Source organism: Mesorhizobium sp. LNJC394B00 (assembly GCF_000502555.1).
In the GTDB taxonomy this organism is placed as follows: domain Bacteria; phylum Pseudomonadota; class Alphaproteobacteria; order Rhizobiales; family Rhizobiaceae; genus Mesorhizobium.
In genome coordinates this window covers 677,006-731,422 of the sequence record NZ_AYWH01000001.1, presented here as the reverse complement: position 1 = coordinate 731,422, position 54,417 = coordinate 677,006, and the positions used below count along the sequence as shown (strand labels likewise).

Below are 54,417 nucleotides of genomic sequence, written 5' to 3'. Positions count from 1 at the left end.
TGGGGCACACCTATGCCATGAACGATCTTGCCGCCATCTTCACCGAGGGCCGCAATGGCGTGCCTGCCGATCCGGCCCGCGCCGTCGCCTTCCTGCAAGCGGGGGTGCAGCGCCAAGACATGTATTCGATGAACCTGCTCGGCCGCAATTACCTCGCCGGCCAGGGCATCGACAAGGATCCGAAGACGGCGCAGGCCCTGTTCCAGCAGGCCACCGATCTTGGCCAGCCCTACGCGCCCGGCAGCCTCGCCCGCATGTACAGGGATGGCGCCGGTGTGCGCCAGGACCCGGCGGAAGCGCAAAGGCTGTTCGAACTGGCGACCACGCGCGGCGATCCGTCGAGCGCCTATGATCGCGCGGCGCTTGAAATGGCGAAAGGCGACAAGGCCGATCAGGCTGTCGCGGTGCGCTTCCTGGCATTCGCCGTCGCGCTCGATCTGCGCAAGGAGCTGCCGGACGCCAAAAAGGGCCTGGCGCAGTTCGGCACCAAGCCGAAAACGGCAGCTTTGGACGCCCTGCGTCGAGAGCTCAAGTCGAAGATTCCCGCGTCCGGTTCGCTGGACACGCAACTGGTCAATGCGGCCCGGGGGGTCTGGGAAGAAGCCAATCCGCGTCGGGATTTGTTCTGAACAATAAGGAGGCCATGGTGGGCAAGGCATTCAAGCAGACATTCGGGCAGGCATTCATCGGGATAATTCTATCCGGCGTTCTGGCCGGGCTCATGGGCTGCACCTCGGTGTCGCCGATGTTTGAGCCGGCGCCGCCGGTGAACCATCGCAAAGTGGTTCGCGTAGCACCTCAGCCAAAGGTGGTCAGATACAAGAAGGCGGCCACCGGCAAAGTGATCAAGCCGGCCGAGGAGATCCCGCAAAAGCCGCCCGTGATTCCTTCTCTCGGCGGCAGCGGAGGCGGCGGTGGGGCTGGCGGCGGCGGCGGCGGTTGGGGATGAGATCGTCGACCAAGGGCGCTGCACTCAGCGGCCCCAAAGGGTCTTGCTAAATTCCGCATGAGCCTTGGACAACGTCAAGCCGAAATCGTCCATCCCTGTCGCGGCATCGGTTGGCCAGCGGACAATTCGGCGCAGCGCTGCACGGAAAAGGCAGCGGACGAACGCTGCCAGTGCAGAGGCCACGACCGCCGCCGGATCGAGTCTGCGAGCCGCCAATGCCCGATGGGCCTGTTGTGTTTCGAGATAGCGGGCCAGCGCAATATCGTGACGCGATGGTGCGCCAAGCTCCTGCCGGTCGCGCCCGGGGTCGTCATGCCAGATGGGCCACTCGGTCGGGCCAGGGTGATGCACGGTATCCTCCTGCGAAAAGAGATCCAGTGCGAACAATCTCCTCAAGCGCCGTGAGCAACGCGTGGGAACCTGCGTGATGGAATCGTGAAAAGCGCCTCGGCGGCGGAATAAGTGTTGAAATGGACCGAGCTTGAGCGGATCGTCGTCGCGCTGTGACCGTGGCGGATCCGATGACCGGACCTTATCTTCACCTGCTGGGTGGTTTCGACTTTGGTGGCGTCGGGGCCACGGTTCCAGCCATCAGCCGCAAGGCGCGTGCGATGGTCGCCTATCTCGCGCTGCAGTCGGGGCATTCGCAGTCGCGCGAGAAGCTGGCGACCCTGCTCTGGGGCATCAACAGCGAGGCGCAGGCGCGAATGAGCCTGCGGCAAGCGGTATCGTCTGTCAGGAAGGCCATGCAGACGTGCGGCGGCGGCCGCTTCCTCACCGATGGCAACAGCGTCGCTCTGCATCTCGACGGCCTTGATTTCGACGTCGCGCGGTTCGAGGCGCTGGTCGCCAGCCCGGCACCCGAAGACCTCGAACTGGCGCTCAATGTCTACCGCGGCGACCTGCTCGACGGCTTCGGCCTGAAGGAGGAGCCATTCGAGGACTGGCTGAGGATCGAACGCGAGCGGCTGCGGGCACTGGCCGTCGCGGCGCTCGACAGGCTCGTCGCGCATTATGCCGCGACGAACGATCCTGCCGCATGCGTGCGCGCGGCGGCGCGCCTGCTGGCCATGGACCCGTTGAGGGAGGATGTCCACCGTGCCCTGATGCGCGCCTATGCGGCGCAAGGCAGGACCAATCTCGCGCTGAAGCAATATGAGCACTGCCGCACCGCGCTTCTACGCGATCTCAAGCTGCAGCCGGAGCCGGAGACGCGGCAATTGTTCGAGACGCTGCGCACACGCCGCACAATGGCGCCGGCACGGCCACCCACGACTGATGCGGATGACGCTACCGGCTTCAGCCACGAACTCGCAGCCCCCCCGACCCACTATGTCAAATCGGCCGGGATCAACATCGCGTATCAGGTGACCGGCGACGGTCCGGTCGACCTGATCCATGTGCCGGGATGGGTCTCCAACCTCGACCACGCCTGGGGCTCGCCGCGGCTTTCGCATGTGCACCGGCGGCTCGGCACTTTCTCGCGCCTAATCCGCATGGACAAGCGCGGCACCGGGCTCTCGGACCGCAATGTCGGTCTGCCGACCCTGGAAGAGCGGATGGAAGATGTGCGGGCAGTGCTGGATGCGGTTGGCTCGAAGCGCACGGTGCTTTTCGGCAGCTCCGAGGGCGGCCCGATGTGCATGCTGTTCGCGGCGACCTATCCCGAGCGCACAGCGGCACTCGTGCTCAATGGGGCCTACGCCCGCGGCAGGTGGTCACAAGACTATCCGTGGGCGAAGACAAGCGAGCAGGTGGAAGAGGATCTGGCGATCGTCGAGAAAGAATGGGGAGCGGCGGCGGATATGAGCAACGCGGCGCCCAGTCTGATGAGCGACACGTTCGAGACAGAATGGTTCGCCGCCTATCTCAGGAATTCTGCCTCGCCCGCCGACGCGATCGCCCTGTGGCGCTGGGGAGCCGAAATCGATGTTCGCGACATTCTGCCTGCTGTCCATGTTCCGACACTGATCATGCAGACGACTGGCGACGGCTGGGTGAAGCGGGAAGAAGGACGTTACCTGGCGACGCACATCGAGGGCGCCCGATACATTGAGTTCGCCGGCCGCGACCACGTCATCTGGGGCGAGAATTCCGATCGGATCGTCGACGAGATCCAGGCTTTCGTCACCGGCGCCTTGCCGGCGGCCCCAGGCGAACGGCTGCTTGTGTCGGTGCTGTCCCTCGATATGACGGGCTCGCCTTTCGGCATCGACCCGGCCGAGCGGCACGCCGAAGCGCTCCGTGGCGAACTCCTCGCGGCCGAAGGCAGAGAGATCAGCCGATCGGACGGCAAGGTGCTCGCGGTGTTCCAGCGGCCAACGCGGTCGATCCAGTGCGCGATCGCCATCCGCGATCGCTTGCGGCAATCCGGTGTCGAGGTCCGCTCGGCGGTGCATATCGGCGAGTGCGAGCAGCGGGGCCATCAATTTTCAGGCGCGGCGATCGAACTGTCATCGCGTCTGCTTGACCATGCGCGGCCGGGCGAAATCATCGCATCAAGGACGGTGCGCGATCTCGTGGTCGGCTCCGGCCTGCGGTTCGAGGAGCGTGGCGAAATGGCGGCAAGCGGGCTGCCCGGCGCGTTTCGGTTCTATGCGGTCGATGGTTCGGCTTGAGCCGCTAGGTCACCTCTTCCCTGCCCCGAACCGCAGCCCGTCCATCAGCAGCTTGACCAGCCGGCGCGAGCGGTCGCGCCAGTCCTTGGTGTCGGGGGCCGAGTAGATGCCGCCGAGTGCGTGCAGCACATCGGAGGCGTCGACGTCGCTGCGGATCGAGCCTTCGGCCACCGCCGCCTCGACCAGTTGCCGCAAGGCCAGCGACACCCGGCCCGACATGTCGGAGAACACGGCGGAATTGGTGTTGAACAGGATGCGCAGGCTGGCCGCCAGGCCGCGCTTGGTGGCGATGTAGTCGACGAAGCGCTGCATCCACTGTTCCAGCGCCATGTCGGCCGAATGGTGGCTGGCGAGGTCATCGGCCGCCGCACAGAGCGCCTCGACTTCACGCCGGTAGACCACTTCGACCAGATGCTCGCGGGTTGGGAAATGCCGGTAGAGCGTGCCGATGCCGACGCCGGCCTGGCGCGCGATCTCCTCCAGCGAGGCATCGACACCGTGCTCGGCAAAGGCCGCTGCCGCAACCTCGACCAGCCGGTCGCGGTTGCGCTGCGCATCGGCGCGCAGCGGCCTTGGCGCTGCGGCTTCGCGCTTCTCGTCGGCAATTGCTTGCGACTGCTCGGTCAATTTTTTCTCCACTGTCGATATATGGGGGCTTGAACCCAAAGGGGTAAGTCCCCAACTAGATAAACGGAGGCGCCTCCGTTTTAGTGGAGCAGTCTTATCATATAATCAGGGGAGCCGGTATGTCACGTGTTGAGATTGTGAAGACTGAAGCATCCCTGCCCGCTGGAGAGTTGGGGCGGCAGAGCTGCCAATCTCCCCACTCGTGGGGGAGATTAGGCGCACCGTCGCCTCTTCCCTTGTCCTCTCCCACTCGAGCCCATTTCAATCCCCTAGCGTCAAGCAACTGGAGCCAGACGCCTCATGACCGACCAAACCAAATCCACCACTATCCCAATCCGTCTCACCATCAACGGACACAGTCACGAACTGCAGGTCGAGCCGCGCGTCACGCTGCTTGACGCCTTGCGTGATCGCCTCGACCTGACCGGCACCAAGAAGGGTTGCGATCAGGGCCAGTGCGGCGCCTGCACGGTGCATGTCGAGGGACAGCGCGTGCTGTCCTGCCTGACGCTTGCAGCACAGGTCGAAGGCCGCGAGATCACCACCATCGAAGGATTGGCCGGCGATGACGGCACGCTCAACGCGGTTCAGGCTGCTTTCCTCGACCAGGATGCTTTCCAGTGCGGCTACTGCACGCCGGGACAGATCATGTCGGCGGTCGCCTGCATCCGCGAGGGCCATGCCGGCTCGGATGACGAGATCCGCGAATACATGGCCGGCAATCTGTGCCGCTGCGGCGCCTATCCGCACATCGTTGCCGCCGTGCGCCAGGCGGCACTGGAGGTCGCGTCATGAGGGATTTTTCCTACGTTCGCGCCGATAGCATCGATGCGGCACGACAGGCAGCCGCCCTGCCTGGGGCCATGCTGCTTGCCGGTGGCACGACGCTGGTCGATCTCGCCAAATGCGGCGTGGCCGAACCCGACAGCCTGGTCGACATCACCCATCTCAAAGGGCTCGACGCCATCAAGGTCGACGCTGACAGTGCCATGATCGGCGCGCTGGCCAAGATGAGCCACGTCGCCGACCATGCCGAGATCAAGAGCCGCTTTCCCGCGGTCTCCGAAGCGCTGTGGCAGGCGGCTTCCGCGCAACTGCGCAACATGGCGACCATCGGCGGCAATCTGATGCAGCGCACGCGCTGCCCCTATTTCCGCGATCCCGCGAATTTTTCCGCCTGCAACAAGCGCTCGCCCGGCACCGGCTGCTCGGCGATCGGCGGCGTCACCCGCGGCCATGCCGTGCTCGGCACCAGCGACGCCTGCATCGCCATGTATCCCGGTGACCTCGCCACCGCGCTGGTCGCCTTCGATGCCGTGGTTCATCTTGGCGAACGCCAGGTTGCCGTCGACGACTTCTTTCTCCTGCCCGGCGCCACGCCCGACAGGGAACATGCCATCCAACCGGGCGAGATGATCACCGCCATCAGCATACCGGCTTCCGGCACGGCCCGGCGTTCGACCTATCTCAAGATCCGCGACCGGCAGTCGTATGAGTTCGCGGCTGCAAGTGCCGCAGTCGGCATCGACTTCGAAGCCGATGGCCGCACCATTCGCGACCTGCGCGTCGCGCTGGGCGGCGTCGCGACGAAGCCGTGGCGGGCGCACGCCGTGGAAGCGGCGTTGAAGGGCAAGGTGCTCAGCGAAGACAGGGTGCGGGCAGCCAGCTTGCTCGCCGTGGAAGGGGCCATCGGCCACGGCGCCAACCACTACAAGATCGAACTGGCGCCGCGCGTCGTCGCCCGCGCCATCCTCAAGACGGGAGCCATGGCATGACCATTCACGACCCCAGGACACGGCACGGCGACGCTTCGGACGGCACTGCCGATCAGGTTGGCGGGCGGCTGTCGCGCGTCGACGGCCCGGCCAAGATTACCGGTGCGGCAAAATATGCCGTCGAGCAGCAGCTCGACGGGCTAACCTACGGCGTCCTGGTCGAAAGCACGATCGCATCAGGCAAGGTGCGCTCGATCGACACGTCAGCTGCCGAGGCGGCCTCTGGCGTGCTCAAGGTGCTGACGCCCGATACCATCATGAGCCTGCGGACCGCATCGGACTGGTTCGGCACACCGCCGCCGGACAAACCCTACTGCCCGCTGGCGCGCGACATCACCTTTTCGGGCCAGCATGTCGCCGCGGTCATCGCGGAGACTTTCGAGCAGGCCGTCGCGGCAGCGGCGATGGTCAAGGTCAGCTATGACGAGACGCCGGCCATCGTCGACCTCAGCGACGCCAAGGCCGGCGACGGCATTCCGATCGCCGCCATGACCAAGGAATGGGGCGATGCGCAGGCCGCTTTCGCCGCTGCTCCGGTGCGCGTCTGCGGCGCCTATAACACGCCGCGCGAATACCAGGCGCCGATGGAGCCGCATGGCCTCATCGCGCGCTGGGAGGGCGACCGGCTGACCGTGTGGGAACCGAGCCAGTGGCTCGACGGCATGGCCCGCACCTATGCCGAATGGTTCGGCGTGCCGTTCGAAAATGTACGGCTGGTCTCGCCTTATATCGGTGGCGGCTTCGGCTCCAAGGCATTGGCGCTCGGCCATGGCGCGGTGGCGGCTGCCGCAGCAAAAATGCTGGGACGGCCCGCGAGGGTGGTCATGACGCGGCCGCAGACTTTTACCGGCTATGGCGGCCGCGCCGCGACGCGCCAGACGGTGACGATCGGCGCCGACCGTGACGGAAAGATCCAGTCGATCGTGCATCGCGGCGTCAACGAAACATCCATAGACGGAATGTGGGTCGAGCCTTTGGGCGTGGTCACCTCGATCATGTATGCGACGCCCAACTTCTCCTCGAAGCAGAATGTCGTGCGGGTGAATTCGGTGGTGCCCGGCGCCATGCGCGCGCCGGGCGAAAACCCTAGCGCCTTCGGCATCGAAAGCGCCATTGACGAGCTCGCCTACGAGGTCGGCATCGATCCGCTGGAGATCCGGCTGAGGAATTACGCCGAGCAGGATCCGCACGCAAAAAAGGCTTGGTCGACGCGGCAGTTGCGCGAGGCTTTCGCGGCTGGCGCCGAACGCTTCGGCTGGGCCCAGCGCACGTCCAAACCGCGTTCGATGCGCGACGGCAACCAGCTGATCGGCTGGGGCGTCGCCGCCGGCACCTATCCGGTGCGGCGCGCTTATGGCGAGGCCATCGTGCGTATCCTTGCCAACGGCTCGGTCGAGGTCGAAAGCTCCTCGATCGACATGGGCCAAGGCACGTACACGATCCTGGCGCAGACGGCGGCCGAAACGGTCGGCGTGGCGGCCGACCATGTCGTCGTGAAGCTCGGCGATTCCCGGTATCCCCGCGCCGGCGTGGCCGGCGGGTCGCGGCTGGCCGGCGTGATGACGGGCGCGGTCTACAAGGCGGCGACATCGGCGCTCGATCAGCTTGTCGGACTGGCGATCAGCGATCCGCGCTCGCCCTTCCACGCGCTGCAGGCCAACACGCTGGTCGTCGCCAATGGCCGCATCAGGTCGCCGCGCGGCGATGGTCCCGATGTCTCGATCGCCGACCTGCTGGCCAGCGTCGGCCGCGACCGCATCGAGGCCACCGGCGACACCATGCCGGCGAACTCGACCGCCGAGGATCGCTACAAGAACTACACCACCATCGCGGCGGCACTGCCGCACACCGAGGGCGACTATTCGCGCCACTCCTGGTGCGCGCATTTCATCGAGGTGCGCGTCGACGAGGATTTCGGCACCGTGCGCGTGTCGCGCGTGGTGTCGGCGCTGGATTCCGGCCGGCTCTACAACCCGAAACTCGCGGAGAGCCAGTGGAAGGGCGGCATCATCATGGGCATCGGCCAGGCGCTGCTTGAAGAAGGCATTGTCGACCGCAGGCATGGCCGCATCGTCAACAACAATCTCGGCGACTATCTGGTGCCGACCAATGCCGACATCCCCGATATCGAGGTCATCTCGGTCGGCATTCCCGACCTGCACTCCTCTGTGCTCGGCGGCAAGGGTGTGGGCGAACTCGCCATCGTCGGCGTAGCGCCGGCGATCGCCAACGCGGTGTTCCACGCAACTGGAAAAAGGATACGCGACCTCCCGATCACGCTTGAGAAGTTGATCTAGGAAGCGGCGTGCGTAATCTCCCCCCTTGAGGGGGAGATGTCGCCGAAGGCGACAGAGGGGGTCGCCTCTCGTAGAGCGCCAACCTCCTTCCGCCGCAGTAGGTCGAGCCCGGTCGGACCGACCCCCTCAGCCCTGCCGGGCATCTCCCCCTCAAGGGGGGAGATTGGCAGCTCGCGCGCCTCGGCTACCAGTCGAGCTTGAACGCAAGCTTGCCGAAATGCTGCCCGCCTGCCGCCATGTGCGCGTAGGCTTCGGCCGCCTGCTCCTGGCTGAACACCTTGTCGACGACCGGGTCGATGCGGGCGGCGGCGATGGCGCGGACGGCTGCGCGAAGGTCAGATACCGACCCGGTGTTGTTGCCGACCACCTTCAGTGCCTTGATGATGATCGGCAGCAGGTCGACCGTGGCCTCGGCGCCGGTGACGAAACCGATGGTGAACAGCGTGCCGCCAGGCGCGGTGGCGTTGACGGCGCGGGCGAAGGTGGCGGTGCCGGCGGTCTCGACGACGAGGTCGGCGCCGAGGCCGCCGGTCAGTTCCAGCACCTTGCCGTCCCAGTCGGGCGTCGCGCGGTAGTTGATGAGATGATCGGCGCCGAGTGCCTTCGCCCGCTCCAGCTTCTCGTCCGACGAAGAAGTGATGATGACGGTTGCGCCGGCGGCTTTCGCCAGCTGAAGGGTGAAGATGGAGACGCCGCCGGTGCCGAGCAGCACGACGACCGAGCCCGGCCCGACATCGGCGGCGCGGACGGCGTTCCAGGCGGTGGTCGCGGCGATCGGCAGGGTCGACGCCGCCTCGAAAGAGAGACGAGCCGGTACCGGCACGAGCGAGTTGGCCGGCAGCGCGACATATTCGGCGAGCGACCCCGGCAGCGAAATTCCGCGCATCTGCGTCATCTCGTTAGGCCGGGGCGGACCGCCGATCCAGCGCGGCTTGGCATGGGCAACGACGCGATCGCCGACGGCGAAATCCGTAACGCCCTCCCCCAGCGCGACGATCTCGCCGGCGCCGTCGGCGACGGGAATGAGCGGAAAGCCGGGCACACGATAATTGCCGCTGGCCACCGCCACATCGACGAAATTCAGGCTCGCGGCGCGCTGGCGGATCAGCACTTCGCCGCGCTGCGGTTCAGGCGTGGCAATGGTGGTGGCGCGAAAGGCGTCCAGCTTGGCGGCGGTCAGTTCGATGGCTTTCATGGCTCACGCATTCCTGTTTAAGGGGTCAATCGTCAGGATTGAGTGAAGCTATCTGCTGCGCTACAAGCAGATAATCCGGAATTTTTACATTTGAGTCCTGTGCTTTATGCAGCAATCACACGACCCCGCCAGCCTTGCCGAAATGGCCGCCTTTGCGGCCATCACCGAAGCGCGCTCCTTCACCAAGGCAGCGTTGCGCGTCGGGCGCGACTCGACGGTTCTGTCACGCCGCCTGCAATCGCTGGAGCAGCGGCTCGGCGTGCGGCTGCTGCACCGGACCACCCGAAGCGTATCGTTGACGGAGGCGGGAGCGGAGTTCCTGATACGCGTCCGCGCCATCCTGGCCTCGGTAGACGAAGCCGAGGCTGCTGCTTCCGCGCATGCCAGCGGGACGCCGCGCGGCTTGCTGCGGCTGGCGCTGCCGGGAACCTTTGGCCGTATGTGGATCGGGCCGCTGCTGCCGCAATTTCTAGCGACGTTCCCGGATGTCAGCATCGAGGCCGAGTTCTCCAACCGGTTAGTCGATCTCGTTGCAGAGAACTTCGATGTCGCCGTCCGTCTCGGCGCGCTGGAGGACTCGCGCCTGGTGGCGCGCAAGATCGCGACACGGCGGCGGTTGCTGTGCGCTGCTCCCTCCTACCTCGCCCGCCGGGGCACGCCGGAAGCGCCGGAAGCGCTCACAGAACACGCCTGCCTCGGCTTCTCCGGCTTCCAGACCTTTCCAACCTGGGAGATGACCGACAGTTCGGGACGCCGCGTCAACGTCGACGTCTCGGGGCCGATGGTGTGCGACGATGCCGAGGTGCTGGTCGAAGCCGCGGTGCAAGGCCTCGGCCTGATGATGAGCACCGACTGGCTTGTCGGACGCGAACTCGCCGACGGACGGCTGGTGCCGGTGCTGGCGGACTGGACGCTGGCCGACGAAGGCGCGGTCTATGTCGTCATGCCCTCGGCCAAGGGACAAGCCGCCAAGACACGCGCCTTCGCCGAGTGGATCGGCAAGCGCTTCGCGCCGGAGCCGCCCTGGACGTCGAGGCCGGTCTCAAAGGCTTGATCAATGGGGCGCGCCGGGGGCTAAGACGGCATATGCCGCTGTCACCAGGCCTTTTGTCCTGTATGATCTCGTTGAATGTAGCTTGGGAGGGGATCATGCAAAGTGCATTGGCGAAGTTCATGATGGCAGGTTCCGTTCTGGCCGCGCTGCAAGCCGCGCAGCCGGCTTTTGCCGCGTCCTGCAACTGGAGCGCCAAGATGGAAGAAGACGAAGGCGGCAGCGTGCTGACGGCTTCGGTGTGCGGCGGACCGAAGGCCGATGCGCATCTGATGCTCGTCTGTTTCGACAAGCCGGTGCTGAGCTACGATCTGGGTGCGGCCGGCCAGCAGCTGGAACCCGGCATCAGCGCTTCCTTCACCTTCAAGGGCGGTGACAAGAGCGTGACCAAAAAGCTCGACCTCGAGGCCATGTATAATTACTTCACGGCTGAGCTGAGCAAAGACGATCCACTGCTCGGCCTGTTGCGCAGCAAGGGCGACGTCACGGTTACGGCCGACAAATATGGCGAGAACAGCTTTCCGCTGACGGGCTCGAGCGCTGCGATCGGTAAGGTGCTGGCGCAGTGCGGCAAAAGTTCGGCCGGCGAAGCGGACTGAAGCTCCCTACTTTCGACCACGCAGCTTGGTCCCGCGCCTCCATCAGGGCAAAGCCAAGCAGGTTCTCGCCGCGCCCGGTTTGCCGTTTCGCTCATCGACGGGGGCACGGGTTTGGAGGCGGCAATATGCGGCCTGAGTTTTCAACGCGAGCTGCGCTTTCCCTCCGGTGTCGCCACCAGCGAGGCGGCGGCGGCATTGGCCGTGGCGATCGCCGCTTCCATCGGATGGCCACGGGCGAGGCCTGCCGCGAAGGCGCCGACGAATTCGTCGCCGGCGCCATGGGTGCTGACGACTTTTACCGGAATGGCCGCCAGCGCGAAGGCCGCGCCGATCCGGTCGCAATAGGCGACGCCTTCGCCGCCGGCGGTGACGATCGCCGAGGGGTAGGTATCGATCAGCCGCCGCGCGGCTTCGGTTGCGCCGGCGAGCGTATCGACGACCGGAACGCCGGCCAAAAATTCCGCTTCGATGGCGTTGACGATGACGATGTCTATCAGCGCGGTCAATTCGGCCGACAGTGTTCGCGCCGGTGCGGCGTTGAGCACGACGCGGCCGCCGGATGCCTTCACCGCGCGCGCGGCAGCGATGTTTGCGGCGTCGGGCACTTCGTTTTGCAGCAACAGCACTGCCGTCTGTACCACCACCTCGCCCGCAGCCGCGATGTCATCACTGCCCAGGGTGAGATTGCTGCCGGAGACGATCACCGCACCATAGTCGCCATCGCTGTCGAAGATCGCCACGCTGATGCCGGAGCGTGCGCCTGCCGCCACGCGCACGAAGCGGCGATCAACGCCGGCGCGATCGAGATTGGCCAGCAGCGCCGTGCCGAAATCGTCGTCGCCGACGGCGCCGATCATCGCCGCACGCACGCCGGCGCGTGCCGCCGAGACCGCCTGGTTGCCGCCCTTGCCGCCGCATTTCGGCTGCCAGGCATGGCCGGCCACAGTCTCGCCCTTGCGCGGACGGTCGGGCGCGTCGACCATGATGTCGTAGTGCAGGCTGCCGAAGACGGTGACCAGCGGAACCGTCATGTGCCCCGGTCTTTTCGTTTCGAGGTGACCGCCGACATGGTGCGGCCGAGATTGCGCTCCGCCGCCTGGTAGTCGCGCTGCGCCACCGCCACGAACAAAGCGTCGAGGATGTTGAGTTGCGCGATGCGCGCCGCTGCGTTTTCGCCCATCAGCGGCGAGCCTTGCGCGGTCGAGCACAGCACGATGTCGGCAATCCGGGCCAGCGGCGAGTTGTCGTAGTTGGTGATGGCCAGCGTGCGGGCGCCGCTCTTGCGGGCAAGATGGATGGCGTCGATGACGGCCGACGTGTTGCCGGAATGCGAGAAGCCGACGGCGATGTCGTCGGCGCAGAGGAGCGAGGCCGACATCAGCATCATGTGCGAGTCGTCATAGACCGATGCGCGGATGCCGATGCGCAGGAATTTGTGCGAGACGTCGCGAGCAATCTGGGCGGAGCCGCCGACGCCATAAAAATCGCGGTTCCTGGCGCGGTAGAGCAGATCGGCAGCACGGTCGAAATCGTCCATGTCGAGGATCGCGAGCGTCTCCTCCAGCGCCTGGATCGAGGTGCGGAACACTTTCTGCACGATCTCGGCCGAGCTGTCGTCGACCGACAGTTCCTGGTGCATCTCGGCGGTCGGGAGGCGGCTGTATTCATAGACGGCGGTGCGGAAGTCGCGGTAGCCGGAGAAGCCGAGTTTCTTGGCGATCTTGACCACCATCGCCTCGGACACGCCGGCCTCCTCGGCGATCTGCTTGAGCGGAATGGTCTGGTCGAAACCGCGCCGGCCGAAGACGGTTTCCACCACCTTGGCCTCAAGCGGGGTGAGATGCGGCATCATCATGCGGATGCGCGGCCCCACGGCTTTCAGATCGAGATTGCTCAACGTCATCCACGTCCCCTCGTCTCCGGCCCGAGCATGGCTTCCTGGACGATAGCCTGCGACGTCACGGCGTCCTGGCTGTCCATGGCGGCGGACAGGCGGTTATCCTTCTCCAGCCGGTCGACAACGCACAGCAGGCGCTTGACGGTGGCGATGTTGACTTCGCATTCGCGCACCGGATCGAGCCCGGTCATGTCGGGGAAGGTGTCGAAGTAGATGGCGCCGGCATAGCCGTCGCGGCGGATCTGGCGCAGCAGTTCGATGGTCTGCAGCGTGTGCACCGCGCCGACCATCAGGCCGTCGTCGCGCTTGGCATAGCCATCGTTGAGATGGACGCCGAGCAGCTTGCTGTGGCGAGCGATCAGCGCCGCGGCGAAGGCCGGCTGTTCGTCGGCATAGAGCACATGGGCGAAATCAAGCGTGACGCCCAGATTGGGTAGGCCGACCTCGCGGATCGCCAGCAAGGTGGTCGCGGCATCCGGCATCAGCGAGTAGGAGCGCGGTTCGTTAGGCTTGTACTCCAGGCTGATCTGGCAGCCAGGGTCATGCGCGGCAACTTCACGAACCCCATCGATTTCGTGCTGCCAGAGCGTCGCATAGTCAGCCTGGAAGGCGTAGTCGAAGCCATCCTGGCCAAGCCACAGGGTCATCAGACTGGCGCCGGCCGCGCGCACCGCATCGATACCGGCCTTGGTCAGGTCGATGGCTTCGCGGCGCACCGCCGGGTCCGGATTGGTGAAGGCGCCGAGCTTGAAGGCCGGATTGGAGTAGTAACGCATGGCAAAGCCATTGATGGAAAGCCCGAGGCCGCCGAGCTTTCGGGCGATTTCAGCCGGCTTTTCACTGACATGGTCGGGGAAATTAAGATCAAGATCGGTCAACCCGTCGACCTTGGCGGCGCGAGTGGCCATCTGCAGCATGGACGGCTTGCCGGTGAGATCAGGCCATTCGGCTTGCGGCCGCGAGGCGAAGGAATTCAGGCGGGTGGCGAAGCGACTGTTTGTCATGATCGACCTTTCAGTGATTTACTTCACATAAATACGAATATTTGTAAAGTTCTCATTTGCGAGGCGGTTTGTAGCGCGCAGCATCCTGCTTGGCCGGGATCTTCGGCTGCGCCTCTGCATCCATGCCGGGAGTTTCGAGTCCCGCAACGGTGCGGATGCTGGTGCGAGCCCTTGCGCCCTGCCTGCCGATTGACCAATCTCGCCGACACTGTCATGAGCCGCGGTTGGGGGGATCGCACATGCCAACGCTTTATCAACTGAAACCGGCCTTTCAGGCCAGGCTGCGGCCGCTGGCCGACCGGCTGGCCGATGCCGGCGTCACCGCCAACCAGATCACGCTTCTCGCCGCCGCGCTCTCCATCGCCACAGGCCTGGTGGTCACTGCCTTTGCCTTCCATCCCCTGGTGTTCCTGTTGATGCCGGTGGTGCTGTTCGTGCGCATGGCGCTCAACGCCGTTGATGGGATGCTGGCCAGGGAACATGGGCAAGCATCGAAACTCGGCATGTATCTCAACGAACTCTGCGACGTCGTCTCGGACCTGGCGCTGATCCTGGCCTTTGCCACCTTGTTCCCGGCCTGGGGTGTCGTCGCCTTCGCTATTACCGCCATGCTTGTCGAGTTCGCCGGCGTGCTTGGCGTTGCCGCAGGCAGCGGGCGCAACTATGCCGGGCCGTTCGGCAAGAGCGACCGAGCCCTGGTGCTCGGCGTCATCGCCTTCCTCATCGCCTGCGGCCTGTGGTTCCAAGCGATTGTGCCCTTTGTGTTTCCGGTCATGGCTACACTGTCAGTCGTAACCGCCATCAACCGGATACGCGGCGGCCTTAGAGCGGGCGGCGCATGATGCCAAAGCGTCAGGCACCCGACCGCCAGAGGGAAACCATGATCCACCAGACCATTGCAGCCGGAGCACCGGCAAGCCTCGAGCGCATCGCGCAGGAGCGCACGTTCAAGAGCCATGACGGCACCGAGATCTTCTACCGCTACTGGCCGGCCGCCGGGTCGACGCCAAAGGGTGCGATCCTTCTGTTCCATCGCGGCCACGAGCATGGCGGCCGCATGGCGCATCTGGTCGACGAACTCGCCATGCCCGACCATGCCTTCTACGCCTGGGACGCGCGCGGCAATGGCCGCTCGGCCGGCGAGCGCGGCTATGCGCCATCCTTTGCCGCCCTGGTTCGTGACATCGACTGCCTGGTGCGTGAGATCGGCCGGGATGGTTTTGGCCAGCGCGACATCGCGCTGATCGCGCAGTCCTTCGGCGCCGTGCTGGCCGCTGCCTGGGTGCATGACTATGCGCCCGACATCCGCGCGCTGGTGGTGGCTTCACCGGCCTTTTCGGTCAAGCTCTACGTGCCCTTCGCCAAGGAGGGCATTGCGCTGTGGCAGAAGCTCAAGGGCCGCTTCTTCGTCAATTCCTACGTCAAGGCGAAGTTCCTGACGCATGATGCCGAGCGCATCGCTTCCTTCGACGCCGATCCGCTGATCACGCGACCGATCGCCTCCAACATCCTGGTCAAGCTTTACGACCACGCTGCCCGCATCGTCTCGGACGCGCGCGCCATCACCGTGCCGACGCAGCTCTTGATCTCCGGCAGCGATTGGGTGGTGCGGCATGGACCGCAGCACGAGTTCTTCGTCAATCTCGGCAGCAGCGCCAAGGAGCGGCATGTGCTGCCCGGCTTCTTCCACGACACGCTGGGCGAGCGCGATCGCAAGCAGGCGCTGGACCTGATCCGGCCATTCCTCGAAAAGCAATTTGCAACGCCGGAGAAAACCATCGACTTGCTTCAGGCCGACCGCGCCGGCTACACCCGCGACGAGGCCGAGAGGCTGGCCTCGCCGCTGGCGCTGCTGTCGCCAAAGGGTATCTACTGGGCGATAAGCCGCGCCTCGATCCGCATCGGCGCCTGGCTGTCTTCGGGCATGAAGACCGGCATCGCCACCGGCTTCGATTCCGGCTCGACGCTCGACTATGTCTACGAGAACGACGCGCGCGGCATCGGCTTCATCGGCCGCATGATAGACCGCACCTTCCTCGACGCCATCGGCTGGCGCGGCATCCGCCAGCGCAAGCTGCATCTGGAAGAGCTGATCGGCAACGCCGCCGCCAGCCTGAAGGCAGCCGGCCGTCCCGTCCACATGCTCGACATCGCCGCCGGTCACGGCCGTTATGTGCTCGATGCCGTCGCAAAATGCACTGAACCGCCGGCAAGCGTGCGGCTGCAGGATTATTCCGAACTCAATGTCGGGCTCGGCTCGAAGCTGATCGCCGAGCGGCGTCTGCCGACCAGCGTTACCTTCCATCAGGCCGACGCCTTCGATGCCGACATGCTGGCTGGGTTGACCCCGGCGCCGGACCTCGCCATCGTCTCCGGACTTTACGAATTGTTCGCCGACAATACGATGATTTCCCGCTCGCTCGGCGGGCTGGCGAGCGCCATGCAGTCCGGCAGCCTGCTCGTCTACACCAATCAGCCATGGCATCCGCAGCTGGAGATGATCGCGCGCAGCCTGACCTCGCATCGCGGCGGCCAGGCCTGGGTGATGCGGCGGCGCACGCAAGGCGAGATGGACCAGTTGGTGACGGCTGCCGGTTTCGCAAAGATCGACCAGCGCATCGACCAATGGGGCATCTTCACCGTCTCGGTCGCACGGCGCGTCTGAGACCATGGCCCTGCCTGTCACTGACCCTGCCCCGGCGCGGGAACCCTATTTGGGCATCGTGCTGAGGGCAGCCCTTTGGCTGGCGCTGCTGGCGCCATTCTTCTATTCGACCTATGGCTTTGCCAACTGGCTGGCGTCGCGGCGCGACCATGTCGGCAGCATCGTGTTTGCCTGGGAACACGCCATCCCGTTCGTCGCCTGGACGATCGTGCCCTACTGGTCTATCAATCTGTTCTACGGCCTGTCGCTGCTGCTCAACACGACCAGGCGCGGCGTCGACCGGCTCGCCGGCCGCTATCTCTCGGCGCAGATCATTGCCGTCGCCTGCTTCATCGCGTTCCCGCTGACGGCGACCTTCGTGCGGCCGGAAACCACCGGCCTGCCGGGTTTCCTGTTTGCGGTGCTCGGTGGTTTCGACAAGCCGTTCAACCAGGCGCCATCCCTGCACATCGCACTCCTGGTGATCATCTGGGACCATTGGCGTCACGTTCTGGCACGTCCCCGTCTCGGCGGCATTCTCCGCCCGGTCTGGCACGTCTGGTGTTTTCTCATCGGCGCCTCGGTGCTGACGACCTGGCAGCATCATTTCATCGACATTCCGACCGGCGCCCTGCTCGGCCTGTTTGCGCTGTGGCTGTTTCCGTCCAAGGGCGAGCTGCCATTCTGGGGTTTTCGGTTGACCGCCGACCCAAGGGCGCGGCGGCTGGCGGGTTATTACGGGCTGGGGGCGGCCCTTGCCCTGGCCGGCGCTGCCGAGGGCGCGTTGGTCTCCGCCGATTTTCTCATCCTGTTGTGGCCGGCATTGGCGCTGGCCATCGTCGCCTTCGGCTATGCTGGGGCCGGCGCCAAAGTGTTCCAGAAGGCAGCCCATGGTAGCGTCTCACTGGCCAACCGTATCCTGCTCCTGCCCTACCGGCTTGGCGCCCGGATCAATGTGTGGGTATGGACCCGCCAACTGGCGCCGCAAGTGGAGATCACCGACGGTGTTTTCCTCGGCCGGTTTCCGAGTGCCGACGAGGCCAACCGCTTCGGCACAGTGATCGACCTTGCCGGCGAGATGGAACGGCCGCGCGGCGTGACCTGCCGCTGGATCAGCTACGCGATGCTCGACCTCGTGGCGCCGCCTCACGACAGGCTGGAGCGAGCGGTGGCGGCGATCGAGCTGGCGCGCCGGCGCGGCACCGTCCTGGTCTGCTGCGCGCTCGGCTTCCAGCGCAGTGCGGCCATCGTCGCCGACTGGCTGGTGGTGACGGGGCGCTCGTACACAGCTGCACAGGCGCGCAAGAAACTCGCCGCGTCGGGCAGGCCCGTGCACCTTCAGATCGGGCTGGATGAACCGGGGCTGGAAGAACCGACATGAGTTGGCCGGCATGAGTGGCGACAATTTTCCCGAGAAGGCCGAAATATTCGCCGCCGGGCTGATGGTGCAGGCGGTGTGGCCGATCCTGCTGGTGGTCGCGGCTGTGATGGCAGCGCCGGTCATCGGCCTGGTGGCCGGACCGCAGACGACAGCGCTGTCCGCGGCGGCCTGGCTGGTCGCGGCGGCGGGCGCCGTGGCCACGCTGGCTCTTTCGGCCTTGCTTTTGTTCGATGCGCTGCTGTTCCGGCTGATGGCAAGCCACGCCAGCGAGGCCGCCGGCGGTGCCGCGGTCGACGATGTGCTGGCGCGCATGCGCCTGAAGCCCACCGCTGCCGGCGGCCGCTCGCTTGACCGTCGCATTGCAGGCACGCGCCGCCTGCTGACAAGGCAGCGCATGGCGCTCGCCATGTCTGCTGCGGCATCCCTTTTCGCAGCATTTGTTTGAGCCATGACAAAACTTCACCTGCGCGCCAACACCTTCACCTTGCTGCAGACGGTGACGTCGGTCGGCCTGTCGGCGGCGGCCTGGGTGGTAACCGGCGTCAGACCAATCTGGAACGGCAGCCAGCCGTCGGAGCGGCAGCGCATCTACTTCGCCAACCATGCCAGCCATGGTGATTTCATCCTGCTGTCGGCCTGTCTGAGTGAGAAGGTGCGCGCCCGGACCCATGCGATCGCGGCGGCCGAATATTGGGGCAAGTCGCGGCTGCGCCGCTTCATCGCGCAGGACATGCTGTCGTCCGTGCTCATCCACCGGCAGTGGACCGACGAAACGCAACACCCGATCTCGATCATGCTGTCGGTGCTCGACGACGGCCACTCGCTGATCCTGTTTCCCGAAGGCACTCGCAACACGACGGAGGCGGATCTGCTGCCGTTCCGCTCCGGCCTCTACAATCTGTCGATGGCGCGGCCGGATGTGGAACTCATCCCGTGCTGGATCGAGAACATGTCGCGCGTGCTGCCCAAGGGCCAGTTCCTACCGGTGCCGCTTTTGTGCCGCGTCGTCTTCGGTCCGCCGGTGGCGATCGCGCCCGGCGAAGAACGCCGCACCTTCCTCGAGCGCGCGCGCCAGACGCTGCTGTCGCTCAACCCGCGTCCCGATCGGGACCACTAGCATGACCAGGCAAAGAGACTTCGTATGACACTGCCGCCAATGCATGAAACCGTCATCCTGCTGGCCGGCCTGATCTGCGTGCTGACCATGGCGAGCATTATTGCCGGTATCCTCTCATGGCGGGCGCCGAAGCCGCTGCCCTCGACGCTCGTCAACTTGAACCAGCGCATCAACGCCTGGTGGGTGATGGTGCTGGCGATCACCGTCGCCTTCTTCTTCGGCCGCACCGGCATGACCATCCTGTTTGCGCTGATCTCGTTTGCCGCGCTGCGCGAGTTCGTGACGCTGACGCACAGCCGGCGCAGCGACCACTGGGTGCTGCTCGGCATGTTCGGCATCATCATTCCCTTCCAGTACTGGCTGGTGTGGACCGCCTGGTACGGGCTCTTCACCATTTTCATCCCCGTCTACTGCTTCCTCTTGATGCCGGCGGTCACCGCGCTCAACGGCGACACCGAGCGCTTCCTCGAGCGCGTGTCCGCGCAGCAATGGGCGGTCATGATCTCGGTCTACTGCGTCAGCCATGTGCCGGCGCTGCTGACCCTCAACGTGCCCGGTTTCGAGGGCCGCAACCTCCTGCTCATCGCCTTCCTGATCATCACCGTGCAAGGCAGCGACGTGCTGCAATACATTTTCGGCAAGCTGTTCGGCAGGCATCTTCTGTCGCCCTCCGTCTCGCCCTCGAAGACCTGGGAAGGGCTGGTCGGCGGGCTGGTGGCATCGAGCCTTCTCGGCGCGCTGCTGTCGTTCCTGACGCCGTTCTCGCCGCTGGCGGCGGCAGGCGTCGCCTTCATCGCCTGCCTGATGGGGTTCCTCGGCGGGCTGGTGGCGTCGGCGATCAAGCGCGACCAGGGGGTCAAGGACTGGGGCCACCTCATCGAAGGCCATGGCGGCATGATGGACCGCGCCGACAGCCTGGTCTTCGCCGCACCGGTGTTCTTCCACATCGTCCGCTATTTCTGGACGTGAGCTAAGCCGTTCAATCGCGGATGGCGCGGCCTGCCTGCTGCAGCAATTCGAAGGCGGCGAAGCGCTTGTCGTGCCAGGGCACGAGGTCGCCACCGGCCGGGCGATAGATGTCGCCGATGCGCGACATGCCGGTCATCGCCGCGGTCACATCGGGATATTTTTGCGCCGCCACCGCAGCCAATATGGCCGAGCCGAGCAGCACCGGTTCGGGCGAGGTCGAACCGGCGACGGTCAGGCCTGTGGTGTCGGTCAAAAGCTGACGTACCAGCTCGCTTTGCGCCGCACCGCCGCTGACGACGATAGTGTCGATGGCAATGCCTTTTTTGGCCATCGCCGCCAGGATCTGGCGAACGCCGTAGCCGATGCCCAGCAGGCCGGCGACATAGAGCGCGACCAGACTGTCGAGGGACGTGTCCATGCCAAGCCCGGCGATCAGGGCCTTGGACTCGGGATCGGCGACGGGCGAGCGGTTGCCGAGGAATTCCGGCACGACATGCAGTCCATCGGCCAGGTGCGCTACTGCGGACAGGTCGGCGGACTGTTTCGCCGCCTGCTGACCAAGCCAAGCGGTCAGGCCGAGACCTTCCGCCTTGGCTTTTGCGGATGCCTCAGCCGTGGCCGGATGGAAAGCGACGAGGTGGTCGATTGCGGCACCCGCCGCCGATTGCCCGCCTTCATTGAGCCAAAGCCCCGGCACCATCGAGGAAAAATACGGACCCCAGACGCCGGGCACGAAGGCCGGCTCGCTGGTGCTGGCCATGGTGCAGGCCGAAGTGCCGAACACATAGGCCATGCGCGACCGCAAGGTGCCGACCGAGCCCTGCCCGCCAACCGTGCCGACGCCGCCGGCATGGGCATCGATCAGGCCGGCCGCAACCGGCGTTCCCGGCAGCAGGCCGAGATCGGCCGCGGCGGCCTCAGTGAGGCCTTGGGCAAGTGCCGTGCCACCCTCGACGATTTCGGTGCCGATGCGGGCAAAGCCTTCATCGGCGAGCGCGCCGAGGCCGATGGCACGGAAATAGGCATCGTCCCAGCGCCGCTCATGACCGAGATAGGTCCATTTGCAGGTCAGCGTGCAGATCGAGCGCGCCAGGCTGCCGGTTGAGCGCCAGGTCAGATAGTCCGTCAGGTCGAAGAAATGCTCGGCCGCATCGAAGGTGGCGGGCAGGTTCTCGCGCAGCCACAGCAGCTTCGGCGTTTCCATTTCCGGCGAGATGGTGCCGCCGACATAGTCGAGCACGGCGTGCTTGCCGGCATTGATGCGCTGCGCCTGGTCGAGCGCGCGGTGATCCATCCAGACGATGATGTTGCGCTGGCTGTCGCCGGAACTGCCGGCCGGCAACGGCGCGCCATCCTGGCCGACCACGACCAGCGAACAGGTGGCGTCGAAGCCAATGCCGGCAATGTCGCGCCCGGCAAGCCCCGACTCCGTCACCGCCTCGCGCACGCTGGCGCAAACCGCGCGCCAGATGTCCTCGCTCGACTGTTCGGCGATTTCGCCGGGCTCGATAAACAGAGCGATGTCGCGCTTCGCCGAGGCAAGCATGGTGCCCTTGCTGTCGAACACCCCCGCCCTGGCACTGCCAGTGCCGACGTCGATGCCGAGGAAGTGGGACATGGGAAACCTCAGAAGTTAGGCAGTAGGCAGTAGGCAGTAGGCAGTAGGCAGTAGGCGAGATGGTCAGCAGTGAACGGCCAGTTGCAAGAGCCTCTCCCCATTCCCTACTGCCTAATGCCTACTGCCTCACAAATCATTGCTCTGCGGCAGGATCACCAGGTCCCGGATGGTGACATTTCTCGGCCTAGTCAGCATGAACAGCACGGCTTCGGCGACCTCGACCGGTTGTATCAGGCCGCCCTTGGCCAGTTCATCCTCAAGCTTGTCCTTCGGCCAGTCGCTGATCAGCGCTGTCACCACCGGCCCCGGCTGCACCGCGCCGACGCGCAGGCCGTGCGGGGCGACCTGCCGGCGCACCGTGTGGACGAAGGCCTGCACGGCATACTTGGATGCCGTATAGATCGGCTCCCAGACCACCGGCACCAGTCCGGCGATCGAGGACGTCACGATGATGTCGCCGGTCTTTCGTTCGACCATATGCGGCAGCACGGCGTGGATGGAACGAAAGACCGCATTGATGTTGAGGTTCAGCATGCGGTCCCAGGCATCCGGGTCGCCTTCGAGCACCGGGCCGCCGACATAGGCGCCGGCATTGGCGTGGAAGATATCGAGCTGGCCGGCCTTGTCCAGGATTTGCGGCATCATCGTCGCGACGCTGGCCGGCTTCATCAGATCGATCACCAGCGGGATCGCGTTGGGACCGAGTTCGGTGCAGACGCTTTTCAGCGCGTCTTCGGCGCGGTCGACGAGCACAACGCGAACGCCGGCGGCAATCAGCGCTCTCGCGCATTCCAGGCCTATGCCCGACGCGGCGCCGGTGATCGCCGCGACCTTTCCACTCAAATCCTGAGCCATTCTATCCTCGTATCGATTGCGGTTGCGTTCAGGCGCGGCCGTGGGAAACCCGCGAGCGGCGTGCCAGGGAGTCGACGATGACCGCAATTGCCAGAACGGCGCCGGTGATCATGTAGCGAAGCGACGATGACAGATCGAGCAAGGTCAGCCCGCTGGCGATCGACTGGATGACGATGATGCCGAGCAGCGCGGAATAGGCGCTGCCACGGCCGCCAAACAGGCTGGTGCCGCCTATGACCGCCGCCGCAATGGCGTTGAGGTTGACGTCGCCGGTGCCGGCCTGCTGGCTGGCGGAGGCCAGCCGCGCCGCCGACAGCACGCCGCCGAGGGCGGCAAACATCGAGCACATGACGAAGGCGCTGAGGTAGATCGAGCGCACCTTGATGCCGGCCCGGCGCGCCGCTTCGCGGTTGCCGCCGACGGCGGTCATCGAGCGCCCCCATTGGGTGCGGGTCAGCGCATAGTTCATCGCCACCACCAGGCCGACGAACAGGCCGAACATCCACGGTATGCCGCGCGCCTGGTTGAGATAACCGACGATCAGTTCGAGCAGGATGGTCAGGGCGGCGACGCGCACGATGAGGCCGCCGACAGACGGCGCCGACAAATTGACGGCCCGGCGGCGGCTGACGGTGCGCAGGCCGCTGATCAGCATGACGATGCCGGGCAATGCCGCCAGTGCATAGGACAGCCAGTCCGGCATGACCAGCAACTGGCCGAAATTCACCAGGTTCGACCCATAGGGCAGATTGATCGAGCCGGTGGAGCCCAGAATATACAGTTGCAGGCCGAGCACGGCGAGCAGGCCGGCGAGCGTCGAGACGAAGCTTGGCATGCCGAGCCGGTTGAACAGCAAGGCATAGAGCCCGCCGATGAAACCGCCGACGGCGATCGCGGCGAGGATGGCGAGCGCCACCGGCCAGCCCTGGTTGACCCACAGTGTGCCGACCATGGCCGAAGCAAAGCCGCTGATCGAGCCGACCGACAGGTCGATCTCGCCGACCATCAGCACACAGACGATGCCGAGCGCGATGACGCCGACGGTCGAGCAGTCGAACAGGAGATTGACCAGATTGCTCGACGAGACGAAGACCGGATTGAGGGCGGTGAACACGCTCCAGATGATGACCAGGCCGACGATGACCGGCAACGAGCCGAGGTCGCCGGAGCGGACGCGGTCGAAGAAGGCGCTGATGGCGCCACCGACGCCGGCCTGGTGCTTGACGCGCACGTCGCTGCGGTCGAGCGCCGTCGATGAGGAGGTGTCCTGCTTGGGCTCCGCGCTCATGGCCGCTGCTCCTGATTGTTCGCTTGTTCGGCGGCCTTGCGCCGTTCGGCGCGGCGCGACACTGCATTGTTGGCGGCGCCGGTGATGGCGCTGACCAGTTCCTGGTTCGAGGCGTCGGGTTCGAAGACGCCGTTGTTGCGGCCGAGCCTGAGCACCACGATGCGATCGGCGACGGCGCGCACGTCCTCCATATTGTGACTGATCATCAGCACGCCGAGCCCACGCTCGCGCACCCGGTCGATGAGGTTCAGCACTTCCGCCGTCTGGGCGACGCCAAGCGCGGCGGTCGGCTCGTCGAGGAGGATGACCTTGGGGTCGAGCAGCAGCGAGCGGGCGATCGCCACCGTCTGGCGCTGGCCGCCGGACAGCGAGGCGACCGCCTCGCGGACGCTTGGAATACGCGCCGACAATTCGTTGAGCAGCGTCCAGGCGCGGATCTCCATCGCCACCTCGTCCAGCCGCAGCGGGTTGAGCTCCTTGCCGAGAAAGATGTTGGCGACGACGTCGAGGTTTTCGCACAGCGCCAGATCCTGGAAAACGGTGGCGATGCCGAGCGTCAGCGCGGCGCTCGGGTCGGGCATCGTCACTTGCCTGCCGCGGAAATTGATGGTCCCCGAGCTCGGCTGGTGGACGCCGGCCAGAATCTTGACCAGCGTCGACTTGCCGGCGCCATTGTCGCCGACCAGCGCCACCACCTCGCCGGCATGGACATCGAGATCGATATCGGTGAGCGCCGAAACGGCGCCGAAATTCTTCGAGATGCCGCGCAGGCTGAGCACCAGCTCGCCTGCCGAAACCGGTCCGTCAGAGATGTCAGACATGGTGGCAAACCTTTCCGGATGGGCGGTCAAGAGTGACTGCGAACTTCCGGCCACCGCAAGGGCGGCCGGAAAGCAGGATCAGGATTCTAGGTCTCCTTTTATGCATGTCGTTATCCCAAAACCGCTGCGCACTTTTGGGCGACCTGCATTGTCACTTTGTGATGCCGAGCTTCTTGCAGCCTTCGGCATAGCGGTCGACGCAGAGCTCTTCGGCGGTGTTGATCTTCTTGTCGATGATCTCGGCCTTTAGGTTTTCCTGCGTCACCACCGCCGGCGTGAACAGCTGCGATGGGGTGTCGTAGAGGGTCATTTCGGCCTTCGGCGTCTCGCCCGACAGAAGCTGGACGGCGACGTTGGCGGCAGCCGCCGCAACGATCTCGCTCGGCTTGGAGATGGTGTTGTACTGATCGCCGGCGATGATCAGCTGCAGTGCGGCGATCGTCGCGTCATTGCCGGTCACCGGCGGCACCGGATCGACACCGGCGGCCTTGAAGGCGGCGATGGCGCCACCACCGGTGCCGTCATTGGCCGCAACGACGCCGACGATCTGCGTGGAGAAGCGGGTGATCTGGCCGCTTGCCCATTGCTGCGCCTTCGGCGGCGCCCATTCCGGCGTGTCGTATTCGGCAAGGATCTTGTAGCCGCTGTTGTCTAGGCTGGAATGGATGCCCTTCTTGATCAGCCCGGCGGCCGCGTCGGTCGGCGATCCGTTGATCTGCAGCAGGCCGCCGCTGGCGGGGTCGACCTTCAGCGCCTTGAGGTGTTCGACGAGCGAGTCGGCAATGGCCTTGCCGATGCCTTCATTGTTGAACGAGACGTAGAAGTCGGCAGGTGCAGTCGGGATCGGGCGATCATAGGCGATGACCTTGACGCCCTGGCTCTGCGCCAGCTTGACCAGCGAGGCGGCGGCGGTCGAGTCGACAGGGTCAAGCACGATCGCCTTGGCGCCTTGCGAGATCACCGAGTTGAACTGCTGCTGCTGGCGCGAGGCGTCGGCATCGGCGTTCTGGTAGATCACCTTGCAGCCGGGGCAGAGTTTTTTCATCTCGGCGACGAAGCCGGGATAGTCGTGCTGCTCGTAGCGCGTCGAGGCCTGGTCGGGCATCAAGAAGGCGATCGTGGCGTCGGTAACCGGGGCAGCAAAGGCAGCGGTGCCGCCAAGAAGAGAAAGAGTGAGCGCGATGGCTCCCGTCGATTTCCAGGCAAATCTGGTCATTTCGATAGCTCCGTTTCAAGGAATGGTTTCATGAAGCCCTGGACACCATATGGCACCGGGCCTTGACTGCAGTCGGGCTGTTGCGAGGAACAACGGAGCACTTGATCCGTGCTGCGCATCCTCTAGATATCTCTGGATTTCGGGACAAGCGATCTCCAGCACGGAGCGCCTCCAACGCACCCCGCGTTCTTACCTCAGTAAATGTCTAGGCTCCTCCCGGTCCTCCCTGTTAGGCGGCAATCTCCGCGCTGACGTTTTCCGCCAGCAGGGCCCTGAAGCGCGAAGGCGACATGCCTTTCTGGGTCAGGAACTGGCGGTTGAAATTCGAGATGTTGTTGTAGCCGGCGGCATAGCAGATCTCGGTGATCGGCATGTCGGCCTCGCTCATCAGCAACTGGCAGGCAAGGTTGATGCGCAGCCGGTTGACATACTGCACCAGCGCCATGCCGGTATGGCGGCGGAAGCTGCGCGAAAACGCGCTCGGGCTGCGGCCGGCGATCGCCGCCAGATCGCTTTCGCTGAACGGCTCGGTCAGGTTGGCGTTGATATAGGCAAGCGCCTTGTTGACGCCGGCCGACATGAAGCCTGAGGGATCCGGCAGATAGCTGGCGCTGGTCAGCGTCCGCACATCGGCGGCGCGGCTCAGAATGTCGATGAGCTCCATGAACAAAGCGATGCGGCGAACGCCTTGCGCCTCGACCAGTTCGGCCAGCACAGGTGCGGCGAGCTTGGCGGTAGCGGTGGAGAACAGCGCGCCGCGGCGGCTGAGCTCGAGAATGTTTTCACAACCGGCAAGTTCCGGCAACGCGGCGGTGGCGTCGGCAATGAACTCTTGCGAGAACTGCACGACGCGGCCGCGCAGCGGCACGCTGGCGCCTGCCGGCACGTCGCTGACCCAGTTGTGCGGCAGGTTCGGGCCGGTGAGCACGAGATTGCCGGGCTCGAACTCGCCGATGAAGTCACCGACGAAATAATGGCCCGTGGTGGCGACGACGTGATGGATTTCGTATTCGGGGTGGAAGTGCCAGCGCACCGTGTGGAAGGGGTAGCCGTGGGCCCAGGCCTTGAACGACTCGCCGCGTCTGATCTGGACGACTTCCAAGTCCGGATTCATGTCAGTTCCTCCCGGCGCCGGTCCGGTCATGCGACCAGTTGCAGTGCCATCTCCCGCAGGCCGCGTTTGCCGCTCTCTGCAGTGATCGAAGCTTAGGCGGCAATTCATGCAGCCGCCACCACGGTGTGTCCACCTCACTGATACTTTTTTGACGTTTTTGTGGTCAAGGCGATACGTTTGCGAGTACGCGGGAGAGATCAGGCCCCGCTTGCGAGACGGTGACGACGCAAACGATGTCGCCGGCGGCGAGAGCTGGTCGCTCGATTTCGGCTCCGTCACAGTGACAATATGCAAAGGGAGCGGATCGGCATGACAAGGACGTTCACCTACTCCGGCAGCCCTGCGCATATTGTCTTCGGCAATGGCGCGTCGTCCGAGGTGGGCACCTGGATCGAAAAGCTCGGCTGCAATCGCGCGCTGGTGCTGTCGACGCCGCATCGGGCTGCCGACGGCGAGGCGCTTGCCAAATCCCTCGGCGCGCTGGCGGCCGGCACCTTTTCGGGCGCCGCCATGCACACGCCGGTCGAGGTAACCCAAACGGCAATGGCCAAGGCGACCGAGGTCAACGCTGACTGCGTTGTCGCGCTTGGCGGCGGCTCGACCACCGGTCTCGGCAAGGCGATCGCCTGGCGCACCGACCTGCCGCAGATCGTCATCCCGACCACCTATGCCGGCTCGGAGGTGACGCCGATCCTCGGTCAGACCGAGAACGGCGAAAAAACCACAATGCGTGACGCAAGGATCCTGCCGGAAGTGGTGATCTACGATCCAGAGCTGACCGTCGGCCTGCCGATAGCGATGAGCGTCGCGTCAGGACTCAACGCCATGGCGCACGCGGCCGAAGCGCTTTACGCGCAGGATCGCCATCCGATTTCCACCCTGATGGCGAAAGAAGGATTGCGCGCCATGACGGCGGCGCTGCCGGTGTTGACCAAGGAGCCTGGAAATATCGATGCACGCAGCGATGCGCTTTACGGCGCCTGGCTGTGCGGTACGGTGCTCGGCGCCGTCGGCATGGCGCTGCATCACAAGATCTGTCACACACTGGGCGGCTCTTTCGACATGCCGCATGCCGAGACCCATGCGGTGATGTTGCCGCACACGATCGGCTTCAACGCCGTCGCGGTGCCCGACTCGTTGAAGCCGGTCGCCGACTTGTTTGGCGGCAGTGCGGGCGGCGGTCTCCACGATTTCGCCAAGGCGGTCGGCGCGCCCCTTACATTGAAAGAACTCGGCCTCATGCAGGCCGATCTCGACCGCGCCGCTGAGATCGCGACCAGGAACCCATACTGGAATCCGCGGCCTTTCGACCGCGCCGCAATCCGCGCCCTGTTGCAGGACGCGTGGGAGGGAAGGCGTCCGCAAAACTGACGGCAACAAGCAAGGAACTTACCCGCCGCGAATTCATCAGGATACCGCCACGACGGTGTGCTCGCGGCGGCCTCGCGGTGCCGGCGATCGCCTGCCCTTTCGCATATAGCCGACACGCATGAGTGGCTCCGCCTGATCGGCGCAGGCCGCTCACGGTTTGTGCGCGTGAAAAACTGCGCGGCTCGAAAAGCCCATTGACATCAGCCGTATTTTCGACGCAAACGTTATATTGTTACTGTTATACAGTTACACAGCCCGCCTCTCCGGCGACATACATTTCAGACTGCAAGGAGACCACGGATGCGTCGCATTCCCTTTCTCGCCGCGCTGCTCGTCGCGGTGCCGCTTTTGACCGGCACGGCTGCCCGCGCCGAAGACAAGCTGACCATCGTGGCGGCCGAGAATTTCTATGGCGACCTTGCCCGCCAGATCGGCGGCAGCAACGTCACCGTCACCAGCATCCTGGCCAATCCCGATGACGATCCGCATCTGTTCGAGACCAGCCCGTCGACGGCGCGCACCATCGCCGACGCCAAGATCGTCATCTATAACGGCGCCGACTACGATCCGTGGATGGACAAGCTGCTGTCGGCCTCGACAGCCAAGGATCGCACGACCATCGTCGCCGCCGACCTGATCGGCAAGAAGTCGGGCGACAACCCGCATCTGTGGTACGACCCGGCGACGCTGCCGGCCATCGCCAAGGCGCTGAGCGCCGACCTTGCCAAGCGCGATCCGGCCAATGCCGTGTATTATGAGACGAACCTGAAGGCATTCCAGACCTCGCTCGAGGCCATTGACAAGGAAATCACCGACGTCAAGAACACCTATGCCGGCACCGAGGTGACGGCTACCGAGCCGGTCTTCGGCTACATGGCGGAAGCGCTCGGTCTCAAGATGCTGAACTACGATTTCCAGGTGGCCTTGATGAACGATGCGGAGCCGAGCGCCACGCAGGTGGCGGCGTTCGAAAACAGCCTGAAGGACGGCTCGGCCAAGATCCTGTTCTACAATTCGCAGGTGACCGACGAGGCAACGACAAGGCTGCTCGACATCGCCAAGCAGAACAAGGTCACGGTCATCGGCGTCAACGAGACGGAACCGGCGGGCCAGACGATCCAGACCTGGTTCGGCGGCCAGATCGACGCGGTCCAGAAGGCGCTCGCCGCCCGCACACAATGAATGTGACTGCGAATGAATGTGACTAAATGAACGCAATCGAATTCGACAAGGTCACGCTGACCTATGGGGGACGCCGGGTTTTATCCGACGTCTCCTTTTCTCTACCGCAAGGCGCCTTTGTCGGCCTGCTCGGCGCCAATGGCGCCGGCAAGACGACGATGCTGCGCGCCATTCTCGGCCTGATCAAACCGGCCGGCGGCGCCATTTCGGTGCTTGGCAAATCGCCGACGCGCGGCAACGCCGACATCGGCTATATGCCGCAGGCGCGGCGCGCGCTTGGCGATGTCGGCGTCAGCGGCCTCGACTTCGTGCTGAGTGCCGCCGGCGGGCATCGCTGGGGCTGGCCCGTCGCATCGGCTGCCGAGAAGGAGGCGGCGTGGAAGGCTCTTGAAGAGGTGGGCGCCGGCGACCTTGCGCGGCGGCCGCTGGGCGAGCTTTCCGGTGGCGAGCGCCAGCGCATCCTGATCGCGCAATCGTTGATCGGCAATCCGCAACTGCTTTTGCTCGACGAGCCGCTGATCAGCCTCGATGCGGGCCATCAGCGCGCGATCATCGACCTGGTGCATCAGATCGGCGAACGGCTCGGCATTGCCGTGCTGTTCTGCTCGCACGAGATCAACCCGCTGCTGCGCGCCGTCGACCGCGTGCTCTATCTCGGCAACCGCAAGGCGGCGATCGGTTCCGTCGACGAGGTCATCAGCGGTCCGGTGCTGTCGAAACTCTACGGCACGCATATCAATGTGGTGCGGGTTGCCGGCCGCATCTTCGTCATGGCCGACGATGTCGAACTGGAGAGCGGGGCGCATGTCCACGATCTTTGACTATGAATTCATGCGCAACGCCTTCTATGCCTGCACCATCGTCGGCATCGTTTCGGGCGCGGTCGGCTATTTCCTCGTGCTCCGGGGCCAGACCTTCGCCGGTCATGCGCTCTCCCATGTCGGCTTTCCCGGCGCCACCGGCGCCGGCCTGATCGGGCTGTCGCCGTTTCTCGGCCTCACCGTGTTTACCGTCGCCGCCGGCATCGGCATCGGCCTGCTCGGCGAACGCGCGCATCGCGACGTCGCCATCGGCATCGTTTTGACGCTGTCGCTCGGCTTGGGCTTGCTGTTTCTGCATTTCTACACCGCCTTCGCCTCGCAGGCGACCAACGTGCTGTTCGGCAATGTGCTGGGCATCAGCCTGCGCACCGTTATCGTGCTTGCGGTGCTGGCGGTGGCGATCCTTGTCGCGCTTTTGCTGATCGCGCGGCCGCTGCTGTTCGCCAGCCTGCAGCCGGAACTCGCCGAAGCGCGCGGCGTGCCGCTCACTCTTGTCTCGACCCTGTTCATGGTGCTGGTCGCCGTCGCCACGTCCGAGGCGGTGCAGATCGTCGGCGTGCTGCTCGTCTTCGCGCTGATGGTGGCGCCTGCAGCCACCGCGCTCAGGCTTACTAGCGGCGTCGGAGCCGGCGTGCTGACGTCCATCGCGCTTGCCGTGATCATCGCCTGGATCAGCCTGACGCTCGCCTTCCTGACCGACTGGCCGACGAGCTTCTGGATCACGGCGCTGGGCGCGGCGGCCTATGTCGTCAGCGGCATGGTCCGGCGCCCGTCGGTCCGAGAGACTCAGAGCGCCGACGCCGGCCCCTGAGGCTTGCCCTCCGGCGGGTCGATCGGGCCGGCTGGAGTGCAAAACTGACGTGAGGGAAATACACCCAAAAAAAGTCAGGTTTACAAATCGGCTCCTGAAACGTTTCAGCCGCGAAAGACAAATTCATCCAATCGCCTAGATCGCGACCTCTGTCGCGCCAAAGGGCCGCTCCGGAGCGGCCGGAACACCCGGAAAACCGCCATTTCAAGCGCATTTTGTAGCGGCGAATGGCGTCCGCGCGGCCGGTTGGAAGCTGGCCGGGAGGTGCAAAGGCGACCCCCCGCGGCCATCGCGGGCGGCGTTGACAGACCGCGGTGCTGCATGCGTATAGCAAGCCATGGGTCACGCCATGGCCGTGGCGGTTGAGACGGGGCTGGGGGGTTTCGTAACAACAGCATTGACGGCCCGGCGCCGGACGGGCGGCATGCACTCTCGAAGTGCGCCGCTCGCTCTTGGCTGACGCGCCGGCGACCCGGCAGCAGTCCTGGCCTGCGTTATCTCGACCAGGCTCCGCAGAACGCCATCGTCTCAGCTTTTCGATCCGCATCGGTTCGAAGCGAACGAGGTGACGCCCTCTTAACCGATATTCGCTTCGCTACGTCCCCCTCCCCCTGCTGGGCGAGGGGGACGCTGGCGATGAACCGCGCCGGCCGACGTGTATCGGCACCGATCAGGCACTCCTGACGACGCGATCAAGCAAGCCTGACGACGAGCCGATCAGGCGACCCTGGCGACGTCGATCAAGCAAGCTTGACTACGTCGATCAAGCAAGCTTGACGACGAAGTGCTTGGTTACCGGCTCGAGGATCTGCCAGGTGCCCTTGAAATCGGCTTCGACCACGAACGCATCGCCCGGACCGACCTCGACAGGCGTGCCGCCATCGGGCGTGATGATGATGCGGCCGGCGATCATGTGCACGAACTCATAGTCGGTGTAGGTGGCGTGATAAGTGCCGGGCGAGGCCCGCCAGGTGCCCGACAGCACCTTGCCGTCGGCGGTGGTGTGCTGCACGGCGGTCTGCATGGTCGGCCGGCCCGCGACAACGATCCAGCCCGGTAAGTCGCCGCCCTCGGCATGCTCGACAGCGCCGAATTTGAAAATGGTGGTGTTGGTCATGGGAGGCTCCGTTTGAATTGCATGGCTGCCGGTTGGATAGCCGATGCGTGTGACGGGGGCAACGCAAGGGCCGACCCCGGATGTCGGAGATTTGGCGAAGGAGGCGGGGAGCTAATCTCCCCCATCGAGGGGGAGATGTCGCCGAAGGCGACAGAGGGGGTCGCCGCGCGTGGAGCGCCTGCCTTCACTTGCAGGATTGGGCCGAGTCCGGTCGAACCGACCCCCTCTGGCCTGCCGGCCATCTCCCCCTCAAGGGGGGAGATCAGCGGCGTCGCCTCCTCCAATGTTGCACTGCGTTAGATTTGTTGCATTGCGATATCGACCCATAGGGCGGAGTCTTGGTCCGACTGTGAACGGTTGCAGCGCCGTGTCCCGTTGGGCGCAAAGCTGCCGCACGTATGATCCCGGCGCGATCGTTACTCGCCGAGGCGGGGTCATGCACCAGCACGAGGTGGCAAATCGTGTCAGCATCGTTCCGGCCCGATATCGAAGGACTGCGTGCCTTGGCGGTGGCAGGCGTGATCGCCTTTCATTTCGGCTTCACCGGCCTGCCCGGCGGCTTCACCGGCGTCGACATCTTCTTCGTCATCTCGGGCTATCTGATCACAAAACACCTGCTTGCCGAAATCACCGAGACCGGGCGGCTCAACCTGTGGCGCTTCTATGCCAGGCGCGCTCGGCGGCTGTTGCCGGCGTCGCTGTTCGTCATCCTCGCCACACTGGTGGCCGGCGCCTTCATCCTGTCGCCGGAGGAACAATCGCTCTATTCCAAAGGCGCCATGTTCGCCTCGGCCTACATGATCAATCTGTGGCTGATCCGCTGGTCGTTTGATTATTTCGCCGCCGATGCGGCCAGCAACCCGTTTGTCCATTTCTGGTCGCTGTCGGTGGAGGAGCAGTTCTATGTCGCCTGGCCGGCGCTGCTTGTGCTGGCGGCATGGCTGCGCCCCGGCAAGCGCGGCGCGATCCTGGTGATCGGCATTGCCGGCCTCGTCTCGTTCGCCGTCTGCGCGTGGCTCACCACGGTCTCGCAGCCCTGGGCCTTCTATTTCTCGCCGCTACGCGCCTGGGAGTTCGCCGCCGGCGGGCTGGCCAGCATGGTGCCGCAGCAAGTCTGGCAAAACCGCCCGCGGCTCGCCACGCCGCTGGCGTGGCTCGGCCTAGCGCTGATTGCCGGCGCCTATCTTTCCTTCAGCGACGAAACGCCCTTCCCGGGTTTCCTCGCCCTGGTGCCGGTGGCCGGCACCGTGCTGTTGCTGCTGGCAGGAGCGGCGCACGCGCAGCAGGAGAGCGCTAAGAAAAGCCCGATCGAGGCACTGGCGCTGGCGCCGCTGCAATGGGTCGGCAAACTCTCCTACTCGCTCTATCTCTGGCACTGGCCGGTGATCGTGTATGCCACGATGCTGACGCCGGAACTTTCGCCGCTGCAGCGGCTCGGCTGCTTGGCGCTGACGCTGGCGCTGTCGGGGTTCACCTATCATGTCATCGAAAACCCGATCCGCCGCAATGGCTGGCTGATGGCCAGTGCGGCGCGGGCGCTGGTGCCGGCCGTCCTCCTGACCGGCACCGGCGTCGCAGCCGCCTACGCCAATGCCAGGCTTGCCGTCCACGATCTGGACCCTGAGCAGCGCAGCATTGCCGCCAGCGCCGCGCAGCCGTCCACGGCGCGCGCGGCCGGCTGTATTCTCTCCTTTGAGACGGTGACGCCGAAGGCCTGCGTGTTCGGCAACAAGGACGCCGGGCGCTCGATTGCGCTGTTCGGCGATTCGCATGCCGACCACTGGTCGACGCCGCTGATCGACGCGGCGGCCAAGAACAATTATCGCCTCGTCACCTATCTCAAATCGTCCTGCCGTGCCTCGCGGGTGACGACCTGGAACTGGCGGCTGAAGCGCGACTACACCGAATGCGACCAGTGGCGGGAGCAATCGGTCAAGGACATTATCGCGTTGCACCCGCACATGGTGGTGATCTCGGAATTCTCGATCGGCAATGTGATGAAGGAATCGCCCGAGGAACTGAAGCACGCCGATTGGAACGAGGAGTGGAAGGCCGGCCTGCGCTGGACGCTGGCGGCATTCAGCCGGGCCGGGATCAAGGTCGCGGTAATCCGGGACGTTCCCTACAATGGAAGCTATGCCGACAAATGCGTGGCGCGGGCGCTGTGGCGCGGGCAGGTGCCTGAAGTCTGCGACACGCCGAGGGACGCGGCGGCGAACGACGACATCGCCGCGGCCGAGCGCGACGTCGTGCGCAGCGTGCCCGGCGCCACCTATGTCGACCTGACCAGCCAGTTCTGCGACGCCCAAACCTGCCACGTGTTCATCAACGGCCAACTCGCCTTCCGCGACCGACACCACCTGGCGACGCCATTTGCTGAATCACTGGAGCCGGTCTTGGAGAAGGCGGTGTTTTAGGGGGCGGCGAGGTAGGGGGACCTGACGGCTGACCGCTCAGTTGATGCGAGCTATGCCACAAACACATCCTCTCGATGGTGAGCGAGGTAAGCCTGCTGCGGCGGGGTGAAGGTGCTAGTGCGCCAGACGGCGGGGGCTTCGGCAAAGCCGAAACTCTGCATCACCAATTGCTCGAAACCGAGCCGCCGCAAATCAGTCTTGTCGACGCGCTGGGATATGAGGACCTGCCCGCTATCTTCAAAACTGATGAAGCCACGGTCAAAGAGGTGGTCGGCATCAGGCGTGAGGAGCAGCCCGTTCATGCCGTCCAAGCGCTCCTGCGCGGAAGCGCATAGGCGCCAAGGCTTGATGTGGCTTGCAATCAGCAACGAGGGATTGGTGACCCCTGTGAGTCGGCACGAGCGCTCCATGGCTTCGACATTGGAACGAAATTTACCTTGGCCGCGACGAGCTTGAATGACGCTCGTCTTTACAGTGTCCTCGAGTTGGAGGTCGTCTCGGATACGGCGCTCAACGACGTCCTCTAAAATTTCATTGACGACTTCGAAAGTGAGACTGTTTGCGCCACCACGCCTCAGAGCTTCGCGGTCGAAAGCTGTACCCGCGACAATGGTGTGAAACACCTCTTGCGATACGCTCGCGAGATAGGCGTTTTGACGGCCTGATCCGGAGTTTGGGTCGATGGGCGAGTATCGGGGAGGCAGAAGCGGACCCAATTCGCCAATTATGTCCGACGGGCGCACCGTCGGCAGGAGCGGCGCCCAATACACCGGGAGAAGCCAACCTTCCTCGTTCCAATTGGCTCCAGTGTTCTTGAACTCCGGTGGTTTCGGTGCTGTGAATGCAAACTCCGCTACCCGACCAATATAGCGCACGGCTTGACCGAAAAAAGACAACACGAGGTCACCAGGTGTCGCCCGACGCATATTTTTGTAGAACTCGCTGCGTGCCCCATTCTTCTGAGTTTTGGGCGACCAGAGATATTGCCCGTCGATCTCTTGGCGGGCGGTCTGACTGTGATTTACCCACCAGAATTGCGACATCGTTTTGGTTTTAATAGTTGCCGTCGGTTGGATAAGCTCTATTCGAGACCTGTCTCGCCTTCAAGCAGGGAGCCGACCTTATCGCCAGGTGCGACAGGCGGCGTAACTGCATCTTTCGGCGAGACACCAAGAAGAGCGTAGGGCGACGATAGTCGCCGCCCCCACCCCGCTTGCAAATCGCCCCCCAAATGCCATCTACATCACAGGCGCACCGCCGGTGCGCGGCATCCACGGAGCATTCACTTGACGCAGCGAAGCGGCAGTGCGGACTTGCCGCTGCATGGCGGGCGGGTTCCGAAATGGCTGGGCGATCGTATGACGCGGCTGGGTGCGGTGTTGTGCGAGGCGATCATCCATCACTATGGCCGCGACGAGCTGTTGCGGCGGCTGGCGCATCCGTTCTGGTTCCAGTCCTTCGGCGCCGTCATGGGCATGGACTGGCACTCCTCGGGCATCACGACTTCGGTCGTCGGCGCGCTGAAGCGCGGGCTGAACCCGATGTCGCGGGAGCTCGGCATCCATGTCTGCGGCGGGCGCGGCGCGCATTCGCGCAAGACGCCGCAGGAGCTGACGGCGATCGGCGAACGCGTCGGCATCGATGGTGCGGCGCTTGCCACCGCCAGCCGCCTGGTCGCCAAGGTGGACAGTGCGGCCGTGCAGGACGGTTTCGACCTCTATCTGCACGGCTTCATCGTCACCGACGACAGCCGCTGGGTGGTGGTGCAGCAAGGCATGAACGGCGACAGCCGCCAGGCGCGGCGCTATCACTGGCTGTCGGAAGGGCTGACAAGCTTCGTCGACCAGCCGCATGCGGCGATCGAGGGCGAGCGGCAGGGCGAGATCGTCAACCTCACCGACCATCGCGCCGAGCCGTCGCGGACCGGGCAGCTCGATCTGTTGAAGACCATGAGCCCGGAGCGGATCCTTGACGAGCTTGCCCTGCTGGAGCCGCCGCCGAAAGCAGCGCCTGCGGAACCGCCGGCGCAGCCGATGCTGCCCAATCTGGTGATGCCGGCGCATCATGACGTGCGCGAAAGCGACATCGTCATGCACCGGCTGCACGGCAACATTTCGGCCGCCATCGAAAGCGGGCCGGCCGATTTTCCCGAACTGCTGCTGGTGCCCGGCATCGGCGCGCGCACCGTGCGAGCGCTGGCCATGGTGGCGGAAGTGGTGCATGGCGCGCCTTGCCGGTTCTCCGATCCGGCGCGCTTTTCGCTGGCCCATGGCGGCAAGGACCGCCACCCCTTCCCGGTGCCGCTGAAAGTCTATGACGAGACGATCGCGGTGCTGAAATCGGCCGTCGGCAAGGCAAAGCTCGGCCGCGAGGAAGAGCTTGGCGCGCTCAAGCGGCTGGACGGCGAGGCGCGGCGGCTGGAGCGCTACGTCACCGGTCCGAGCCTGAAGGAGATCGTCGCCGGCGAGTTCGATCAGTCGCACCTGCTGGGCGGGCGCAGTGTGTTTGGGTGGGAGGGGGCGGCGGAAAGCGACGACGGTTCAGACAGGGGCCGCCAGTAGCGGCCTGTCCATCATGCAGAGATAGTGCGCGGCCGATAGAAACACGTGCTCGGCTTGTTTTGATAATGCTTGCAAAGACCCATTTCTCAAGATGCACTTCGTCGTTGTACGCAACAGCACGCCGGGATGCGAGCCGACATGCCCGGAATGGATTTCGGCGGAAGGTCACATCGTGGCCGGCACGCCAGCTTTGCTGAAGGCTTTGCTGAAAAAACTCGGCCCCCGCAAATTGCCTTTGGCGTTGAATTCCCCGGGCGGCGAGACCGATGCGGCGATGGCGCTTGGCCATATGATCCGCGCCAGCGGGCTCGACACGATGGTTGGCAAGACGGAATTCTCCGAATGCGCGCCAGACACAAAAGCCTGCGGGCCGGGCGACCTCCGCTTCGGCGTCGCCAACCCCGTCGGCGCAGTCTGTTCGTCAGCTTGTACGATGGTTCTTGCGGGCGGCGTACGGCGCCTGGCAGACAGCCGCGCCTTTGTCGGCATTCACCGGATCATGCTGCCGACCGCCAAGAAAATCCACGGCAAGAAGACCATCGTCCTCGTTCCGATACCCAAATGGTATGAAAGCAAGGTCGACAGCTATTTCACCGAGATGAAAGCAGGTTCGTGGATCGTATCGGCCATGCAAAAAATACCCGACGACAGCATACGATACCTCGTGACATACGAACTTTTGGACCTGAATCTGATAACCGAAACCGGTCACGGCGACACGCGCACCTCCATCGATATCTGCAAGACCACGCCGCCGGCGGGCAACTGCCGAACGGTCAGGCAATAGGAATAGCGGGCCACGTAGGTCGTCGAAGCGCCTGTTTCTCAACAGCAACCCTTCACTTTACGCGGCACCCTTCAACAGGTCTTCCGGCCGCCCCTCGACGAGCGCAGCAATATAGCTTTCCAGGCTGGTCGTGCCGCGCTCCGGGTTTTCCGGCTCCGCCGGCTTGTCCAGCGTGGCCCCGGTCATGCGGGTGTAGGACTCGGCCGCCGCTTTGGAGAAGCCGAGTTTTTCGTAGGTTTCTGTCCAGCGCTCGCGCGGCACCGTGACCACGCGCACGTTTTTGCGCAACGCCGCACTGAAGGCTGCGGCGACATCGGCGGCCGAGTAGCGCCGAGGGCCCTCGATATAGTGCGTGCCGGTCTTGTCCGTCGGCTCCAGCAGACGTCTCGCCGCGGCCTCGCCGAGATCCTGCGGCGCCACCATCGGCAGCTCGAAATCCGCCGGGAAGAAGGAGGTGATGACGCCGTCGCGCCGCGCCGTCTCCAGGGCCTGATCCCAGTTGCTCATGTAATAGGCGGCGCGGTTGATGCTTGCCGGAATGGCCTGGGCCTTCAGCTTCTGCTCGAGGCCGTAAAGGACGGTGAGATCGCCGACACCCTCGCCGGCCTGCGCGCCGTAGGTCGATTCCGCCACCAGCTTTTCGAGGCCGGAGCCCTCCAGCGCCGCCGCAATGGCGCCAACCGTCTTGCGCTCCTCGGCGTCGGTGTCGGTCGATGGATCGGCCGGCGGGTTGAGCAGAAACGCCCGCTTGCCGCGCCGCAAGACTTCACGCAGCGCCTCGACATCGAGCACATCGGCAACCGCGGCCTCCGCGCCCTGTTCAACCAACCATGCGGCCTTCGACTCGTCGCGCGTCACCACCGTGACATCCTCGCCCTGCCGCAACAGCGCCATTGCCGCCGCCGAGCCGACATGGCCGGTACCTCCAAGAATGACATGCATGGTCTCGTCCTTCCCTTGCTGATTCATGCCGGATTAATGGCTGGGGCGGCGAAGGGTTCAAAAATCGGGGGACGATGCTGACAGGAGGTGACGCTGAACTTCCTCGCAATGCACGGCGCAGGGGTCGTTCGCATCTTGCAAAATTATGGAACGAGGTCGTGCCCAGCGAGTTATATTAGCGCAACCTTGAATAGGAGGCAGCTATGAGAAAGCTCCTGCTTGCTTCGGCTATCGCTATCACTGCGGCGGCGGCGATGATCGCCCCGGCGAATGCCGGCGGGCGCGTCGTGATCGGCATCGGCAACGGCTACTATGACGATGACTACAATGACAGCTATGGCGACTATTACGATCGCTTCGCTCCTCGCCCCTACTACCAGTATGATGCCTACGACAACGGCTTCAGGTACCACAGGTATCACAGGCACCATCGCCATTGCCGTATAGAGTTGGTCAAGCATTGGCGCCATCATCACAGGATCGTCGAGGAAATTCGCGTTTGCGAACGGTGATCCGATGGGGTGAAACCGGTCGGCCGGCATCTGCCGGCCGGCCGCTTCCTGCGCGGCTGCCGGCCTTATCGCGGCTTCCGCATCAGCATCATCCCGTAACCCACGGCCAAAAGGTCGAGCCCGACCTTCAACAGCTTCACCACCACATCTCGTCCCTCGCCGGTGCGTTCGGCGAGCGCCTTCACCGACTGGCCTTCGAGGCAGATTTTGCGAACCACCTCCGCCACTTCCCAGTGGGCCATGGCGGCGATGGCATGGGTGTGGGCGCGGCCGGCGTTGAGCACGCGGTCGGGGATGCCGCCATTGATGCGGCCGCCGTCAATGCGCTCTTCCCACGGCATCGGCCGCAGCCCGTCACGCGAGGCGCGCTCGAAATCGTCGCGAAACCGCTGGGCGGCCTCACGCTGCTGGCGGGTCAGCGAGGTGATGCCGACCAGCGGATCGACATTGCGCACCCGCACGATGCCGCCGGTCGCGGTGTAGCCGTCATTGGAGACCTCGTAGACGCGCCGCGCCTCTTCGGTGCCGACGCTCAACCGCTTGCGGCCGAAGCGATCGTCCTTCAGCGCGAAATCATGGCCGATCTCGCGGCGGATGCGCACCTGCTCGGCTTCGCCCGCAGGCACTTTCGGCGGTTTGGCTTTCTGCGCGGTTTTTTTGCTCATCGGGGGATTCTTGTGGGATTGGGTTGTTGAGCCGGGAGGTTGGCGTTCCTTCGCGCCCCCCTCTGCCCTGCCGGGCATCTCCCCCACGAGGGGGGAGATCGGATGTCGCGTCGGCTTTCGCCAATCACCACCGCCGTTGGAAGGCAGTGCGAGCGAGCTGCCAATCTCCCCCCGCGTGGGGGTTGAGGAGTGGTCCGCGAAGCGGACGGAAAGCCAATTGCTTGGCTTCCCGAGCGACGAACGTCCGCCAGGACAGAGGGGGGCGCTGTCCCGCCGGCTTTCGATCATTGGTGGGGTCGTCCGGAGGCGAGGAACGGAGCCCAGCCGCTCACACCACCTCCGCCACAGGTCGGTGGAAACGCGTCTGATGATATTCGCAGTAGCTTTTCAGCGCCCTTGTGCGCAGGCCGCAGCACAGCATCTCGAGCCCCGGCCGACTGCCGGGAGCATCGTTGTCGGGGTCTTCCTCGAGCGTCAGGTCGAGCGGCGCGCGGCAGCGGTCGAACAGGCAGTCGATGAAGCGCATGGCGGCGACATGCGGCTGACGCCCGAGCGAGGCAGGGCGCGGCGCCGGCACATTGAAGCGGTAGATTTCGCCGTCCACCACCAGCCGTCCTTCGCCCGGGATCGAGGGCGCCGGACGGGCTGGCAACAGAGGCCTGGCCGATGGCTGACGGCTCGGTTTGGCGGCCGGTTTGACCGGCGCGGCCTGCTTCGAAACTCCTACTTCCCTTACGAGCTTGCTTGGCTGCGCCGGCGGATTCCTCTTGGCGGTATTCTCGTTTGCCGCAGTCTTCCCCGTCGCATTCTTCCTCGGTCGGCCGCCGGACCTGCCGCCTCTGGGGTTGGCGAAGCCGATGGTCTTCAACGCGCTGTTGCGGTGGACGATGCCGATGATGGCATTGCGCGAGACCGGACTGCCGCGCAGCGCCGTGAAGCGGACGGCGATCCCTGTGGCCGACAGGCCATCCCTCAGCCAGACGGCGATCTCCTGCAATTCGGTGTCGGTATAGGCAGTCATGTCGGTATCCATTGATTGCGCGCGCAAAGGCCGAGCGCCGGCCCCGAGGGCCCACGGGAAAAAATCAGAGCGGATGGTCGGTGCGGTCAGCCGATACTGGCGGCCGGCAGCGAGCCGGCGAGATGCCGCAAGGCGGCTTCGGCGGCCGCTTTGGTGAGGGCGGAAACCGCCCTGCCCGTCAGCCGGTCGAACAGGATGACGGTGCCATCTTCCGTGCGGATGCAGGAAATACCCTGCCCGCCGGAGACAGCCCTTGGCGCACCGGCGGCGCCATGGGCTGAAGAGGTGGCCGGAGCCGGGAGAGGAGCGGCTCCGGCCGTTCCGGTCGATCGGGGGGACGACGGTTCGACCGGATCCGGGGCAAGAGCCCCGGTTTGCGTCCGGACCGGGGAGGAGGACAGCCCGGACGATGGGAGAAAGCTGACGATGTCTGCGGAAACGCTTGCGGTTTGTTCGATCATGCGCTAAGCGTACGATATGTACGAAACGTACGCAAGCGAAATCGTACATATTGGACGATAAATTTCAGGCAATTTGTACGATGCAGGAACCGAGGCACAGATTGCAGCAGGCGCGGGCGGAGGCGGGTTATGCCTCGCCGAGCGACGCGGCGCGGGCATTGCGCGACATCAACAAGAACACGCTGATCAGTCACGAGAATGGTAACCGGCCGCTGTCGCGCAAGGCGGCGGAGAAATACGGCCGCCTGTTCGGCGTCGATCCCGGCTGGCTCTTGTTCAACGGTGACGGCGGCAGCCTTGCGGGGGGCCATTTCGGCTTTGACGAGTCGGGCCGGCAGATCCCGATGCCGTCGCTGGCCACCGTCGATGTGCCCATCGTCTCATGGATCAGCGCCGGCGAACTCGGCAGCCAGGACATGGTGGTCAATCTCAGCGACTATCCGACCATCCCCACCACCGATCTGGAGCAGGGCCAATGGATTGCTCTGCGCGTCGACGGCCCGTCGATGAACAAGATCTCGCCACCGGATTCGATCATCTTCGTCAACCTCAGGGACAAGCGGCTGGTGACCAATGGCTGCTACGTCATTTCGGACGAATCCGGCCAGGCCACCTACAAGCGTTACCGCCCCAACGAGAACCCGCCCTTCCAGCCGGCCTCCTACATGGACATCCCGCCGCCGGCGCTGGAAGGCGCCATCACCATCATCGGCCGGGTGAAGCGCTCGATGATCGATATGTGAGGGAGAAGGCGGTGAGGCGCAATCTCCCCCCTCGAAGGGGAGATGGCCGGCAGGCCAGAGGGGGTCGCCGCGCGTAAGGCGCTGACGTCCTCTGTCCGCGATAGGAAGTCGCGTCAGGACGTATCGACCCCCTCTGTCGCCTTCGGCGACATCTCCCCCTCGAGGGGAGAGATTACGCGCCCAAAAACTCGTTCGTGAAATACGCTCTAAAATCCGGCTTCTCCTTCAGAACCTTGCCATCGCCATCGAGCAATATGCCGGCCCTGAAGAGGTAGGTTCCGATCGCCTCGATCTTGGCCCTGTCGATGGTGCCGATGACGCCGTCCTGGCTGCGCAAGAAGTGTCCGTCGACCAGCATTTTCAGCGAAGCGTGGATCAGCGCCGGGTCGGTCAGCGCATCCCTGTTGGAAGCGATCAGCAGATCGCCGGCTTCCTGCGGGTGATCGCAGGCAAATTGGTAGCCGCGCCGCGTTGCCTCGACGAAGGCCGATGCGGCCTTCGGGTTTGCCTGGAGATATGCATTGCTGGAGGCGATCAAGGTGGTGTGCTCGTCGGGCACGCCGTAATCGGCGTAGCGGAAGCCGCGCTGCCTGACGCCTTTCAACTCGGCAGCGACGCCTTCCCAGGTCGAGACCTCCAGCGTGAAGTCGACCGAGCCGTTGGCCAGCGCCTCATAGGCCGAGGTGCCGAGCGTCACGGTCTCGAAAACGCCCTTGCCGCCATCGTGGCGGATGATGGTCGAGATCAGCGTGTTTTCCCAGGCGCTGCCGAAGCCGCCATAGGTCAGACCGTCGAGATTCCTGGGACTCTTGATCTCGCCGCGATCCGCGTTGAAGACCAACCGGCCGGTCTCCTGCTGGACCACGGCGTAGACCGCCTTGAGATCGGCGCCGGCAGCCCGCTGGGTGAACAGGCCGACGCCGGCAATGCCGAAATCGGCGATGCGGTTGGCGACCAGCGTGCCGGCGCCAGTATCGCCATAGGGCAGGATCTCAACATCGAGCCCGGCCTCGTTGTAGAATCCTTTGTCGCGGGCAACGAACAGGCCGACATGGTTGGTGTTGACCGTCCAGTCGAGCGCGACGGTGATTTTTTGCGCAGCCGCATGAGCGCGCGAGGCCAGCGGCAATCCGGCGGCCAGCGTCAGCAGCAAAGCCTGCCGGCGTGTGAATTCGGTCATGAAAAACTCCTTTGAGCGGTCTGCGGAAACAAGCCCCGGTCAGTCCCGGGATTGAGCAGCGTGTCGAGGATGTCGGCTTCGAGCGCGGCGGCCTGGCGCGCGGCATCGCTGCCGGTGGTGCGCGGGCGCGGCAGCGGCACGGCAATCTCGCCGATGATGCGGGCCGGCCGCGCCGACATCAGATAGATTCGATCGGAGAGGTAGACGGCTTCGCGCACGTCATGGGTGATCAGCAGCGCGGTCCAGCGGTGGCGCTGCCACATGCCTTCCAGCCAGCGCTGCATACCCGCGCGGGTCAGTGCATCCAGCGCGCCAAAGGGCTCGTCGAGTAGCAGCATGTCGCGCTGCTGCACCACGGTGCGCAAAAGGGCGGCGCGCTGGCGCATGCCGCCGGAAAGCTCGGCCGGCCAGGCGCGCTCGAAACCGGCAAGGCCGAACTCAGCGAACAATGGCGCAACGGACGCGCGCGCCTCGCGGCGCTTCATGCCCTGCACCTCCAGCCCCAGCGTCACATTGTCGATGACGCGTCGCCACGGCATCAGCGCGTCGCGCTGCGGCATGAAGGCGAAGGGGCTGCCCTGCAATGGCGCGCCGTCGAAGCGCATGTCGCCCTCGCCTTTCAGCGCGCCGGTCAGCAACTGGAACAGCGTCGACTTGCCGGCGCCGGAAGGGCCGAGGATGGAGACGAACTCGCCGGCCGCGACATGAAGCGAAATGCCGGCGAGCACCTCAAGCGCGCCGAAGTTCTTCCTGATGTCCCGGAGTTCGAGCCGCGTCATTGACGGTTCTCTTCTGCAGCTTCAACCTTGCGGTCGCGGCTTTCGCTCCCTGCATTCTCCCAAGGCATGGCGAAGCGCTGGACGAGCACCGCAATGGCGAACAAGACAAGCGTGAGCGCGGCGCTGACGGCGACCGCGGCGAGCACCAGATCGGGCCGAAAGTTGTTCTTGGCATTGAGCATGTAGATGCCCAGCCCCTTCGCCGCCCCCGCATATTCGGCGAAGATCGCGCCGACGACGGCATAGGTGATGGAGATGCGCAGCCCGGCGAAGAAATAGGGCAGCGCCGAAGGCAGGCGCGCCAGCCAGAAGATACGCCAGCGCCCTGCCCCCATGGCGGCGAGCATCTGCGAAATCTCCTTGCTGGTCGCAGCAAAACCTTCGACCAGCGCGACCATCATCGGGAAGAAGGTGACGAGCGCCACAAGCAGGATCTTTGGCATCAGCCCGAAGCCGAACCACAGCACGATGAGCGGCGCGATCGCGACCAGCGGCAAGGTCTGGCTGACGATCAGCAGCGGAAACAGCGCGCGGCGCAGCGGGGCCCAGAAATCGACCAGCGCCGAAAACACGAAGGCAGCGACCAACGAGCAGGCGAAGCCGGCTGATGTGGCGCGGATGGTGGGCAGCGTGTTGTCGGCCAGGGCGGCGCGATGCTCCCAGGCCTGCTGCAGCACGCGCGACGGCGCCGGCAGCACGGTGGGGGCGACACCGCCATAGCGGGCGTAGAGCTCCCAGGCCGCGAGGAGCAGGGCGAAGGCGAAGGCGGCGGGGATGGTCTTGGCGATGCCGGCGGCTAATCTCCCCCCTCGAGGGGGAGATGTCGCCGAAGGCGACAGAGGGGGTCGTCTCGCATAGAGCGCCCACGCCTTGCCGATGCGAAAAGGACGTCGGCGCTCCACGCGCTGGGACCCCCTCTGGCCTGCCAGCCATCTCCCGCTCGAGGGGGGAGATTCGTGGGCATCGCGGTCTTCGCCAATCGCCAATGGCTCCCCTCCTCTTTGTGCTGAGGGGTCAGAGGCATCTCCTCCACGCAATGGGTCAGATAAACCAGCCACGGCAATATCCTCAAGGAACGACGCTTGAGCCGCGGCTCAGACGGCGCTCGGGCTGTTCGCCGAGATCGTGATGTCGAGGGTGACGTGGCCGGCGCCGGGGCCGAAGCGGCAGAAGGCCTCGTTGAGCGTGGCAAACACGGCACCGGCATCGCCACGCAATTTGGTGCAGAAGTTCTTTGAGCGCTCAAAGACGCCGGACTGTTTCAGGAAATCGATGCAGCCGTAGATCTCGTCCATATGGTCGCCCGTGCCCATAACGTAGAGCGAGAACTGCGCCGCCACCGGCTGGCCGGTCGACGGCGTGGCCTGGACAGCGCGGATCGCGGCGATCTTGCGCTCGTCCAGCGGAATGGCGGGGCCGCCGGTCTCGTCGGAGCGGCAGATCGGATCGTCGGGCTCGCCCGGACAGCCGCGCGAGACCGCCGCCGAAAGCACGCAGTGCTTGCCGCTTTTGGCCGCCGCGACGAACAGGTCGCGCATAGCGGGAAACAGCACCTCGGGCGGCCCGACCATAAGCGTCGAGATGTCGTCGATCTCGATCCGCAGCCGGTCGCGCCACGGATCGAGCGCGCCGAGCGCGCCAAGGATGACGCCGACGAAATCGTCGGTCATGGGATAAAGGGAAATCTGTGCGCCTGAAAACATCGCCCGCCTCGCTCCGCTGGTATTATCCAGATCAGCTTTAGGGTCCGAAGGCTTGCCGCCCTCATCTCAGCCCCGACCATACGGAGCACCCCTGTGGATGAGCGGGTTAAAGCACCGTTCGCGGCATTGGGGAAGCCGTTTGTTGAGGCACTGCGGCAAAGTGTTTTGGGCCAGACGTGCCGGGCGCCCGGGCGTTAACAGACGACTCGTCAGTTCGTTGCGTTATAAGGTTTCCACGAATTTCTTATAACTGCGTTGAAATTCAAGCTGATAAACGTAATTATAAGAAAACGGCAGATTTCTGGATCTCCTTATCCGCGACCCCATCCGGACTGCGCTCCTGCATCGCTCGGGCTTGCCTGTGCTGGTCCCCTCGCCCCAGCGCTACGCCATCCACAAGCTGATCGTCGCCTCGCGACTCGGGCCGAGCGCTGGGGCCAAGCGGGAGAAGGATCTCCATCAAGCGCGCCTGCTGACCCAAGCGCTCGAAGCCACACGTCGCCAGGACGACCTTGCCTTCGCCTTCATGGAAGCGTGGGACAAGGGCGAAAACTGGCGCGAGACGATCCGGCGCGGCCTGAACCTGTTCGAGGGAAACAGTCAACACCGTCCTGGGAAAAGCCCTCCGCGAGATTGGTGCGACTCCTGAAGGATTCACGATGCGTGATTAGCTGAAGCGACCGCTGCTATATTCATTGCCATCGTCCCAACTGTACGAAATTGGCTTGACGCTGATTCGTACATAAAGTACGATATCTCTTTTCGCAGAGAGGAATGTCCTTGAGCACAGCGAACCATGTTGCCTTCGCCGATCTCTCTCGTCCTTTGCTGTCACCCCCGTCGTTGCCGCCGCCTTTATTGCCGCCCCCTTTGTTGCCCTTGTCATTCGATCAGTGCCAACGCCTCGCCGGGGCCTGGCGAATGGCCAGCCAGGACATCGCCGACGACATCCGCTTCATCCGCCAATATCTGAAAGTCGTTGCCGAGAAGGACGAAAGGCTGTCGACCGGCACCCTTGTTCACAGCCGCGCCTATGTCGAGGCCTGCGCCGGCTGGCTGCCACAGACTGTAACGCGCTATCTGCGCCACCTGCGCCAGATCACCGAATGCGAACTGGCCATGACAGCTGCCGGGATTCGCTTTGCGCTGTCGAGTTATGCCTGGCAGGCATGAGGGGCGGCTGTCGCCAAACACAAGGAATTGCGCTGCCCGTCGCAGGCGCAATTCGTCAGGTTGAGAGGCTCGGGCGCGCCTGAACGGCGGGCGCGAAGGATGGCCCGGCCAGCGAATTCCGGCCTTGCTTTATTTCGACTGGCCTTATTTCTGGCCTTATTTCGATTTGGCTTTGCCGGACTTTGCGGCGGCAGGCTTCGCGGCCTTTGGCTTGGCGGCTGCCTTGGCGGGCTTGGCGTCAGCTTTCTTCGCCGCCTTTTTGGGCTTGGCGACCGCGCCATCGACTTCAGCCGTGGCCTGCTCCCAGTGTTCCTGATGCGCGCCTTCAGGCCGGCCGGCCTTTTCCCAGATCTCGTGCGCGCGCTGGCGAATGCGGTCCTGTTTGTCGTCCGTCACTTAAGCCTCCGTGGTTGGGTCCGGTCGGTTGGTCCAGATTCCACGAAAACATTAGCCGAAAATTCGACCGGCGTCTTGAGTGACGAGACATCTCAGCGCGGGTCGGAAATCACCGCAACGCCGAGCAGCGCCGCTTTCTTGACGATCAGCCCGGCGAGGTCGGCATCCGAACGATCGGTGCCGGTGCGCTCCCGCAGGAGCGCGATCGCTTCCTTCATCGATAACAGCGCCGTGTTGCGCTCGGCCAACAACTTGTCGCAACACGCCGCAACATTGGCGGAGTTCGGGGTCTCGACATGCGGCAACATGGCAATTCTCCTTTCATCATGTTCGTCATTCGGCCCTGCCGCCCTTTTGGGAAGAACGACAGGGCCGTATCACCGATGAATGGTTAGGTTGTCGAGCGTTACTCGACCACCTCGACAATCCTGCGCGTGCTGGGGTCGACCAACACGGTATGGTTGTCGACGACGGCGTATCTGTACTGAACGTCGGGAACCTCCTGCAGCTCGACAGTGTCAGGCAAGGCAGTGCCGACATTCAATTCGACGCCGAGCAGATTGACCGAGGCAAGCGGATGTTTCTTTACGTATTGGTGCACGACCGTGCGCTGTTCCGGGGTGATGATCACCTGCTGCTGTGCCGGCTGCGTGACGATGACCTCGTCGGCGGCGGCAATGCCGATACCAGCGATCATGGCGAGCCCGGCGACGGCGGGAATAAGGATGGTTTTCATCTTCGTCTCCTGTCGTTGTTGGCGAGCTCCGCCGTGTTCCCGCATGAGGCGAAAACAGCGCAGATCGAGGTGGCGGGCTCCTGGAGGCAAACGCAGCCGGTACGGTCTTGTTCCGCAAGCGGAGACTAAATTGATCGGCTTCCGGTCATGCCAGCAGAACCCGCACCCGCAAGATTCGCATTGAAGCACAATCCCTCAGGAGACCTTCGACGTGGACGATGCACGGCTCCAAATTCCGGTGGCGATCGCGGCCGGCGCCGGCATTGATCCGGTGACCGCGTGGCCCGGCCAAGACCGGAACCGACCGCCTTCGTGCCACGCCGTGAAGTTCAAGCAAAGGTCATTGCTTCGGCGGCTGCGCAGGCACCTCGCCAGGCTTGATCACCGGCGTCTTGCCTTGGTCCGGCGGCGGCTGCGTCATACCCTGGTCACCACTGGGCGGCGGCTGCAGCACGCCGCCGCAGGGACCGAGCGTGCTGGTCGATTCGCCACCGCCATTGGCGACCGGCGGCTTCTGAGCATCGTCCTGAGGCTGCGCCTGGCAAGGCGCGGCAGGGCCGTTCCGGTCGCCATTGTCCTGCGCAGCCGCCGGGTCGGCCAGCGCCAAGAGCAGCACGCATGGGATGAGGGGGAAAGTCTTCATGGTCCAGCTCCTCTGGATTCATCTCCTTGGCAAAGCAGACTAGTCCTTGGCAAAGCAGACTGGCGGCAATTGGTTCCACGGAGATGGTGGTTGCTGGAACCTGGCAGCCGGAAGTGAGTTCCACCTTCTCGACGCTAAGCCGCCCAGAGGAGGCAATCATGGAACGAAACAGAAAACCCAATGACGAGGTCGAGGCGCCACCGAGCAAAAACGATGCCCGCGACAGGATCGCCAATGATGAAGTGGAAGCGCCGACGCCGGGTCGGCAGGATTGGGACGCGCTGCGTGGCGCAACGGTCCTGCCCGACGGAGCAGATGAGGAAAGCCTGCCGGACACCACCGGTGTCGAGAAGGAAGGCGAACTGCCCGAGGAGGATGACGACAACCCCTACCAGGACAGTGACGATGCCTTGCCCGACGACGCCGAGGAAGCCGCCATTGGTCACGACCTGGCGAGGCGCGGCGGCCCGTTCGACGACGTGTAAGGCAGCGACCGCGGACTTTCGAGAGGTTTCCCGGGACGTCCACGCCGTCACCAGTTGGACCAAGGATGAGCTGAAGGCGATGCCGGAGCATCGCGATTGATATTTCGAAGGATCCGGCTGGTCGGATCCTTCGTTTAAGGCGCCTTGGCGGTTTGGTTAAATTTAGCCCTTGTGGTCAAGGACTGGACGGCGACGGCGACACACCTTCGACAGCCGCGAGGCAGCCGAGAGCACGAACGCGAAGTCCAATGTTCCAAGCGCCGTTGAGGCCGCTCGCCTGAAATCTTCAAAGTGCGCAAGAGATTGTCCGCCGCAGGCGGTGCGCACACGCTCCAGTATCGCAGACGACCGGCGTAACGGCCCATCGACCGCCGGCACTTAGTGCCGACGGGCGCATGGCTTCAATTCGACCCGGGATCGCCGAGCGCCTCGGTGACGAAGGACGCCGCGATCAGGTCGTCGGCGTCGAGGCGTAGGGAGCCTTCGACACCTCCCATGATGGCTGCGACCTTCTGGAAGGTCTGCATCTCGTGTTCAGTAACGCTGGCGTCTCGCATCCTGGCTTTCAGATCGGCGATGCGTCGGCCCAGTGAGGCCGACGTTCCGATTTCTCTGTTCGACATGGTGTCCTGCTCCTCCCCCAACCCATGCTGTGGACTCAAGGCTGCCTATATATAAGGCAGCGCGAATACAGTCGCCGCAACGCGCGATATCTGGGAAGGTTCCGGCGCCAAATAGTCACGAAATAATACGTGTGGGGCTCATGGTCGCCCACGCGACGGTAGACACCGCAAACCAGCGGCTGTCCATCGGGCTGGCCAACCCGCGTCGCGGGTCGCGAACGCGGGTCGGACTTGATCGCTGCGCGAACAGTCAGCGAGAAGCCGGCACCACGCCGGACACCGAGCGCGCCGTTTCGGGCGAAAACACCACGAAAGCAAAAACCAGAACGGCAGCGGCGACGATGAGCGAGCCGCCGGCGACGATCGGTTCAAGCGCCGGGTTTCCCTGCAGCATCACATACAGCGCCGGCAGCATGATCACCAAGCCGAGAGTGTAGAGCCCGTAGTGGATCATGGCGACGCGACGCGCCGCCTTTTGCGGATTGAGCGCGTAGTAGCCGCCGAAGATGGCGCTCGTCACCCAACCGAGCAGATTGATATGCGCGTGCGCCGGAAAAGCGGCGTGGTCGCCCGAGATCGCCATCTGCAGGCCGGCCGCAATCCCCAACATCAGGAACAAGATGGCAGTTTTGAAAAAGAGTTCTGAAACCCTCGGCATGTCATTTCTCCCCCTATGCGGTCTGCGACCGCTTGCGACCTGGAGAATACACCCACGCGCAGAAATTTTCCACGCCCCGGTTATGGGGCCATGCCTGCACAGCTTTTTGCACGCTGTTCGACTTTTCTGGCTGCCACAACCCGGCGCCGCCCCGCTACGGCGTCAGCAAGATGTCGGCGCCCGCTCGCTCGTCGAACACCACCGCGCAGCCGCGCCCCAGCGCCACTGCCGACAGCGCGTTGGCCACCGTCTCGTCCGGCGATACGAAATCACCGGTCAGCACTCGCAACTCCTCCACCGCCCTGGCCATTGACACGCAGTGCCCGGCAACGCGATCGCTCGTGCAGGCGTCAATGACGCTGACGAGGTCGATCATCTCGAAATGGCCCATACCGGCCTCCACAAAAACAGCGTCCCGTCGCGGATATGAACGCCGAGGCGAGAGACAATGTTCCGCAGGTCCGATGCCCAGGCGGAGCACTCGACAGCCCGACCTGGAACGGGCCGGCCGGCGACAACCGCTTCGCTTGACAATAGGCCCTGTTTGTTCTCTATTTGTTCGGCAAAAACGCCTCTCACAACAGACGCGGCTAATGCTGCAACGCCGCAAAGGGAACGGTCGGGATGGAGCCCGCCATCCTGCATGCGGATCTCGACGCCTTCTACGCCTCGGTCGAGCAGCTGCTCGACCCGGCGCTCAGGGGCAAGCCGATCGCCGTCGGCGGCGGCGTCGTGCTTGCCGCTTCCTACGAAGCCAGGGCTTTCGGCGTGCGCGGCGGCATGCCCGGACGACGCGCGCGCGAGCTTTGCCCCGGACTGATCTTCGTCGGCGGCCATTTCGCCGACTATCAGCGGCTGGGCGACGCCGCCATCAAGGTGCTCGACGATTTCACGCCGCTGGTCGAGCGGATTTCCATCGATGAAGCCTTTGCCGACGTCGCCGGCTGCACGCATCTGTTCGGGCCGCCGGCCGAGATCGCCGCCACGGTGCGTCGGCGCGTCCGGGCAGAGCTCGGCCTGCCGATCTCGATCGGCGTGGCGCGCACCAAGCATCTGGCCAAGATCGCCTCGCAGGTGGCCAAGCCCGACGGGCTGGTGGTGGTCGATCCGGACACCGAACTTGCCTTCCTGCATGATCTGCCGGTCGGGCTGATGTGGGGCGTCGGCCCGGCGACCAGAGCGCGGCTGGCCGAGATCGGCATCGAGACCATCGGCCAGTTGGCAAAGACGCATGGTGGGGCGCTGCGAAGATTGCTCGGGCCCGCCGCCGGCGAAAAGCTGGCGTCGCTGGCATGGAACCGCGACCCGCGAAAGCTCGAAACCCACAGGCGGTCGCATTCCGCCGGCGCGCAGTCGGCGCTTGGCAGACGGCCGGCCGAGGCGCGTATCTTCGGACCCGTCCTGCTGCATCTGGCAGACCGGGTCGCCAGCCGGCTCAGGGCGAAATCACGGCCCGGCCGCACGGTGACGGTGCGCGTGCGTTTCGCCGATCTGCGCGCGGTCACACGCTCGCTGACGCTCGATCAGCCGATTTCGGCAACCGCGATGCTGGCCGAAATCGCCGGGGAGCTGGTGCGCGGCGTGCTGGCCGCCAACCCTCGGGAGAAGACCATCTCGCTGCTGGCGATCTCGGTGTCGCAGCTAGAAGAAAGTGCCGAGCTGCAGCTGGAGCTGCCGCTCGGGCTTGCCGATGAAAAGCAGCGGCCCGGCAGCAGGCAAGGCCTGGCGCGCTTTGGCGCCGACCGCGCCATCGACAAGATCCGCCAGCGCTTTTGCAGAGAGGCTGTCGGCTATGGCGCCGTGGCGCTGGAAGCCCGGCGCTCGGTTCCCGATGCCTTCCGCGAACTGGCGGAGAAGGAGCTTTGAGTGCGGCGCGACGGCAAGGCCAATGTTTAGGCTGGGCCAGTCCGCGCTGCATTGCCGCTCTGTTTGAGCAAGCCGACCAACCAGGCCAGACCCGCCGCAGTTTCGGACATTTTTCGCACCGCAACCCGGCCACGCCATGCACGCCCAAGAACAACGCTTTGTCGATGAAGGTGGACTTGCAGTTAGCGCATCGGCGCCAAGAAAAACCGGGATGGGACAGCGAGGCCGCGAAGGTTGACAGTGCCGATCCGTCTGGCATTATCGCGTAAGCTTGGAGGATTCACTATGAGGAAAACCTATTCGAAGCCTGTTCTGGTCAAAAAAGGCAAGCTTTCGCAGGTTACGGCGCTCGCCAATGGAGCGGGTTCCGGCCCGATCGAGTGAGGTCGTTGAGTCGGACTGTCGCCTGATCTGGCGGCCTCGCCTGACACTGGAGATGCGGCATGAAGAAGACCTATTCGAAGCCGGTGCTGGTCAAGAAGGGCAAGCTCTCGCAGGTTACAGCCGACAATGGTAACGGCTCCGGGCCGGTCGCAGTCTAGCAGCCGATTATCCGACGCCTCGTGCCGTCTGGCCGGGAACAGGGCTTTGGGTGCCCGACGTGGAGAGTGGAAAATGAAGAAAACCTATCTGAAACCGGTGCTGGTCAAAAAAGGCAAGCTCTCGCAGGTCACCGCGAACGGTGCTTCCAATCCGCGATAAACCCTTTCACCCCGATTAATCGCGACACGCTTCAGCGCACAACCACCAGATCGTCGAGCACGAGCTGCCAATAGTGACTCGTGGAGAGGCGCACGCGCGTCACCGCCGCCAGCATCGGCGCATAGTGGACGGGCGCCAGTGCCGACAGGACGATCGTGTCGCTGGCGATCAGCCGGTCGCCAAGCCAGCTCTCGACCAGTGCGGTTTCGCCTTCGGACTTCAACCATGCCGCTGTCAGCATCACGGAATGGAACCCGAACGGTTTGTCGCTCGAGAATTCGGCCGGGTGTCCGCTGCTCGTATAGCAGACATGGTCTCCCGAGATATTGCCGTTGACGTAGCCTTCGCTGCCTTCGGTATGATCGCGCGCCAGTGCGTTCAGGTTGAACCAGGTCAACCCGGCATAACCTGACGGCACCTTGCGCAGGCCGCGCGTCGTGACATCGTCGAAACCGATGGCCTGCAAGGACGCGGCGCTGTCGACAGCCGCGTTCTCGGGCGACAGCAGGCCGAGTTCGGTCGGGTAGGCCGACAAGGCCAGTCGTCGTTCCATGCCACCGCCGGTGATTTCGATCGCGTCGGCGTCATCGGGCAGATCGAGGCGGAAGCCATCGCTGAGCGGATGCACCGCCACCTCTTGCCCTTTCGCCATCACCGAGATGCTCGCCGAGACACCGTCCGCTACGCGGCCGCTGAGCCGGCGTATCGCAAACAGGCCGACCGGCTGCAGCATTGATTCCGAGACCAGCCCGGTGGGCGAGCCCGGCAGCGGCCGGAGGTGCTGCGACTGGACCTCGTTGGCGCTGCTCGAGCGCCAGCCGGGCGGCACAGACACGCTGAAGCGGTAGCTGCCCGGCACATGGATGGGCGCGGCGCGACGTTTCGTCGACGCTAGGAAATTGGCAAAGCCGCCGCGATTGCTCCGCGCCGCGGCGACGAAGCGGCCGTGGCCATCATGCAGTCTGACCATGATGCCGGCCATCGGGCGGTCGCCGAGCCCGTAGCGGCCGTCGCGATCGGCATCGAA

59 protein-coding genes, 1 pseudogene and 1 riboswitch (2 of these 61 only partly in view) are annotated in these 54,417 nt (G+C 64.6%); of the genes and pseudogenes, 30 read left to right on the top strand and 30 right to left on the bottom strand.

The features are described from left to right. Nucleotides 1-629: the 3' end of a caspase family protein gene (locus tag X751_RS159940; protein ID WP_023705135.1), read on the top strand. It extends 1,921 nt beyond the left edge of the window; the window shows 629 of its 2,550 coding nt (coding positions 1,922-2,550); its start codon lies off the left edge, out of view; the stop codon is at nt 627-629. A gap of 14 nt (nt 630-643) precedes the next feature. Next, nucleotides 644-949 (top strand): hypothetical protein, encoded by a 306-nt coding sequence (locus tag X751_RS159945; protein ID WP_023703064.1) that lies wholly within the window; start codon nt 644-646, stop codon nt 947-949. A gap of 24 nt (nt 950-973) precedes the next feature. Here X751_RS159945 and X751_RS159950 read toward each other — a convergent pair whose 3' ends face one another. Beyond that, on the bottom strand, nt 974-1,336 hold the full coding sequence (locus X751_RS159950) for a hypothetical protein (protein ID WP_023672522.1): 363 nt from the start codon (nt 1,334-1,336) through the stop codon (nt 974-976). 134 nt (nt 1,337-1,470) lie between these two features. Here X751_RS159950 and X751_RS1000000165240 point away from each other — a divergent pair, with 134 nt between their 5' ends. Beyond that, the gene (locus X751_RS1000000165240) at nt 1,471-3,567 is read left to right on the top strand and encodes an alpha/beta fold hydrolase (RefSeq protein ID WP_031205196.1); all 2,097 of its coding nucleotides are present in this window, start codon (nt 1,471-1,473) and stop codon (nt 3,565-3,567) included. Nucleotides 3,568-3,576: 9 nt separating this feature from the next. On the opposite strand, the gene X751_RS159960 is transcribed toward X751_RS1000000165240, so the two are convergent. Beyond that, nucleotides 3,577-4,194, bottom strand: a complete 618-nt coding sequence (locus X751_RS159960) for a TetR/AcrR family transcriptional regulator (protein ID WP_023709407.1) — start codon at nt 4,192-4,194, stop codon at nt 3,577-3,579. A gap of 300 nt (nt 4,195-4,494) precedes the next feature. On the opposite strand from X751_RS159960, the gene X751_RS159965 reads away from it, so the two are divergent. Genes X751_RS159965 through X751_RS159975 form a run of 3 tightly spaced genes read left to right on the top strand, consistent with a single transcriptional unit; the run spans nt 4,495 to nt 8,266 of the window. Then, nucleotides 4,495-4,989, top strand: a complete 495-nt coding sequence (locus X751_RS159965) for a (2Fe-2S)-binding protein (RefSeq protein WP_023672519.1) — start codon at nt 4,495-4,497, stop codon at nt 4,987-4,989. Next, nucleotides 4,986-5,969, top strand: coding sequence for a xanthine dehydrogenase family protein subunit M (locus tag X751_RS159970; protein WP_023743891.1), 984 nt, complete (start codon nt 4,986-4,988; stop codon nt 5,967-5,969). Before X751_RS159965 ends, X751_RS159970 begins: the two co-directional genes overlap by 4 nt. Beyond that, nucleotides 5,966-8,266 (top strand): xanthine dehydrogenase family protein molybdopterin-binding subunit, encoded by a 2,301-nt coding sequence (locus X751_RS159975; protein ID WP_023743890.1) that lies wholly within the window; start codon nt 5,966-5,968, stop codon nt 8,264-8,266. The genes X751_RS159970 and X751_RS159975 overlap by 4 nt, the downstream gene beginning before the upstream one ends. 184 nt (nt 8,267-8,450) lie before the next feature. On the opposite strand, the gene X751_RS159980 is transcribed toward X751_RS159975, so the two are convergent. Then, nucleotides 8,451-9,461 carry an NAD(P)-dependent alcohol dehydrogenase gene (locus tag X751_RS159980; RefSeq protein ID WP_023688978.1) on the bottom strand — a complete coding sequence of 337 codons (1,011 nt, stop codon included), beginning with the start codon at nt 9,459-9,461 and terminating at the stop codon, nt 8,451-8,453. Nucleotides 9,462-9,567: 106 nt separating this feature from the next. Between X751_RS159980 and X751_RS159985 the strand changes: the two genes are divergently transcribed. Together X751_RS159985 and X751_RS159990 are read left to right on the top strand one after the other, a co-directional pair. Continuing rightward, nucleotides 9,568-10,515, top strand: coding sequence for a LysR family transcriptional regulator (locus X751_RS159985; RefSeq protein WP_023743889.1), 948 nt, complete (start codon nt 9,568-9,570; stop codon nt 10,513-10,515). Between the two features lie 95 nt (nt 10,516-10,610). Beyond that, entirely contained in the window at nt 10,611-11,111 is a 501-nt protein-coding gene (locus X751_RS159990; RefSeq protein WP_245260094.1) for a hypothetical protein, read from the top strand. Between the two features lie 140 nt (nt 11,112-11,251). Here X751_RS159990 and X751_RS159995 read toward each other — a convergent pair whose 3' ends face one another. The 3 genes from X751_RS159995 to X751_RS160005 are packed head-to-tail and all read right to left on the bottom strand — an operon-like array spanning nt 11,252 to nt 14,012. Beyond that, entirely contained in the window at nt 11,252-12,142 is an 891-nt protein-coding gene (locus X751_RS159995) for a ribokinase (RefSeq protein ID WP_023743887.1), read from the bottom strand. Then, nucleotides 12,139-13,014 (bottom strand): MurR/RpiR family transcriptional regulator, encoded by an 876-nt coding sequence (locus X751_RS160000; protein WP_023740085.1) that lies wholly within the window; start codon nt 13,012-13,014, stop codon nt 12,139-12,141. Before X751_RS160000 ends, X751_RS159995 begins: the two co-directional genes overlap by 4 nt. Continuing rightward, on the bottom strand, nt 13,011-14,012 hold the full coding sequence (locus X751_RS160005) for a sugar phosphate isomerase/epimerase family protein (RefSeq protein WP_023727033.1): 1,002 nt from the start codon (nt 14,010-14,012) through the stop codon (nt 13,011-13,013). Before X751_RS160005 ends, X751_RS160000 begins: the two co-directional genes overlap by 4 nt. A gap of 239 nt (nt 14,013-14,251) precedes the next feature. On the opposite strand from X751_RS160005, the gene X751_RS160010 reads away from it, so the two are divergent. From X751_RS160010 to X751_RS160035, 6 genes are read left to right on the top strand one after another with little or no spacing between them, the layout of a single operon-like run. Next, a complete protein-coding gene (locus X751_RS160010; protein WP_023743886.1) occupies nt 14,252-14,854 on the top strand; it encodes a CDP-alcohol phosphatidyltransferase family protein in 603 nt (200 codons plus the stop codon). 38 nt (nt 14,855-14,892) lie between these two features. Beyond that, nucleotides 14,893-16,677: a bifunctional alpha/beta hydrolase/class I SAM-dependent methyltransferase gene (locus tag X751_RS160015; protein ID WP_023743885.1), complete on the top strand. Its 1,785-nt coding sequence runs from the start codon at nt 14,893-14,895 to the stop codon at nt 16,675-16,677. 4 nt (nt 16,678-16,681) lie between these two features. Further along, a complete protein-coding gene (locus X751_RS160020; protein ID WP_023743884.1) occupies nt 16,682-18,037 on the top strand; it encodes a phosphatase PAP2/dual specificity phosphatase family protein in 1,356 nt (451 codons plus the stop codon). A gap of 10 nt (nt 18,038-18,047) precedes the next feature. Next, nucleotides 18,048-18,482: a hypothetical protein gene (locus X751_RS160025; protein ID WP_023743883.1), complete on the top strand. Its 435-nt coding sequence runs from the start codon at nt 18,048-18,050 to the stop codon at nt 18,480-18,482. Nucleotides 18,483-18,485: 3 nt separating this feature from the next. Beyond that, nucleotides 18,486-19,154 (top strand): lysophospholipid acyltransferase family protein, encoded by a 669-nt coding sequence (locus X751_RS160030; RefSeq protein ID WP_023672504.1) that lies wholly within the window; start codon nt 18,486-18,488, stop codon nt 19,152-19,154. Nucleotides 19,155-19,193: 39 nt separating this feature from the next. After that, entirely contained in the window at nt 19,194-20,123 is a 930-nt protein-coding gene (locus tag X751_RS160035) for a phosphatidate cytidylyltransferase (protein WP_031246892.1), read from the top strand. Nucleotides 20,124-20,133: 10 nt separating this feature from the next. On the opposite strand, the gene X751_RS160040 is transcribed toward X751_RS160035, so the two are convergent. From X751_RS160040 to X751_RS160065, 6 genes are all read right to left on the bottom strand, one after another. Beyond that, the gene (locus X751_RS160040; RefSeq protein WP_023743881.1) at nt 20,134-21,741 is read right to left on the bottom strand and encodes an FGGY-family carbohydrate kinase; all 1,608 of its coding nucleotides are present in this window, start codon (nt 21,739-21,741) and stop codon (nt 20,134-20,136) included. 126 nt (nt 21,742-21,867) lie between these two features. Then, entirely contained in the window at nt 21,868-22,596 is a 729-nt protein-coding gene (locus tag X751_RS160045) for an SDR family oxidoreductase (protein WP_023743880.1), read from the bottom strand. A gap of 28 nt (nt 22,597-22,624) precedes the next feature. Continuing rightward, nucleotides 22,625-23,884: an ABC transporter permease gene (locus X751_RS160050; RefSeq protein WP_023685459.1), complete on the bottom strand. Its 1,260-nt coding sequence runs from the start codon at nt 23,882-23,884 to the stop codon at nt 22,625-22,627. Further along, nucleotides 23,881-24,705 (bottom strand): ATP-binding cassette domain-containing protein, encoded by an 825-nt coding sequence (locus X751_RS160055; RefSeq protein WP_023695497.1) that lies wholly within the window; start codon nt 24,703-24,705, stop codon nt 23,881-23,883. Before X751_RS160055 ends, X751_RS160050 begins: the two co-directional genes overlap by 4 nt. A gap of 151 nt (nt 24,706-24,856) precedes the next feature. Next, complete coding sequence (locus tag X751_RS160060) at nt 24,857-25,921, bottom strand: sugar ABC transporter substrate-binding protein (protein WP_023743879.1); 1,065 nt, start codon at nt 25,919-25,921, stop codon at nt 24,857-24,859. Between the two features lie 229 nt (nt 25,922-26,150). Next, nucleotides 26,151-27,035, bottom strand: a complete 885-nt coding sequence (locus tag X751_RS160065; RefSeq protein ID WP_023702911.1) for an AraC family transcriptional regulator — start codon at nt 27,033-27,035, stop codon at nt 26,151-26,153. Nucleotides 27,036-27,344: 309 nt separating this feature from the next. Here X751_RS160065 and X751_RS160070 point away from each other — a divergent pair, with 309 nt between their 5' ends. The 4 genes from X751_RS160070 (at nt 27,345) to X751_RS160085 (ending at nt 31,220) form a co-directional block, all read left to right on the top strand. Further along, complete coding sequence (locus X751_RS160070; RefSeq protein WP_023743878.1) at nt 27,345-28,406, top strand: maleylacetate reductase; 1,062 nt, start codon at nt 27,345-27,347, stop codon at nt 28,404-28,406. Between the two features lie 300 nt (nt 28,407-28,706). After that, entirely contained in the window at nt 28,707-29,588 is an 882-nt protein-coding gene (locus tag X751_RS160075; RefSeq protein WP_032892395.1) for a zinc ABC transporter substrate-binding protein, read from the top strand. 26 nt (nt 29,589-29,614) lie between these two features. Next, the gene (locus tag X751_RS160080; protein ID WP_023685455.1) at nt 29,615-30,409 is read left to right on the top strand and encodes an ABC transporter ATP-binding protein; all 795 of its coding nucleotides are present in this window, start codon (nt 29,615-29,617) and stop codon (nt 30,407-30,409) included. After that, nucleotides 30,393-31,220: a metal ABC transporter permease gene (locus tag X751_RS160085; RefSeq protein ID WP_023685454.1), complete on the top strand. Its 828-nt coding sequence runs from the start codon at nt 30,393-30,395 to the stop codon at nt 31,218-31,220. The genes X751_RS160080 and X751_RS160085 overlap by 17 nt, the downstream gene beginning before the upstream one ends. A 763-nt stretch (nt 31,221-31,983) precedes the next feature. Here the strand turns inward: X751_RS160085 and X751_RS160090 are convergent. Continuing rightward, nucleotides 31,984-32,337, bottom strand: a complete 354-nt coding sequence (locus X751_RS160090; RefSeq protein ID WP_023688994.1) for a cupin domain-containing protein — start codon at nt 32,335-32,337, stop codon at nt 31,984-31,986. A gap of 461 nt (nt 32,338-32,798) precedes the next feature. Here X751_RS160090 and X751_RS160095 point away from each other — a divergent pair, with 461 nt between their 5' ends. Next, complete coding sequence (locus tag X751_RS160095) at nt 32,799-34,754, top strand: acyltransferase family protein (RefSeq protein WP_023712494.1); 1,956 nt, start codon at nt 32,799-32,801, stop codon at nt 34,752-34,754. A gap of 50 nt (nt 34,755-34,804) precedes the next feature. Here the strand turns inward: X751_RS160095 and X751_RS160100 are convergent, their stop codons facing one another. After that, the gene (locus X751_RS160100; RefSeq protein ID WP_023727021.1) at nt 34,805-35,797 is read right to left on the bottom strand and encodes an HNH endonuclease; all 993 of its coding nucleotides are present in this window, start codon (nt 35,795-35,797) and stop codon (nt 34,805-34,807) included. 243 nt (nt 35,798-36,040) lie between these two features. Here X751_RS160100 and X751_RS160105 point away from each other — a divergent pair, with 243 nt between their 5' ends. Both X751_RS160105 and X751_RS160110 read left to right on the top strand, forming a co-directional pair. Then, nucleotides 36,041-37,315: a DUF763 domain-containing protein gene (locus tag X751_RS160105; protein WP_023743876.1), complete on the top strand. Its 1,275-nt coding sequence runs from the start codon at nt 36,041-36,043 to the stop codon at nt 37,313-37,315. A 289-nt stretch (nt 37,316-37,604) separates the two neighbouring features. Beyond that, nucleotides 37,605-38,102: a hypothetical protein gene (locus X751_RS160110; protein WP_156936351.1), complete on the top strand. Its 498-nt coding sequence runs from the start codon at nt 37,605-37,607 to the stop codon at nt 38,100-38,102. Between the two features lie 57 nt (nt 38,103-38,159). Here X751_RS160110 and X751_RS160115 read toward each other — a convergent pair whose 3' ends face one another. Next, the gene (locus tag X751_RS160115) at nt 38,160-39,044 is read right to left on the bottom strand and encodes an NmrA family NAD(P)-binding protein (RefSeq protein ID WP_023730350.1); all 885 of its coding nucleotides are present in this window, start codon (nt 39,042-39,044) and stop codon (nt 38,160-38,162) included. Nucleotides 39,045-39,247: 203 nt separating this feature from the next. Here X751_RS160115 and X751_RS160120 point away from each other — a divergent pair, with 203 nt between their 5' ends. After that, entirely contained in the window at nt 39,248-39,556 is a 309-nt protein-coding gene (locus tag X751_RS160120; protein ID WP_023727019.1) for a hypothetical protein, read from the top strand. 65 nt (nt 39,557-39,621) lie between these two features. Here X751_RS160120 and X751_RS160125 read toward each other — a convergent pair whose 3' ends face one another. The 3 genes from X751_RS160125 to X751_RS160135 all read right to left on the bottom strand — a co-directional run bounded on the left by X751_RS160125 (nt 39,622) and on the right by X751_RS160135 (nt 41,703). Beyond that, entirely contained in the window at nt 39,622-40,221 is a 600-nt protein-coding gene (locus X751_RS160125) for a DUF6456 domain-containing protein (RefSeq protein WP_023743874.1), read from the bottom strand. Nucleotides 40,222-40,549: 328 nt separating this feature from the next. Continuing rightward, nucleotides 40,550-41,242, bottom strand: coding sequence for a GcrA cell cycle regulator (locus X751_RS160130; protein WP_023693856.1), 693 nt, complete (start codon nt 41,240-41,242; stop codon nt 40,550-40,552). A gap of 86 nt (nt 41,243-41,328) precedes the next feature. Further along, nucleotides 41,329-41,703: a hypothetical protein gene (locus tag X751_RS160135; protein WP_023693857.1), complete on the bottom strand. Its 375-nt coding sequence runs from the start codon at nt 41,701-41,703 to the stop codon at nt 41,329-41,331. Between the two features lie 80 nt (nt 41,704-41,783). On the opposite strand from X751_RS160135, the gene X751_RS160140 reads away from it, so the two are divergent. Further along, complete coding sequence (locus X751_RS160140) at nt 41,784-42,446, top strand: S24 family peptidase (protein ID WP_023672482.1); 663 nt, start codon at nt 41,784-41,786, stop codon at nt 42,444-42,446. Between the two features lie 172 nt (nt 42,447-42,618). Here X751_RS160140 and X751_RS160145 read toward each other — a convergent pair whose 3' ends face one another. From X751_RS160145 to X751_RS160160, 4 genes are all read right to left on the bottom strand, one after another. Continuing rightward, entirely contained in the window at nt 42,619-43,626 is a 1,008-nt protein-coding gene (locus tag X751_RS160145) for an ABC transporter substrate-binding protein (protein WP_023743873.1), read from the bottom strand. Continuing rightward, nucleotides 43,623-44,405: an ABC transporter ATP-binding protein gene (locus X751_RS160150; protein WP_023705167.1), complete on the bottom strand. Its 783-nt coding sequence runs from the start codon at nt 44,403-44,405 to the stop codon at nt 43,623-43,625. Before X751_RS160150 ends, X751_RS160145 begins: the two co-directional genes overlap by 4 nt. After that, entirely contained in the window at nt 44,402-45,193 is a 792-nt protein-coding gene (locus X751_RS160155) for an ABC transporter permease (RefSeq protein ID WP_050592345.1), read from the bottom strand. The genes X751_RS160150 and X751_RS160155 overlap by 4 nt, the downstream gene beginning before the upstream one ends. A gap of 306 nt (nt 45,194-45,499) precedes the next feature. After that, complete coding sequence (locus X751_RS160160; protein ID WP_023743871.1) at nt 45,500-46,108, bottom strand: YkoF family thiamine/hydroxymethylpyrimidine-binding protein; 609 nt, start codon at nt 46,106-46,108, stop codon at nt 45,500-45,502. Beyond that, nucleotides 46,099-46,211: riboswitch (TPP riboswitch) on the bottom strand. Its footprint overlaps the gene before it by 10 nt. A 198-nt stretch (nt 46,212-46,409) precedes the next feature. Between X751_RS160160 and X751_RS1000000165235 the strand changes: the two genes are divergently transcribed. Further along, a complete protein-coding gene (locus tag X751_RS1000000165235) occupies nt 46,410-46,757 on the top strand; it encodes a GSU2403 family nucleotidyltransferase fold protein (RefSeq protein WP_084558236.1) in 348 nt (115 codons plus the stop codon). A 272-nt stretch (nt 46,758-47,029) separates the two neighbouring features. Next, nucleotides 47,030-47,281, top strand: coding sequence for a hypothetical protein (locus X751_RS160170; protein ID WP_023743869.1), 252 nt, complete (start codon nt 47,030-47,032; stop codon nt 47,279-47,281). Between the two features lie 156 nt (nt 47,282-47,437). Here X751_RS160170 and X751_RS160175 read toward each other — a convergent pair whose 3' ends face one another. From X751_RS160175 to X751_RS160190, 4 genes are all read right to left on the bottom strand, one after another. Further along, the gene (locus X751_RS160175) at nt 47,438-47,677 is read right to left on the bottom strand and encodes a DUF2934 domain-containing protein (protein WP_023684825.1); all 240 of its coding nucleotides are present in this window, start codon (nt 47,675-47,677) and stop codon (nt 47,438-47,440) included. A gap of 92 nt (nt 47,678-47,769) precedes the next feature. Further along, on the bottom strand, nt 47,770-47,985 hold the full coding sequence (locus X751_RS160180) for a hypothetical protein (protein ID WP_023670360.1): 216 nt from the start codon (nt 47,983-47,985) through the stop codon (nt 47,770-47,772). Between the two features lie 98 nt (nt 47,986-48,083). Next, on the bottom strand, nt 48,084-48,413 hold the full coding sequence (locus tag X751_RS160185) for a DUF1236 domain-containing protein (protein ID WP_023670359.1): 330 nt from the start codon (nt 48,411-48,413) through the stop codon (nt 48,084-48,086). 340 nt (nt 48,414-48,753) lie between these two features. Further along, the gene (locus tag X751_RS160190) at nt 48,754-49,056 is read right to left on the bottom strand and encodes a hypothetical protein (protein WP_023743868.1); all 303 of its coding nucleotides are present in this window, start codon (nt 49,054-49,056) and stop codon (nt 48,754-48,756) included. 158 nt (nt 49,057-49,214) lie between these two features. Between X751_RS160190 and X751_RS0132590 the strand changes: the two genes are divergently transcribed. Together X751_RS0132590 and X751_RS1000000167770 are read left to right on the top strand one after the other, a co-directional pair. Then, complete coding sequence (locus tag X751_RS0132590) at nt 49,215-49,541, top strand: hypothetical protein (RefSeq protein ID WP_023689014.1); 327 nt, start codon at nt 49,215-49,217, stop codon at nt 49,539-49,541. A 13-nt stretch (nt 49,542-49,554) separates the two neighbouring features. Further along, nucleotides 49,555-49,641, top strand: a pseudogene (locus X751_RS1000000167770) (PRC-barrel domain containing protein); the annotation flags it as partial. Between the two features lie 301 nt (nt 49,642-49,942). Here X751_RS1000000167770 and X751_RS160195 read toward each other — a convergent pair. The 3 genes from X751_RS160195 to X751_RS160205 form a co-directional block, all read right to left on the bottom strand. Beyond that, nucleotides 49,943-50,164: a hypothetical protein gene (locus X751_RS160195; protein ID WP_023670355.1), complete on the bottom strand. Its 222-nt coding sequence runs from the start codon at nt 50,162-50,164 to the stop codon at nt 49,943-49,945. 250 nt (nt 50,165-50,414) lie between these two features. Then, nucleotides 50,415-50,822, bottom strand: coding sequence for a hypothetical protein (locus tag X751_RS160200; protein WP_023743867.1), 408 nt, complete (start codon nt 50,820-50,822; stop codon nt 50,415-50,417). 154 nt (nt 50,823-50,976) lie between these two features. Further along, the gene (locus X751_RS160205) at nt 50,977-51,213 is read right to left on the bottom strand and encodes a hypothetical protein (protein ID WP_023743866.1); all 237 of its coding nucleotides are present in this window, start codon (nt 51,211-51,213) and stop codon (nt 50,977-50,979) included. Between the two features lie 233 nt (nt 51,214-51,446). Between X751_RS160205 and dinB the strand changes: the two genes are divergently transcribed. The 3 genes from dinB to X751_RS1000000165220 all read left to right on the top strand — a co-directional run bounded on the left by dinB (nt 51,447) and on the right by X751_RS1000000165220 (nt 53,230). After that, on the top strand, nt 51,447-52,688 hold the full coding sequence (gene dinB, locus X751_RS160210) for a DNA polymerase IV (protein WP_023743865.1): 1,242 nt from the start codon (nt 51,447-51,449) through the stop codon (nt 52,686-52,688). 285 nt (nt 52,689-52,973) lie between these two features. Beyond that, nucleotides 52,974-53,072 carry a hypothetical protein gene (locus X751_RS1000000165225; RefSeq protein WP_023695511.1) on the top strand — a complete coding sequence of 33 codons (99 nt, stop codon included), beginning with the start codon at nt 52,974-52,976 and terminating at the stop codon, nt 53,070-53,072. A gap of 59 nt (nt 53,073-53,131) precedes the next feature. Then, nucleotides 53,132-53,230, top strand: a complete 99-nt coding sequence (locus X751_RS1000000165220; protein WP_023684816.1) for a hypothetical protein — start codon at nt 53,132-53,134, stop codon at nt 53,228-53,230. Nucleotides 53,231-53,421: 191 nt separating this feature from the next. Here X751_RS1000000165220 and X751_RS160215 read toward each other — a convergent pair whose 3' ends face one another. After that, nucleotides 53,422-54,417, bottom strand: the 3' portion of a protein-coding gene (locus X751_RS160215; protein WP_031243020.1) for a hypothetical protein. 201 nt of this gene lie beyond the right edge of the window; the window shows 996 of its 1,197 coding nt (coding positions 202-1,197); the start codon falls outside the window, past its right edge; the stop codon is at nt 53,422-53,424.

What these genes read in the sequence shown, in the direction of transcription:
- X751_RS160050 (WP_023685459.1), bottom strand. Translation starts at nt 23,884, where the DNA reads ATGAGCGCGGAGCCCAAGCAGGACACCTCCTCATCGACGGCGCTCGAC.
- X751_RS160060 (WP_023743879.1), bottom strand. Translation starts at nt 25,921, where the DNA reads ATGACCAGATTTGCCTGGAAATCGACGGGAGCCATCGCGCTCACTCTT.
- X751_RS160030 (WP_023672504.1), top strand. Translation starts at nt 18,486, where the DNA reads ATGACAAAACTTCACCTGCGCGCCAACACCTTCACCTTGCTGCAGACG.
- X751_RS1000000165225 (WP_023695511.1), top strand. Translation starts at nt 52,974, where the DNA reads ATGAGGAAAACCTATTCGAAGCCTGTTCTGGTCAAAAAAGGCAAGCTT.
- X751_RS160075 (WP_032892395.1), top strand. Translation starts at nt 28,707, where the DNA reads ATGCGTCGCATTCCCTTTCTCGCCGCGCTGCTCGTCGCGGTGCCGCTT.
- X751_RS159985 (WP_023743889.1), top strand. Translation starts at nt 9,568, where the DNA reads ATGCAGCAATCACACGACCCCGCCAGCCTTGCCGAAATGGCCGCCTTT.
- X751_RS160070 (WP_023743878.1), top strand. Translation starts at nt 27,345, where the DNA reads ATGACAAGGACGTTCACCTACTCCGGCAGCCCTGCGCATATTGTCTTC.
- X751_RS160045 (WP_023743880.1), bottom strand. Translation starts at nt 22,596, where the DNA reads ATGGCTCAGGATTTGAGTGGAAAGGTCGCGGCGATCACCGGCGCCGCG.
- X751_RS160150 (WP_023705167.1), bottom strand. Translation starts at nt 44,405, where the DNA reads ATGACGCGGCTCGAACTCCGGGACATCAGGAAGAACTTCGGCGCGCTT.
- X751_RS160170 (WP_023743869.1), top strand. Translation starts at nt 47,030, where the DNA reads ATGGCCAGCCAGGACATCGCCGACGACATCCGCTTCATCCGCCAATAT.
- X751_RS1000000165220 (WP_023684816.1), top strand. Translation starts at nt 53,132, where the DNA reads ATGAAGAAGACCTATTCGAAGCCGGTGCTGGTCAAGAAGGGCAAGCTC.
- X751_RS160110 (WP_156936351.1), top strand. Translation starts at nt 37,605, where the DNA reads ATGATCCGCGCCAGCGGGCTCGACACGATGGTTGGCAAGACGGAATTC.
- X751_RS160185 (WP_023670359.1), bottom strand. Translation starts at nt 48,413, where the DNA reads ATGAAAACCATCCTTATTCCCGCCGTCGCCGGGCTCGCCATGATCGCT.
- X751_RS160085 (WP_023685454.1), top strand. Translation starts at nt 30,393, where the DNA reads ATGTCCACGATCTTTGACTATGAATTCATGCGCAACGCCTTCTATGCC.
- dinB (WP_023743865.1), top strand. Translation starts at nt 51,447, where the DNA reads ATGGAGCCCGCCATCCTGCATGCGGATCTCGACGCCTTCTACGCCTCG.
- X751_RS160025 (WP_023743883.1), top strand. Translation starts at nt 18,048, where the DNA reads ATGAGTGGCGACAATTTTCCCGAGAAGGCCGAAATATTCGCCGCCGGG.
- X751_RS160035 (WP_031246892.1), top strand. Translation starts at nt 19,194, where the DNA reads ATGCATGAAACCGTCATCCTGCTGGCCGGCCTGATCTGCGTGCTGACC.
- X751_RS160065 (WP_023702911.1), bottom strand. Translation starts at nt 27,035, where the DNA reads ATGAATCCGGACTTGGAAGTCGTCCAGATCAGACGCGGCGAGTCGTTC.
- X751_RS160190 (WP_023743868.1), bottom strand. Translation starts at nt 49,056, where the DNA reads ATGAAGACTTTCCCCCTCATCCCATGCGTGCTGCTCTTGGCGCTGGCC.
- X751_RS159995 (WP_023743887.1), bottom strand. Translation starts at nt 12,142, where the DNA reads ATGACGGTTCCGCTGGTCACCGTCTTCGGCAGCCTGCACTACGACATC.
- X751_RS159975 (WP_023743890.1), top strand. Translation starts at nt 5,966, where the DNA reads ATGACCATTCACGACCCCAGGACACGGCACGGCGACGCTTCGGACGGC.
- X751_RS160205 (WP_023743866.1), bottom strand. Translation starts at nt 51,213, where the DNA reads ATGGGCCATTTCGAGATGATCGACCTCGTCAGCGTCATTGACGCCTGC.
- X751_RS160135 (WP_023693857.1), bottom strand. Translation starts at nt 41,703, where the DNA reads ATGATCGAACAAACCGCAAGCGTTTCCGCAGACATCGTCAGCTTTCTC.
- X751_RS160020 (WP_023743884.1), top strand. Translation starts at nt 16,682, where the DNA reads ATGGCCCTGCCTGTCACTGACCCTGCCCCGGCGCGGGAACCCTATTTG.
- X751_RS160125 (WP_023743874.1), bottom strand. Translation starts at nt 40,221, where the DNA reads ATGAGCAAAAAAACCGCGCAGAAAGCCAAACCGCCGAAAGTGCCTGCG.
- X751_RS1000000165240 (WP_031205196.1), top strand. Translation starts at nt 1,471, where the DNA reads ATGACCGGACCTTATCTTCACCTGCTGGGTGGTTTCGACTTTGGTGGC.
- X751_RS159970 (WP_023743891.1), top strand. Translation starts at nt 4,986, where the DNA reads ATGAGGGATTTTTCCTACGTTCGCGCCGATAGCATCGATGCGGCACGA.
- X751_RS160140 (WP_023672482.1), top strand. Translation starts at nt 41,784, where the DNA reads ATGCAGGAACCGAGGCACAGATTGCAGCAGGCGCGGGCGGAGGCGGGT.
- X751_RS160200 (WP_023743867.1), bottom strand. Translation starts at nt 50,822, where the DNA reads ATGCCGAGGGTTTCAGAACTCTTTTTCAAAACTGCCATCTTGTTCCTG.
- X751_RS160040 (WP_023743881.1), bottom strand. Translation starts at nt 21,741, where the DNA reads ATGTCCCACTTCCTCGGCATCGACGTCGGCACTGGCAGTGCCAGGGCG.
- X751_RS160195 (WP_023670355.1), bottom strand. Translation starts at nt 50,164, where the DNA reads ATGTCGAACAGAGAAATCGGAACGTCGGCCTCACTGGGCCGACGCATC.
- X751_RS160000 (WP_023740085.1), bottom strand. Translation starts at nt 13,014, where the DNA reads ATGACGTTGAGCAATCTCGATCTGAAAGCCGTGGGGCCGCGCATCCGC.
- X751_RS160120 (WP_023727019.1), top strand. Translation starts at nt 39,248, where the DNA reads ATGAGAAAGCTCCTGCTTGCTTCGGCTATCGCTATCACTGCGGCGGCG.
- X751_RS160055 (WP_023695497.1), bottom strand. Translation starts at nt 24,705, where the DNA reads ATGTCTGACATCTCTGACGGACCGGTTTCGGCAGGCGAGCTGGTGCTC.
- X751_RS160005 (WP_023727033.1), bottom strand. Translation starts at nt 14,012, where the DNA reads ATGACAAACAGTCGCTTCGCCACCCGCCTGAATTCCTTCGCCTCGCGG.
- X751_RS0132590 (WP_023689014.1), top strand. Translation starts at nt 49,215, where the DNA reads ATGGAACGAAACAGAAAACCCAATGACGAGGTCGAGGCGCCACCGAGC.
- X751_RS160080 (WP_023685455.1), top strand. Translation starts at nt 29,615, where the DNA reads ATGAACGCAATCGAATTCGACAAGGTCACGCTGACCTATGGGGGACGC.
- X751_RS160090 (WP_023688994.1), bottom strand. Translation starts at nt 32,337, where the DNA reads ATGACCAACACCACCATTTTCAAATTCGGCGCTGTCGAGCATGCCGAG.
- X751_RS160010 (WP_023743886.1), top strand. Translation starts at nt 14,252, where the DNA reads ATGCCAACGCTTTATCAACTGAAACCGGCCTTTCAGGCCAGGCTGCGG.
- X751_RS159990 (WP_245260094.1), top strand. Translation starts at nt 10,611, where the DNA reads ATGCAAAGTGCATTGGCGAAGTTCATGATGGCAGGTTCCGTTCTGGCC.
- X751_RS159965 (WP_023672519.1), top strand. Translation starts at nt 4,495, where the DNA reads ATGACCGACCAAACCAAATCCACCACTATCCCAATCCGTCTCACCATC.
- X751_RS159945 (WP_023703064.1), top strand. Translation starts at nt 644, where the DNA reads ATGGTGGGCAAGGCATTCAAGCAGACATTCGGGCAGGCATTCATCGGG.
- X751_RS160100 (WP_023727021.1), bottom strand. Translation starts at nt 35,797, where the DNA reads ATGTCGCAATTCTGGTGGGTAAATCACAGTCAGACCGCCCGCCAAGAG.
- X751_RS159980 (WP_023688978.1), bottom strand. Translation starts at nt 9,461, where the DNA reads ATGAAAGCCATCGAACTGACCGCCGCCAAGCTGGACGCCTTTCGCGCC.
- X751_RS160015 (WP_023743885.1), top strand. Translation starts at nt 14,893, where the DNA reads ATGATCCACCAGACCATTGCAGCCGGAGCACCGGCAAGCCTCGAGCGC.
- X751_RS160115 (WP_023730350.1), bottom strand. Translation starts at nt 39,044, where the DNA reads ATGCATGTCATTCTTGGAGGTACCGGCCATGTCGGCTCGGCGGCGGCA.
- X751_RS160145 (WP_023743873.1), bottom strand. Translation starts at nt 43,626, where the DNA reads ATGACCGAATTCACACGCCGGCAGGCTTTGCTGCTGACGCTGGCCGCC.
- X751_RS160160 (WP_023743871.1), bottom strand. Translation starts at nt 46,108, where the DNA reads ATGTTTTCAGGCGCACAGATTTCCCTTTATCCCATGACCGACGATTTC.
- X751_RS160180 (WP_023670360.1), bottom strand. Translation starts at nt 47,985, where the DNA reads ATGTTGCCGCATGTCGAGACCCCGAACTCCGCCAATGTTGCGGCGTGT.
- X751_RS160130 (WP_023693856.1), bottom strand. Translation starts at nt 41,242, where the DNA reads ATGACTGCCTATACCGACACCGAATTGCAGGAGATCGCCGTCTGGCTG.